This is a genomic window from Streptomyces sp. NPDC028331, assembly GCF_055565775.1.
Window position 1 is genome coordinate 73736 of the sequence record NZ_JBVHTR010000023.1, and the last position, 56956, is coordinate 130691.

The following is a 56956-nucleotide window of genomic DNA, read 5'->3' on the forward strand; positions in this document are numbered from 1 at the left end:
AGAAAGCAAAACCCACCCCTCCCCCCCCCCCCCCCCCCACCCCCCCTCCCCCCTCCCCCCCCCCCCCCCCCCCCCCCCCCCCCCCCCCCCCCCCCCCCCCCCCCCCGCCAGCACATCCGTCCTGCGTCCGTCCTCGATCACGAAACGGCCGTCGATCAGGACGTACGGGATGCCCGTCGGCAGCGTGCGCGGCCGCTCGAAGGTGGAGCCCGCCGCGACCGTCGCCGGGTCGAAGAGCACCAGGTCGGCACGGTAGCCCTCGCGCACCAGGCCGCGGTCCGGCAGGCGGAGCCGGGCCGCCGGACGGCCGGTCAGATGCGCCACGCACTCCTCCAGGGACAGCACCCCCAACTCGCGTACGTAGTGGCCGAGATAGTGCGGGAAGGTCCCGTACGCCCGCGGGTGCGGTTTGTCGCCCTGGAGGATGCCGTCCGATCCGCCGGTGTGCACGCGGTGCCGCATGATCGCCCGCACGTTCTCCTCGTGGCCCACGTGCTGGAGGATCGTCGAGCCGAGCCGGTCCTCGGTCAGCAGGCGGCGGGCGAGGGTCCACGGGCTCTCGCCGCGCAGGTCCGCCGACTCCCGCACGGTCCGGCCCACGTACGACGCGAGCGCCGGGTCGTTCACACCGGAGATCTCGACGGTGTCCCACTCGACGGGCACGCCGTGGCAGCCGTCGGCGCCCACGACCTCCATGTCGTGCCGGATCCGCTCGGCCGTCCCGTCATCGGCGAGCCGCCTGAGGATCTCCGCCGGGCCGCCCTCGCTCGCCCAGCTCGGCAGCAGCGCCGCCAGCGTCGTGGAGCCGGGGGTGTAGGGGTAGGTGTCCAGTGTGATGTCGGCGCCGGCCGCCAGGGCCTCGTCGAGCAGCGAGAGCAGCTCGGGGGCGCGGCCCTCGTTCACGCCGAAGTTCATGGTGGCGTGCGTCAGGTGCAGCGGGCAGCCGGCCTCCCGGGCCAGGGCCACCATCTCCTCGTACGCCTCCAGGGCGCCCGCCCCGTAACTGCGGTGGTGGGGGCAGTAGTAGCCGCCGTAGGCGGCCACCACCCGGCACAGCTCGGTGAGTTCGGCGTCCTTCGCGTACATGCCGGGCGTGTAGGTGAGCCCGGACGACATGCCGACCGCGCCCTGTTCCATGCCCTCGGCGACCAGTCGCCGCATCCGGTCCAGCTCCTCGGGCGTCGCCTCCCGGTCCTCCCAGCCGACGGCCAGCATCCGGACCGTCCCCTGGGGGATCAGATAGGCGGCGTTGACCGCGATGCCCTCGTCCAGGCGGTCCAGGTACTCGCCCACGGTCCGCCAGGTGAAGTCGATGTCGTCGCCGTACCCGTTCCAGCCGGTGATGGCGCGGCGCACCTCCTCGAGCGTGCGGTCGTCGACCGGGGCGTACGACAGCCCGTCCTGCCCGACGACCTCCAGCGTCACGCCCTGCGCGACCTTGGCGCTGTGGTCCGGGTCGCGCAGCAGGGCGAGGTCGCTGTGGGCGTGCATGTCGATGAAGCCGGGGGCCAGGGCCAGGCCCTCGGCGTCCAGTTCCCGGACCGCCCGGGGGCGCTGGCAGCCCGCCTGGGCGGCCTCCTTGACGATCGAGACGATCCTGCCGTCCTTGACCGCCACATCGGCGCGGTAGGAGGGGTCGCCGCTGCCGTCGACGACGTTGGCGTCCCGGATGACGAGATCGGCGAGGTCGTGGAAGTCCACAGGGTCCATACCGTCCACCGGGCCTCCTAGAAGAAGGTGCGGATGTAGTCGACGACCGTGCCGTCCGCCTCCGCCACCGGGATGAGCTGCCACTTGTCGAACGAGGTGCACGGGTGCGACAGGCCGAGGCCGACCCAGTCGCCGACCTCGACGTCCGCCTCGGGCGTGGTGCGCAGCCAGGCGTGCTGGTCGGACAGGGCGGTCACCGAGACGCCGGTGGCCGGCCGCTCCTCGCCGCCCCGGCGCACCACCTGGGCGAAGGGCAGGTCCAGGTCGTAGGCGGCGTCCCGTTTCCCCGCGTTGACGAACGCCTGGTCGGGGGAGGGCCGCGACACCACCTGCGCCCACAGGCGGAACGCCGGCTCCAGCGCGCCCTCCTCCGGGATCCGGGTGAACGGGGTGATCCTGCGGTAGTGGCCGTCGTCGTGCGAGACGTAGGCGCCGGAGCGGAGCAACTTCAGGACGGACGCGGAGAGTTCGGGGATCTCCGCGAAGACGTCCGCCACCGCGTCGAACCAGGCGCTGCCGCCCGCGCTCACCACGATCTCGTCGGTTGCGGCGAAGCGCCCCGCCATGTCGAGGTCGACGGCCAGCGCGACCAGCCGGCGCAGCCACGCGCGCACCCGGTCCGGGTCGGGCTGCGGCACCTCGCCCTCGTACCCGGCGACCCCCACCAGGCGCAGCGTCCTGGTGGCGGCCACCGCGTCCGCGATCGCCGTGCACTCCGCCTCCGTGCGCACACCGGTGCGGGCGCCCTCGCCGGCGGCGAGCTCCACGACCACGTCCAGCGGGCGGGCGGTTCCCGCCAGCGCCGCGTCCATGAGTTCCACGCCGCGGACGGAGTCGACGTAACAGATGAACCGGAAGTCCGCGTCCGCCGCGAGCCGGTCGGCGACCCAGCGCAGGGCCGCGGGGTCGACGAGTTCGTTGGCGAGGAACACCCGCTGCACGCCGAACTCCCGTGCCACCCGCACCTGGTGGGGGACCGCGAGCGTGATGCCCCACGCGCCGTGCTCGAGCTGCCGGTGGAAGAGCTGCGGGGCCATCGTCGTCTTGCCGTGCGGGGCGAAGGCGAGACCGTGGCGGGAGGCGTACGTCCCCATGAGCGTCAGGTTGTGCTCCAGGCGCTCGGCGGACAGCGCCAGCAGCGGCGTGGTGAATCCCCCGGTGAACAGATTGCGGCGCTGGGCGGCCAGCTCGCCCACGGTCAGGCCGTCGGCGTCCGGTGGGAGGCCCTTGAAGCGGTGGTCGACGCGTTCCTCGGCCAGGCGGACGAGCGCCTCCATGCCCATGGACCCTCCTGATCAGGTACGTTGCAATATGTGCAACGTCCATTGCGTATGTCGCTTACGGCTGTCTAACATCTCGGCCGACGCCGGGTCAACGGACGCCGACCGAACCCGCACCCCACCGAGGAGCTACGACCATCGTGACCACCGCCGGATCCCGCAAGGCCCCCGACGTCGTGGACGTCGTCGCCCTCGGCGAGTCCATGGTCACGTTCCTGCCCGCGGTCCCGGGGCGGCTCGCCGACGTTCCGTCCTTCGACCGGGCCATCGGCGGCGCCGAGTCCAATGTGGCCTGCGTGCTCGCGGCCGTCGGGCACTCCGTGCGCTGGGTGAGCCGGGTCGGCGCGGACGGCTTCGGCGACCACCTCGTGGAGACCATCGGGGCCTACGGCGTGGACGTGTCCTCCGTACGGCGGGACGCGACGCGGCCCACCGGCATCTACTTCCGCACGGCCGGGGACCGGGCCACCGACGCCCACGAGGTGGCGTACTACCGGGCCGGTTCGGCGGCCTCCGCGATGGCGGCGGACACCGTCGACCTGGACGCCGTGCGCGCCTGCCGCGTGCTGCACCTGTCCGGGATCACGGCCGCGCTGTCCGGGCCCTGCCTGGACCTGATGCGCGAGCTGACCGCACCCCGCCCCGGCCGCCCGGTGGTCTCCTTCGACGTCAACCACCGTCCCGGGCTGTGGCGCGACGCGGCGGGAGCGCGGGTGCTGCTGGACCTCGCGCGCGGCGCGGACATCGTGTTCGTGGGGGACGACGAGGCCCGCCAGGCGTGGGGGCTGCACGGCGCCCGGGCCGTCCGGGAGGCGCTGCCCGAACCGGAGATCGTCGTCGTCAAACAGGGCCGGGACGGGGCGACGGCGTTCGGCAAGGACACCGACGGCCCGGCCGGGGACGCCCGGGGGACCGCCACCTTCGTGCCCGCGCTGCACGTCGACGTCGTGGCCGCCGTCGGAGCCGGGGACGCCTTCGCCGCCGGTTTCCTCTCCGCGACCCTGCGCGGGCTGCCCGTCCGGGACCGGTTGCGCCACGGCCACCTGATGGCCGCCGCCGCGCTCACCGTCCCCGGAGACCTCGCCGTGCCCCCCGCCCGCGACCACGCCGACCGCCTGGCCGCCCTCGACGACACCGCGTGGGGGACACTTCGACTCGGCCCCGGCTGGACCGAAGCCGCACCGCGGGCCGAGGAGGAGGTACCTACGCCATGAGCCAGACCGTCGACCGGGCGCTGAGCATCCTGCCGCTGCTCGCCGAGGGACCCGCCGACCTCGGGCGGGTCGCCGACCGGCTCGGCGTGCACAAGTCCACCGCGCTGCGCCTGCTGCGCACCCTCGACGAGCACGGACTGGTCTACCGCCAGTCCGACCAGCGCTACCGCCTCGGCGCCCGGCTCTTCGCCCTCGCCCAAGAGGCGATGGAGAACCTCGACATCCGCGAGATCGCCCACCCCCACCTGGTGCGCCTCAACGAGGAGTGCGGCCACACCGTCCACCTCGCCGTGCACGAGGAGAACGAGGTCCTCTACATCGACAAGGTGGACAGCCGCTACCCGGTCCGCATGTACTCCCGGATCGGCAGGCCGGTGGCCATCACCGTCGCCGCCGTCGCCAAGCTCCTCCTCGCCGACCTGCCCGAAGCCGAGCGCCGCGCGGTCGCGGAGAAGCTCGACTATCCCCTGTACACGTCCCGTTCGACCCCGAACGCCGCCGCCTTCCTGCGCGAGCTGGCGACCGTGCGCGAACAGGGCTGGGCCACCGACCTCGGCGGCCACGAGGAGTCCATCAACTGTGTGGCCGCCCCCATCCGCGGCGCCGACGGGCGGGTCGCCGCGGCCATGTCGGTCTCCGCGCCCAACGTCGTCGTCACCGCCGACGAACTCCTCACCCTGCTCCCCCTGGTGCGCCGTACCGCGGACGCCATCAGCCGGGAGTACTCCGGCAAGACACGAGCCAAGGACGCCGAATGACCGACAAGATCGCCCTGACCCCGAAGACGCACACCACCCCGCCCGCGAAGTTCTCGCACGGCGTGAAGAAGGGGAACATCCTCCAGGTGGCCGGCCAGGTCGGCTTCCTGCCCGCCGAGGAGGGCAAGCCGCCCACGCCCGCGGGCCCCACCCTGCGCGAGCAGACCCTCCAGACCCTCGCCAACGTCGAGGCGATCCTCCAGGAGGGCGGCGCCTCCTGGGACGACGTGATGATGATCCGCGTCTATCTGACGGACGTGGACCACTTCGCCGAGATGAACGAGATCTACAACGCCTACTTCGAGGAGCAGGGCCTCACCCAGCCCCCCGCCGCCCGGACCACCGTCTACGTGGGCCTCCCGGCCGGCCTCCTGATCGAGATCGACGCGCTGGCCGTCCTCGGCTGACACCCCGCCGGTTCCGCATCCCCGCACCCCCCGCACCCCCCCGCACCCCCCGCGCCCCCGCTCTCCGTCGCCGTACGCCGTCACGGCGCGGCGCCCACCCCGCCCGGGCGCCGCGCCGCGATCACCCCTGCGCCGAAACTCCATGGAATTACGACAAGCAAGAGGACCCCCTGTCATGCCCATGCCCTACTCCGTACTCGCGGCGTCCCCCACACCACCGCCCCCACCCCACACCGGCGGCCTGCTCGCCCTCGTCCACGGCACCGCCGGCCTGCTCACCGTCGCCGCCCTCGGCATCGCACTGCTGCTCGTCCTGATCATCAAGGTGAGACTCCAGCCCTTCGTGGCGCTGCTCGCGGTCTCCATAGCCGTCGGCCTCGGCGCCGGCCTGTCGGTCACCGAACTCTTCGGCACGGTCCAGCGCTCCGACGCCGTCTCCCTCATCGAGTCCGGCATGGGCGGCACCCTCGGCCATGTCGCCATCATCATCGGCCTCGGCACGATGCTCGGCGCCGTCCTGGAGGTCTCCGGCGGCGCCGAGGTGCTGGCGTCCAGGCTGCTGGGCCTGTTCGGCGAGCGGCGCGCCCCGCTCGCCATGGGCCTGACCGGACTGATCTTCGGCATCCCGGTCTTCTTCGACGTCGGCATCTTCGTCCTCGCGCCGATCGTGTACGCGGCGGCGAAGCGGGGCGGCCGGTCGATCCTGCTCTACTGTCTGCCGCTGCTCGCGGGCCTGTCCATGACCCACGCGTTCCTGCCGCCGCACCCCGGCCCGGTCGCCGCCGCAGGTCTGCTGAAGGTCGACCTCGGCATGGTCATCCTGATGGGCATCGTCTGCGGCATCCCGGCCGTGCTGGCCGCGTGGGCGTGGTCCGCGTGGATCGGCAGGCGGATCTTCGTCCCCGTGCCGCAGGACATGGTCGAGGCGGCCGAGGAGGCCAAGGCGGCGCTCGAGCGGGAGCAGCGGGCGGCCGGCGTGACCCCGCCGGAGAAGCCGGTGCCGCTCCCGATCGTCTTCACGATCATCGGAACGCCCCTGGTCCTGATCCTCCTCGCCACCTTCTCCTCGATCGCCTTCGACCCCTCGACCGGCCGCTCGGTCATCGAGTTCTTCGGCCACCCCTTCGTGGCGTTGACGATCGCGCTGTTGCTGGCGTACTACCTCCTGGGCATCCGCCGCGGCTGGTCCCGCAAGTCCCTGGAGACGGTGTCCACCGCCTCGCTCAAGCCGATCGGCAACATCCTGCTGGTGGTCGGCGCGGGCGGCGTCTTCGGCGCCGTCCTCAAGGGCAGCGGGGTCGCGCAGGCGCTCTCCGACACGTTCCACGACGTGGGCCTGCCGGTGCTCGTGCTGGCGTACCTGATCTCCCTGGTCCTGCGCGTGGCCCAGGGCTCGGCGACGGTCGCGATCGTCACGACGGCGGGCATCGTCGCCCCGCTGCTGACGGAGGGCCACCACTCGCAGGCGTTCACGGCCCTGGTCATCATGGCCATCTCCGCCGGCTCGATCTTCGCCTCGCACGTGAACGACGGCGGCTTCTGGATGGTCGCCAAGTACTTCGGGATCAGCGAACGGGACACGCTGCGGACGTGGACCGTGCTGGAGAGCGTGCTGTCGGTGGCCGGGTTCGCGGTGGCCGCGCTGGTGAGCGTCTTCGTGTAGGCGTCCGGTGCGGATGTGAGACGTGAAGACGTAAGACGCCGGGTGGGATTCGTATAACGATGGTGGGGCTGGCTGTGTCCGGCACAGGATCTTCGACCATACTGCCCGCTGTGGAGCAGCGCATTGGTTCGAGCAGCCAGCCCCTGGACGGCGCCGGGGTCGACCCGGCCTTCATCCCCGGGCTCACCTCATCCGTGTCCGTGGACCGGAAGGACTCCGTCGAACCGGACGACTCCGTGGAGCCGGACGACTCCGTGGAGCCGGACGACTCCGTGGCGCCGGACGACTCCGTGGAGCCGGACGACTCCGTGGCGGCGGAGGAGTCCGTGGCGGCGGAGGACTCCGTAGCGCCGGAGGACGCGGTTCCGGACAAGGCGGCCGCCGCCGGGGAGCCGGAGCAGGAGGTCGCGGCGGAGGCCCCCGCCGAGGAGCGGGAGGCCGCCGACGGCCCCGTCTTCGAGGCCGCCGACCGCCGTGCGCGGATCGTCGCGGACCAAAGCGGTGTACGGCTCCGTCTGGACGACCAGGAGTGCGAGTTCCGCTGGGACGAGATCGGCGCCGTGGAGACGGAGACCGCGCGCTTCGGGAAGCGGTTCACGGTGACCGTGCACACCCCGGAACGCCGCTGGTACCCCATCGAGATCGAGGCCGACTCCCGCGCCCGCTTCAAGGAGTGGGAGGCCCGGCTCGACGAGGTGCTGGACGCCTACTTCGAGGACGGCGAGGAGGAAACGGCCGCCCCCGAGAAGGACGTTCCCGAGACGGACGCCCGCGAGAAGGACGCTGTCGAGACGGACGCCCCCGGCAAGGACGTTCCCGAGGACGGCGACTGACACCCGCGCGGCTTCAGCCGCGCGTGTACCACTTCGCGCTCGTGGCGATGGCCTCCATCTGCTTCATGGTGAGCGCGGGGGCCGTCCGGGTGGCGGCGGTGGTCTGCGAGCCGGAGTTGAAGGCGCTGATCACCACACGGCGGCCGTCGGGACGCATGGTGTCGACCGTCCACATGACGACCCCCTCGCCGCCCTTCTCGCCGGGCTTCTGATGCCAGGCGACCCTGGTGCCGTCGGGCAGGGTCCTGGAGTGGGAGCCGAAGAGCTGGCCCGCGGCGTCCGACATGTCCGCCTGGACGTTGACCTGCACCATGCTCGCGCCGTTGCCGTCGTCCACGACGACGTAACCGAACCCGGGGTCCGCGACGCTCTTCCTGACGACCTTGAGTCCCTCGGGCAGGAGGGCGGCGAGCGTCTTGGACACCGAACCGCCGGGGGCACCCTGCGGCGTGCCGGGCTCGGCCGTCGGCACCCGGGGGTCGACGGGGATGGTGTCCGCGGCGGTGCGCCACTGGCGCGCGGTGACGAGCGCCTTGAGGTCGGCGGGTGAGAGGGGAGGCAGGTCACGGGTGATGGGCGCGTCCTTCTCGGCGGGGGAGTTCCACTCCTGGACGCTGACGTTCTGCCCCTTCGGGGTGACGAGTTGAGCGGTCCACATCTTCGTGTCGACGCGGCGGTCCGGGTACTCGTAGCCCTGGAGGATCATGAGCGTCGAACCGTCGGCGAGCTTGCTCGTGGAGCAGGCGTCGTACGCGACGAACATCTTGTCGGGGCACGCGGTGGTCTCCAGAGCGCGGCTGCCGCCGGGCTGCACGCGGTCCAACGAGACGGAGACGGCGGCCTTCCCCTTGCCGTCGTCGTAGACGACCCGGGCGTAGGGCCCCGGCTTCTCGGTGCCCCGCCCGGCCGCGTCGCTGAACGTGCCCTTCGGAAGCAGCGACTCCAGGGTGCGGACGAGATCGTCCCCGGTCACGGTGGCCGGGCGGGTCATCGGCGGAGCCGAGGGGCTGTCGGCCACGGAGTTCCGGCCCTGCCCGCCGTCCGTGCGGGCACCGGGCAGGACCAGCGCCCCGCCCAGTCCGATCAGCGCGACTCCGGTCACGCTGCCCGCGAGGGCGGCCCGGCGCCGGCGCAGCCTCCGGCCGTGCGTCTCGCCGCGGGCGGCCAGGTCCTGCTGGTGGGTCTCGAAGCCGCCGCCGGCCTGGCGCAGGGCCGCGGCGAACCGGTCCTCGAAGGGGTCGTGCTCTTCAACGGGCATGGCAAAACCGCCGTTTCTGCGGGATGGGTGGTGGTGGGGACCGGCGGGGCCGGTGGGACGGCGAGGCGACCGGCGACGGGTCAGGGACTCGCGTACTCACTGAGGGCGTCGCCCAGCAGAGCGCGCAGCCGGGCGAGGGCGCGGACGCAGCGGGTGCGTACGGCGGCCGAGCTGGTGTTCATCGCGGCGGCCGTCTCCTCGATGCTGCGGTCCTCCCAGTACCGCAGGACGACCACGGCGCGGTCCTTGGCGGACAGCCGGCCGAGCGCCTCGAGGAGGGTGAGCCGCAGCGGGGCGTCGCCCGCCGGGCCCGGATCGGCCACGTCCGGGAGTACGTCGGTGGCGCGCTCCTTGCGGCTGCTGTGGCGCCTGCGGTGGGCGAGGAAGGTGCGGGTGAGGACGGTCTGGGTGTAGGCGGCGGGGTTGTCGGCACGGGAGATCCGGCCCCAGCGGAGGTACACCCGGCCCAGCGTCTCCTGGACGAGGTCCTCGGCGAGGTGGGTGTCACCTCCGGTGAGCAGACAGGCGGACCGGTACAGATGCCCGGCGCGCGCGGCGGCGAACTCCTGGTACCCGTCGCTGCGGCCCTGTCTCATGCGTTCCCCCGATGCCTTGTCGTGCCGTGCCGCCCTCACGTCTCCTTGATGCGGTGGGCCCGGGGAAATGTTTCAACCGGCTTGGGCGGCCCGGGATACTGGTCGCCGTACGAGCGAGAGGCGAGGGGACGACCAGGATGCACCAGCCGGGATACGGGCCGCCCGGGTACGGCCACCAGCCCGCTCCCCAGGGCCCGCCGGGCTTCGGCCCGCCGCCGGCGTACGGGCCGTACGCGCAGAACCCGTCTCATCCGCCGAGCCCGTCGGGCCCGCAGTACCCGCAGTACCCGTCGTCCCAGCCCCCGGCTCCGCCGACGCCCCCCGCGCCCGCGGGGCCGGACTTCCTCGCCGCCGACCGCCTGAACTCCGTGGTCGTGGACGCCACGGGTGTCGCCTTCGAGATGCTCGGCCGTACGTCGGAGTTCCCCTGGCAGGTGATCCGCAGCGTCCACTACCGCCCCGGCCCCAACGGCAAGGTGCTGATGGTGGCGGTGGTCCACATCGACGGCCGGATGTTCGAGTGTGTGGTGGACGCCAGGCGCCGGGAGACGCTGCGGGAGTGGTGCGCCCAACTCGGGGCGGTACTGGGGCACTACCGCCCCATGGTCTGACCCGTGACGTGATCACCGTCGGCAGACCGTGCGGGCTCCGGAGGAGGCCGTCGGGACGGCGGGTTGCATAATCATGCGAGAGTGTGCATACACTTATCCTCGTGTCCAAGGTGCTGACTTCCCTGCCTGTCGGTGAACGCGTCGGGATCGCCTTCTCAGGCGGCCTCGACACCTCTGTCGCGGTCGCGTGGATGCGTGAGAAGGGCGCCGTGCCCTGCGCCTACACCGCCGATCTCGGCCAGTACGACGAGCCCGACATCGCCTCCGTGCCCGGGCGTGCCACGGCGTACGGCGCCGAGGTCGCCCGGCTGGTCGACTGCCGGTCCGCGCTCGTGGAGGAGGGGCTCGCGGCCCTCGCCTGCGGCGCCTTCCACATCCGCTCCGGTGGCCGCGTCTACTTCAACACCACCCCGCTCGGCCGGGCCGTCACGGGCACCCTGCTGGTGCGCGCGATGCTCGAGGACGACGTCCAGATCTGGGGCGACGGCTCCACCTTCAAGGGCAACGACATCGAGCGCTTCTACCGCTACGGCCTGCTCGCCAACCCCTCCCTGCGCATCTACAAGCCGTGGCTCGACGCCGACTTCGTCAGCGAGCTCGGCGGCCGCAAGGAGATGTCCGAGTGGCTGCTGGAGCGGGACCTGCCCTACCGGCACAGCACGGAGAAGGCGTACTCGACCGACGCCAACATCTGGGGCGCGACGCACGAGGCCAAGTCCCTGGAGCACCTCGACACGGGCATCGAGATCGTGCAGCCCATCATGGGCGTGCGGTTCTGGGACCCGGAGGTCGAGGTGACCCCCGAGGACGTCACCATCGGCTTCGAGCGGGGCCGGCCGGTCACCATCAACGGCAAGGAGTTCGCCTCCCCGGTGGACCTGGTCCTGGAGGCCAACGCGATCGGCGGCCGCCACGGCATGGGCATGTGCGACCAGATCGAGAACCGCGTCATCGAGGCGAAGAGCCGCGGCATCTACGAGGCCCCGGGCATGGCGCTGCTGTACGCGGCGTACGAGCGCCTGGTCAACGCGATCCACAACGAGGACACGCTCGCCAGCTACCACACCGAGGGCCGTCGCCTCGGCCGGCTGCTGTACGAGGGCCGCTGGCTGGACCCGCAGGCGCTGATGCTGCGCGAGTCGCTGCAGCGCTGGGTGGGGACGGCGGTCACCGGTGAGGTGACGCTGCGGCTGCGGCGCGGCGAGGACTACTCGATCCTGGACACGACCGGACCCGCGTTCAGCTACCACCCGGACAAGCTCTCCATGGAGCGGACCGAGGACTCCGCCTTCGGCCCGGTCGACCGCATCGGCCAGCTCACGATGCGCAACCTCGACATCGCCGACTCCCGCGCCAAGCTGGAGCAGTACGCCCGGCTCGGCATGGTCGGCGGCAGCCCGGACCCGGCGCTGATCGGCGCCGCGCAGGCGGCCTCGACCGGGCTGATCGGCGCGATGCCCGAGGGCGGCGCGGAGACGATCGCCTCCCGCGGCGAGGGCACCGCCGAAGAGGACCAGCTCCTCGACCACGCCGCGATCGAGTCGGGCACCGACTGATCCCGTCCGCACGCCGACGGCCCGCCGCCCTCACCGGGGCGGCGGGCCGTTCGCCTGTGCGGACCGGGGCCGCCTCAACACGGGGAACGGAACGGGAGATCGGGGAGGATCCGCTGCCACTGCTCCGGCGTGAGGGCGTTGCGGGTGGTGGCACAGATCCGCTGGAGGGGCGCCTCGACGCCGACGTGCGTCAGCTCGACGGTGCGGTCGTCGGCGGAGGTCGCCAGGAGGCGTCCGTCCGGGCTGAAGGCCAGGTCGTTGACGGTTCCGCTGTGCCCGGTGACGGCCGAGCCGACGGCGGTGGCGTGCGCCGGGCGGGACACGTCCCACAGGCGTACCGTCCGGTCGTCGCCACCGCTGGCCAGGACGCGGCCGTCCGGGCTGAAGGCCAGGGAGTCGACGAAGCTGGTGTGGCCGGCGAGCGGCTGCCCCAGGGCGGTGCAGTGGGCCGGGTCGGTGACGTTCCACAGCCGTACGGTGTGGTCGGCGCTCGCGGTGGCCAGGGTGTGACCGTCCGGGCTGAAGGCCGCGGCCCGGATGCCGCCGCTGTCCGTCTGCACCGCCGGCCGGAACAGCCGGGCCCGTGCCGGGTCGGAGGTGTTCCACAGGCGCAGCGTGTCGTCGGAGCCCGCGCTGGCCAGGACGTGCCCGTCGGGGCTGAACGCGAGCGCGTCGACGCTGTCGGTGTGGCCGCGCAGGACGCCCAGACCGCGAGCCTGCCCCGGGTCGGCGACGTCCCACAGTCGCACGGTCCGGTCGGCGCCGGCCGCGGCCAGGACACGCCCGTCCGGGCTGAACGCCACGCGCGTGACCGGTCCGGTGTGCCCCGTCAGCACCCGCAGGCCGGCCGGGTGCCGGGGATCGGCCACGTTCCACAGGTGCACGGTGCCGTCGGTGCCGGCCGTGGCCAGCACATGACCGTTCCTGCCGAAGGCCGCGCTGGGGACGGTTGCCGCGGGGCCCGGCAGCGCCGCCAGCGTCCTGGGACGTCCGGGGTCGGTGACGTCCCAGAGCTTCGTGCTCTGGCCGGTCCCCCCGGTGGCCAGAACATGACCGCTGGGGCTGAAGGCGACGGCGTCGACGGGGCCCGGGGCGGCCAGACGGGTGCGGGGCAGGCTCCACAGGCGGACCGTGTGGTCGCGGGACGCGCTGGCGAGCGTGTGGCCGTCGGGGCTGAAGGCCAGCCAGTACACGTAGTCGGTGTGGCCGGTCAGCGGCTCGCCGAGCGGCGAGGGGTGTTCGGGGTCGGAGACGTTCCACAGGCGAACCGTCTGGTCGGCCCCGGCCGTGGCGAGCGTCTGCCCGTCCGGGCTGAACGCCACGGCGTACACGGAGTCGGTGTGGCCGGTCAGCGGATGGCCCATCGGCATGGCGTGCGCCGGGCGGGACACGTCCCACAGGCGCACGGTGTGGTCGTTGCCGACACTGGCCAGGACGCGTCCGTCGGGGCTGAAGGCCACCGCGTAGACGGTGTCCGTGTGGCCCTTCAGCGGCGGTCCGAGGGGCGCGGGGCGAGCGGGGTCCGCCATGTTCCACAGGTGGACGGTGTGGTCGTGGCCGGCGCTGGCGAGCACGCGTCCCGCCGGGCCGAACGCCGCGGAGGCCACCGCCCCCACGTGGCCGGTCAGGGCCGGACCGATGGGCGTGGCGTGCGCGGGGTCCGACACGTTCCACAGCCGCAGCGTGTGGTCGTAGCTCGCGGTGGCGAGGATCCGGCCGTCGGCGCTGAACGACACGGAGAACACATAGCCGGTGTGGCCCGTCAGGGGCGGCCCCCAGACGGCGGGGTGGGCGGGGTCGGTGACGTTCCACAGGCGCACTTCCCGTTCGCGGCCCGCAGCGGCCAGGGTGCGGCCGTCGGGGCTGAAGGCCAGCCAGTACACCCAGCCGATGCGGTCCTTGAGGGGTTTGCCGAAGGGGACGGGGTGGGTGGGGTCGGTCACGTTCCACAGGCGCACGGTGCCGTCGGCGCCCGCGGTGGCCAAGGTGCGCCCGTCGGGACTGTAGGCCACGGCGAAAACGGTGTCGGTATGGCCGGTCAGCGTGGTCGCGAGGGGCGTGTTCTCAGTGCCGAGCAGCCTGGTGTAGAGCTCGGGTGAGGGCCGCAGCCCGTACGCGGCCAGGCTGAGACGTGCGGCGAGCGACACGTCGTTGCTCTCCAACTGCTCGGACCTGGCGGTGATCTCGCGGGATATGGCGGCATCGCGCTCCGCCCGTGCGGTGCCGCGCTGCTGGAACGCGACGACGGCGGCCGTGGAGGCCAGGACCGCCAGGACGGCCAGGACGGCGACCGCGGCCCGGCGCAACCGGACGGACCGGCGTTCCTGCCGGACCGACGCCCTCAGGAAGTCCCGGACCCGTTCACCGAGCAGGAGGTCGCCGCGATGGCGTCCGGCCCATTCGGTGGCCGTGGCGAGCTGGCTGCCGCGGTACAGGAGGCTCGGGTCGCGGTGCTCACGCTCCCAGGCGGTGGCGGCGGCCGTCAGCCGCTGGTGCGTGAGCAGTCCTGCCCGGTCCTCGTTCAGCCAGCCGGCCAGCCGCGGCCACGCCTGGAGCAGTGCCTCGTGGGTGATCTCGACGGTGTCGGTGTCGAGCGTGACGAGGCGCGCCCGGGCCAGTGCGTCCAGGACGGCGCCGGTGCCGGGGTGGGCCAGGGCGTCCAGGTCCGCGCGCGGGACACGTCGTTTCGTGTCGTCGGTGCCCTCGCCGAGGGCCACCAGGCGCAGGAAGAGCGCGCGGGCCAGGTGCTGCTCCTGGGGAGTCAGGCCCGCGAAGACGGTCTCCGCGGTCTGGGCGAGAGCGTGCCGGATACCGCCGGCGGCCTCGTAGCCGGACAGGGTGAGGGTGGTGCCGCGGCGACGGCGCCAGGTCTCCCGCAGGGCGTGCGAGACCAGGGGCAGGGCGTTGGCCTGGCCCGTGGCGTCGGCGACGACGCGGGCCAGCAGGGAGGTCTCGACCGTGCAGCCGGCCTGCACGGCGGGCCGGCTGACGGCGCGGCGCAGCTCGTCGGTGGTCATCGGGCCGACGAGCAGTTGGGCGTCGCGCAACGCCTCGACGAGGTCCGGATGTTCCGAGCAGCGGGCGTAGAAGTCGGCCCGGACGCCGATCACGACGCGGGTGCGGCTGTTGGCGGCCTGGGCGGCGGTGACCAGTGCGGTGATGAACGCGGCGCGTTCCCGTGCGCTCGCGCAGAGGGTGAAGACCTCCTCGAACTGGTCCACGACCAGGAGGAGTTCGCTGTCCGGGGGCCGGCCGGCGAGGATCTGCAGCGCCGTCAGGTGCAGGGCGCGCGGCTTGTCCCCGAGTTCCTCCGACAGTGCCGTGGCCGATCCTCCGCTCAGTGCGGCCAGTCGGGCGGCGCACTCCTCCAGCGGATGCGGGCCGGGCACGAGCAGCACCGTGCGCCATGCGCCCTTCCCCGGATCGACCGCACCGATCGCGGGCAGCAGGCCGGCCCGCAACAGCGACGACTTGCCCGACCCGGAGGCTCCGAACACCGCGAGGAAGCGGTGGTCGCGGACACGGGAGACCAGGTCGTCGGTGAGGCGTTCGCGTCCGAAGAACCATTCGGCGTCCTCGGGCTGGAACGCCGCGAGGCCCGCGTAGGGACCCCGGCTTCCGGTGTCGGCGGGTTCGGGGAGCGCCCGGTCCTCGGCCGCGAGTTCGGCGGCAGTGGCCCGCCAGCGGGCCTCCCACTCGGCCGCGTCACCGTCACAGGCCCGCACATACGCCAGGGTGACGGCCAGGCTGGGCAGTTTCCGCCCCGCCGCGGCGTCCGCGAGGGTCGTGGACGAGTAGTGGGCCCGGCGCGCCAGTTCCCGGTAGGGCGGACCGCCCGCCTTCGCCCGTAATCGGCGCAGGTCGGCTGCGAAAACGGTCAGCACGCCGTCGTCGTCCGCCAAAGGACGCTCGGCACGTGGCACCCCGTACCTCCTCCGGGATCGGATGACCGGCCCATTGTCCGGACCTTGTCGTCCGGCATCCAACCCCCGATTCCGGACAACGAAACGGCAGTACAACCGATGCACCGGCGGCCGCGGTCCCCGCTCCGCCGGCTCGCCCGGTGGGGGTCGCGTCTGCTCGCCGGGGCTGATTCCCCACGCACGTCCATGCCGTGAACGGCCCGTATCCGACGGGCACGGGAAAAGGAGTCTCATGAATTCCGGCAAGCGTTTACTCGTAGGAGCCGCCACCGTGAGCCTGGCCCTGGGGGGACTGCTCGCCTCCCCGGCCGCCCAGGCGGCCCAAGGGGCCTCGGTGCAGCAGCCCGCCCGCAAGACGGTGTACCTCTACGCCACCGACGTCCATCTGCGGGCGGCACCCAGGACCAGCGCCGCGATCCTCGCCACGGTGTCGCACATCCACCTCTACGACTACTGCCAGACCGACAAGAACACCACCGCGGTACCCGACCCCAACGGGGGAACCAACCCCTGGTGGAGCAAGGTGACGCTCACGACGGGCAGTGACTACGCCTGGGTGAGCAACGTGTACCTGCAGGGGGGCCGGAAGATATCGGGCGTTCCGGACTGCTGACAGGCCGGCGGGCGAGCAGCGCCGTGCACCGCCACCGGGCGGATCCCATGAACGTCACCGACCACCGGGAGGTACCCCTTCCATGCGACGTACCGCCAATCGCCTCGGTGTGACCGCCGCGGCCGCAGTGCTGGCCTTCACGGGCGCCGGTCTGGCCGCCGGCACCGCGGTGGCGGCCCCCGTCACACCGGCCTACGCGTGCGCGTACTACAGCGGCAACGCGCTGACGGTCTACGGCGACAAGGGCCCACGGGTGCAGCAGGCGCAGTGTCTGCTGTCCCACTGGCACTACCTCACCGTGAGCGACATCGACGGGAAGTTCGGCGACCACACCCTGCACGCGGTGAGGAGCTTCCAGTCGGATCACCACCTCACCGTCGACGGCAAGGTCGGCGAGCACACCTGGGCCGCGCTCTACGGCACCTGAGCGCCGGCTCGTGGGACCACCGGGTCCCGACGCCACAGGGGGAGGCGGAGGGCGCCGGGCCCCGGACGTGAGATGTCCGGGGCCCGGCGCCTCGTCACGCGGCCGTCGTCGCCCGCCGGTGCCCCGTGACTCCTACGGCAACGCGTGCACGTGCGGGCCCACCGAGTTCGACCAGGCGTTCTGGGACGCGGCGTCCCAGTTCGTCGACCACGTCATCGCGCCCCGCAGGTCCGGGTACGTCCTGGACGGCTTGAACGTGCCGCAGTTCGTTCCCCTCGCCAGGCAGTCCAGTGCGTTGTTCACCACCGAGGGCGAGACGTAGCCGCTGCCCGCCGCGCTCGTCGAGGCCGGGACGCCGAGGCCCACCTGGGACGGGGACAGGCCGCCCTGGAGCTGGATGCACGCCAGGGCCGTGAGGAAGTCCACCGAGCCCTGCGCGTACACCTTGCCGTCGCACCCCAGCATGGAACCGCTGTTGTAGTACTGGGTGTTGACGACCGTGAGGATGTCCTTGACGTTCAGGGCGGTCTGGAAGTACGCGTTCGACGTCGACTGCATGTCGATCGTCTGCGGGGCCATCGTGATCACCAGGGACGGGCCCGCCTTCGACGAGAGCTGCCGCAGTGCCTGTGACATGTAGGTCGCGTTGAGGCCGTTCTCCAGGTCGATGTCGACGCCGTCGAAGCCGTACGTCTGCATCAGCGCGTACACCGAATTCGCGAAGTTCGCCGCCGACGTCGCGTCGTTCACCGACACCGTGCCGTTCTGGCCGCCGACCGAGACGACCACCTTCTTGCCCGCGGCCTTCTTGGCGGCGACGTCCGCCTTGAACTGGTCCACCGTGTAGCCGCCCAGGCCGGCCGAGTCGAGGGTGAAGCTCACGGCTCCCGGCGTGCTCGTCGCGTCCGCGAACGCCACCGCGATGATGTCGTACTGCGACGGCACGTCCGAGAGCCGCTGCACCGTGGCGCCGTTGTCGAAGTTCTGCCAGTAGCCCGTCACCGCGTGCTTCGGGAGCCCGGTACCGCCCCCGCCGCCGGTCGCCGCCGTCGTGGCCGTCACCGCCGCCGACTTGGCCGACTCGCCGGCCGCGTTCGTCGCCGTCACCTGGAAGGAGTACGACGTCGAGGGGGACAGGCCCGTCACCGTCGCGGACGTGCCGCTCGCCGACGTCACCTTCGTGCCGCCCCGGTACACGTTGTAGCCCGTCGCGCCCGTGACCGCGTTCCAGGACAGGGACACGGAGGAGGACGTCGTGCCGGACACCGCCAGGCCCGTCGGGGGCGACGGGACCGTGGGGGACGGGCCCCCGCCCCCGCCGCCGTCCGGGCCGTACACCGACACGTCGTCCGCGTAGTACGCCGCCTGCCCGTACCAGCCGTGCAGATACACCGTCACCGACGTCGTCGAGGCGCCCGTCGTGAACGTCGTGGACAACTGTTTCCAGCTCGCCGAGTCGGGCGTCCACGTCGAGACGTCCGTCGTGCCGGTCCCCGTGGCGCCCAGGTAGGTGTACCCGCCCTGCACCCATGCGCTCAGCGTGTACGTCGAGTTCGGCTTCACCGTCACCGTCTGGGCGCACTGCGCGTAGTCCTGGCCCGCGGGCGTCGCCTTCAGCGCGGCCGTGCCGCCGTGCACGGGGGAGGACACCGTCGTGCCGCTGCCCGCCGAGCAGGTCCAGTCGGCGAGGCCCGACTCGAAGCCGGCGTTCTTCGCGTTGTTCACATCCGCCGCGGCCGCGTGGCCGGCGCCCAGCAAGGAGAGGGCGAGCGCGGCGACGGCGGCCCCCGCGAGGGTCCGTCTGCGGCGGGGTAGGGCTGGAACGCGGTCCACTTCGGCCTCCGATGTGGGGAGAGAGGGCAGGAGGGCATTGCGGAACGGTGGCCACCGCCTGATGCCCCATGAATTTGGTCCAGACCAATCCCGGTGTCAAGGGTTCCTGCGCTTTCAACCTTCCAGCCGACGAGGCGAGTTGGGGCATATGCCCCTACTCTGTGTCGATCATGTCCGCACCTTCGGTGAGATGATCTTCGAGATTCTGTGTTGAGCGGGGCATGCCGTGGATATGGTGCTGTTGCAGGACGATGCAACAGGACGTCACAGGGGCGATCTGAGGCGGTGGTCGACCACCCCGCCGCAGTGAACGGGGTGGTGAGCAGCCGTGCCGACCGCGATAGCCGTCACCAGTCCCGACCTGGTGCTCCCGCCGCTCGACCGCCAGACGCCGCCCGCCGCCGTCCAGCCCCAGCCCACGCTGGAGGCGTCCCTGACCGCCATGCACGCGCTGATCGAGCAGCACGGATACGTCATCGCCCTGCACCCCGCCGCCGGCGACGACCCGGCCGTGCAGCGGCTGCGCACCGTCCGCTCCGTCCTGGAGAGCGACCGCGTCGCACTGCTCGGCGTCGACCTGCCCCCGCTCGGACTCGCCCTGCTCGCCCAGCAGTTGCGCCAGCTCTCGGTCTGCGACTTCAGTCCCGGTGTCCTGGCGTCGTCCGTGCGCCTGCTCGCCCACTACATCTACGCCGGCGCCCTCCTCGGCTCGGTCACCAGGCTGGACCGCGTCCCCGTCCCGCTCACGTCCCACGCCAAGTCCTGGGTGCCGGGCGCCCAGTTCGCCGTCCTCGCGGGCCCCCGCCCCCAGCTCGTCCGCGTGGGGCAGGAGGAGTTACCGGGCCCCGAGTTCGGCACCCGGATGCTCGTCGCCGCCGGGCAGCCGCCCTCCGACTGGGTCACCGCCTCCCTCGCACCCGCCTGGCGGGTCCAGGGCGTCGGGACCGTGCCCCTTCCCCAGGAGTCCCCCCGCTGGTGGGGGACGAACCGGCTCGTCGAGTTCGCGGCCGGCCTGCACGACGTGTCCGTGCTCTACCAGCTCGTGTCCTCCGTACGGCGCGAGATCTGCCACTGGTGCGGGCTGGAACTCATCGGCGACCGCTGCGGCTTCTGCGCCGCGCCCCTCCCGCCGCCCCCCGAACAGCAACCGGCCGCCACCGTCCGCGCCGCCCTGCCGCGCGGCGGCACGTAGGCGTCATGCGTACGACTCCGCAGCACGCTTCGCACAACGTTCGACCGCTCGACCGTCCGACCGCTTGACCGTCCGACCGCTTGACCGCCCGACCCGCCGTTCCCCCGCTCCCATCGAGGTTGTCCGCGTCATGAACTCACGCCAGCGCCGCGGCGTCATCCTGCTGGTCCTCTCGGCCCTCGCCGCCGTCGGCGCCTTCGCCGGGGTGCTGTCGGTGATCCGCGACGTGAACTCCAAGGTCGGCCCCGAGGTCACGGCGTACCGCCTCAAGAGCGACATCGATCCCTACAAGGAACTCACCCCCGGCCAGTTCCAGAAGATCTCCATGCCGAAGCGGTGGCTGCCCGCCACCGCCGTCACCGACCTGGCGCGGATCCGCGGCAAGATCGCCGTGACCCGGCTGGAGCAGGGCTCCCTCCTCCAGAGCGACATGATCGTGGACCGGCCCGAACTCCAGCCGGGACAGCAGGAGATCGCCATCATGATCGACGCCTCCACCGGTGTCGCGGGCCAGATCGACCCCGGTTCGCGGGTCAACATCTACGCCACCTTCAAGGCCCGGAACGACAAGGCCAAGGACGAGTCCAAGATCATCGTCACCAACGCCCGCGTCCTCAACGTCGGCAAGCTGACCGCCCTCGACCCCGGCCAGTCCAGCGACGAGCGGCAGCGCACCGCCACCGAGGCCGTCCCCATCACCTTCGCCCTCGACACGGCCGACGCCCAGCGCGTCGCCTACGCCGAGTCCTTCGCGACACACGTCCGGCTCGCCCTGGTCGCGGGCGGCTCCCAGACCACGGTCACGCCGGGCGACCGCACATACACCCTCGACCAGGACAAGTAGGAGGCCGCGCATGAGGTCCGTACCGGTCCCCACGCCGTCCGACCGGGCGGGGTGTCGCCGATGACCATCCGTGTCCTTCCCGCGGCCGGTGACCTCGACTCCGCCCGCGCGCTCACGACCCTGCTCGGCCAGCTCCCCGACGCCGAGCCCGCCCCGCCCGTCCACGACTCCACGGCCCTGCTCGACACCCTGGCGCGCCTGGCCCAGGACTCCCTGGACGAACTGCCCGAGGTCGTCCTCGTGCACGAGCGGATCGGGCCGGTGCCCGCGCTCGACCTGATCCGCGACCTGGTGATGCGGTTCCCGGCGGTCGGCGTCGTCCTCGTCACCGCCGACACCAGCACCGGCGTGCTCACCGCCGCGATGGACTCCGGCGCCCGCGGCATCGTCACCCTGCCCCTCGGCTACGACGCCCTCGCCGAACGCGTCCAGGCCGCCGCCGCCTGGTCCGCCGGCATGCGGCGCCACCTGAGCAGCGGCGCACCCGAGTCGTACGGCGGACCCGGCGGGACCGTGGTCGCGGTGACCGGCGCGAAGGGCGGCGTCGGCACCACGGTGTGCGCGGTGCACCTCGCGCTCGCCACACGCGCCTCGGGCCGCACGGTCGCGCTGGTCGACCTCGACCTCCAGTCCGGCGACATCGCCTCCTACCTCGACGTGCAGTTCCGGCGCTCGGTCGCCGACCTCGCCGGGATCACGGACATCAACCCGCGCGTCCTCCAGGACGCCCTCTACACGCACGACAGCGGCATCGGACTGCTCCTCGCCCCCGCCGAGGGCGAGCGCGGCGAGGAGGTCACCGACCGGGTGACCCGCCAGGTCCTCGGCGCGCTGCGCTCCCGCCACGACGTGGTGATCGTCGACTGCGGCTCCCAGATGACCGCCGCCACCGCCGCGGCCGTCGAGATCGCCGACCACGCGCTGCTGCTGGTCACCCCGGACGTGGTCGCGGTCCGCGCGGCCAAGCGGATGGTCCGCCTGTGGGACCGCCTCCAGATCCGCAAGGCCGAGGAGACGCTGACCGTCGTCAACCGGCACGCACGCGGTACGGAGATCCAGCCCGCCCTCGTCGAACGCGTCACCGGCACCAAGGCGGCCCGCGCCGTGATCCCGGCCGCCTTCAAGGAACTCCAGGCGGTCGTGGACGCCGGACGCCTCCAGGACCTCGACGCCCGCTCCACCGTGAAGCAGGCGCTGTGGGCGCTGGCGGGGGAGCTGGAGCTGGTGAAGGTCCAGGAGGGCGGCGGGCGACGGCGGAAGGCGCCGTCGGACCGGGGCGCGCTGAGCCTGTGGCGCAAGGGCGGCGACCGGGGGTCGGTGACGCTGGAGTTCGCCGGGATGTTCCCGCTGCTGCTGGTCGTGATGGCGCTGCTGTGGGAGTGCGTGCTGTACGGCTACACGTACTCGCTGGCGGGCAACGCGGCGGACGAGGCGGCTCGGGCGGGGACGGCGGCGTACGCCGTGAAGGGCGATGTGGACGGAGCGTGCCAGTCGGCGGGGGTCCAGCACCTGCCGGACGCCTGGCAGGGGGCGGACATTCACTGCAGGCCGGACCCGGCAGGGTCGGTGATGAGGGCGACGATCAAAGCGGACGTCCCGCTCTTCTTCCCGGGCCTCAACCCCGGCTGGAAAGTCGTCGGCTCGGCAGGAGCGGCACTGGAAGGGAACAGCCCATGAGGTCTCCTCTCCGCCGCCGGGAGGCGCCCCGGCCGGGACGACGCACCCGCCGCCGCTGGGACGACCGCGGCGTCTCCATGCTCGAATTCGCCGGCTTCCTGCCCATCCTCCTCGTCATCGGCATGGCGGCCATCCAGCTCGGCCTCGTCGGTTACGGGATCAGCCAGGCGGGGACGGGTGCGCGGGCAGCCGCCCGGGCCGCATCGCAGAACAGGGACGGGGCAGCCGCGGGCCTGGCGTCCGTCAGCGAGTGGCTCAGCCCCGACGTGAAGGCGCCCAAGGGGCCTGGCGCCACCACCACCGCCACCGTCACCGTCCAAGTCCCCGCGGTGATTCCCCTCTTCGACAAGATCCCCGTCACCCGCCGCGCCACCATGCCCAACGATCCGGACCCGATCCTCCCGGAGAGGAGCTGACGACCGGCATGAGCCTCCGCTCCCGTATCGCCGCCCCCGACGACGGGGGAGCCGCCCGCGAGGACGGACACCTCGTCGCCGTCTACCGCGCCAAGCTCCTGGAGGAGATCGACCTCGCCGAGATGTCGGGCCTCGCGACCGCCGAACGCCGCGTGCGGCTCGAACGCGTCCTCGGGCACATCATCAGCCGCGAGGGCCCGGTCCTCTCCTCCGCCGAACGCTCCCAGCTCATCCGCCGGGTCGTCGACGAGGCCCTCGGCCTCGGCGTCCTCGAACCGCTCCTCGCCGACGCCTCCATCACCGAGATCATGGTCAACGGCCCCGACTCGATCTTCGTGGAGCGGGCGGGCCGCGTCGAACAGCTCCCGCTCCGCTTCGCCTCCGCCGAGCAGCTGATGCAGACGATCGAACGCATCGTCTCGACCGTCAACCGCCGCGTCGACGAGTCGAACCCCATGGTCGACGCCCGCCTGCCCACCGGCGAACGCGTCAACGTCATCATTCCGCCGCTCGCCCTGACTGGCCCCACCCTCACCATCCGCCGCTTCCCGCGCGCCTACACGCTCCCCGAACTCATCGGCCTCGGCTCACTGGACGAGCAGATGCTGATGCTGCTCGCCGCGTTCGTCCGCGCCCGCTTCAACCTCATCGTCAGCGGCGGTACCGGCTCCGGGAAGACGACCCTGCTCAACGCGCTCTCCGGGCTGATCCCCTCCCAGGAACGCATCATCACCATCGAGGACTCCGCCGAACTCCAGCTCCAGCAGGAGCACGTGATCCGGCTGGAGTCCCGCCCGCCGAACGTCGAGGGCAAGGGCCAGATCACCATCCGCGACCTGGTCCGCAACAGCCTCCGGATGCGGCCCGACCGGATCATCGTCGGCGAGGTCCGCGGCGGCGAGACCCTCGACATGCTCCAGGCGATGTCGACCGGCCACGACGGCTCGCTCGCCACGGTACACGCCAACTCGGCGGAGGACGCGCTGATGCGGTTGCAGACCCTCGGCTCGATGTCGGAGGTCCTGATCCCGTTCGAGGCGCTCAAGGACCAGATCAACTCGGCCGTCGACGTGGTCGTGCAGCTCGCCCGGTACCCCGACGGCTCCCGCAAGGTCGTGGAGATCGCGCTCGTCGTGTCGCACGGACGCGAACAGTTCCGCGTCGCCACCGTGTCCCGTTTCGTGCCCCAGCCCCTCGGCCCCGACCGGATCGTCCGCGGCCGCTTCGAGCACCTGCCGCTGCCCCGGCCGGTCGCCGAGAAGCTGTACGGCGCGGGCGAACCGCTCCCGCCGGCCTTCGGCGTCGCGGATGCCCTCGACGTACTGAACACGAGGCAGGCCATCGGATGATCCCCGCCCACCCCAGGAGCCGGTCATGAACGACCCCGCACTCCTCGCCCTCGGCGCCACCGTCCTCACCGGCGCGCTCGCCGTCGCGGGCGTGCACTCGTACGCCTCCGGCCGCGCCCAGCGCCGGGCCCTCGTCGACCGGCTCTCCGGCGCCGCGTACGGCCCGGTCCGCACGGCGGCGGGCCGCGTACGGCGCTTCACGGCCGTCGACCGCAGGCTGCGCCGCACCCGCCTGGGACGCGCCATCCACATGCGCCTGTCGGCGACGGGACTCGACCTGACGGCGGGGGAGTTCTTCACCTACGTCACCGTCGTCGTCGTGGCGCTCTGGCTGATCGCGGCCTCCACCCTGGCGCCCTTCTTCGGCCCGATCGCCGGCCTGATCGGCGTCTGGGGCGCGGCCGTCTTCCTCAACTGGCAGCGCCAGAAGCGCATCGAGGCCTTCATCAACCAGCTCCCGGACGTGGCCCGCCTGCTGGCCAACGCCACGGCCGCCGGACTCGCCCTGCGCACCGCACTCGCCATGGCGGCGGAGGAACTGGAGGCCCCGGCGGGCGAGGAACTGGCCCGGGTCGCCGACCAGCTCTCGCTCGGCCGCTCGGTCGACGACGCCCTGGACGAACTGGCCGAACGCCTCCCGTCGCGCGAGCTGATCGTCCTCGTCACCACCCTGGTCCTGGCCAACAAGGCGGGCGGCTCGGTGGTCAGCTCACTGCGCAACCTCACCCAGACCCTCGAGGACCGCAAGGAGACCCGGCGCGAGGTCCGCACGATGCTCTCCGAGGTCAACGCGACCGCCTTCACGGTCCCGATGCTCGGCCTGGGTTCCCTGATCCTGGTCAACTCCTCGAACGAGGGCGCCCTGGCCCGCGTCACCGGCTCCCCGCTCGGCCAGGGCCTGGTCCTGCTCTCCCTCGGCCTGTACACGATCGGCTTCTTCGTCATCCGCCGCCTCGGCAAGATCGAAGTGTGAGGGGGAGAACGCGATGCTGCCGCTGCTCCTCGCCCTGCTGATGGCGGTGTCCGTCGCGGGCATCCTCCTCGGCATCCGGATGATCCGCGCCGACGCGAGACTGCCGAGCGACCTCGCGCTCGCCCTGGAGGTCGGCTCCACCCGGGTCTCCAAGGCGGGCTCGGCGGTCGACCGCCTCGGCATCCGCTTCGCCCCGCTCGTCCTGCGCCTGATGGGCCCCCGCCGCGTCGAGGCCAAACGCCGTCGCATCGACATGGCGGGCAACCCCGGCGGGCTGACCCTGAACCGGTACGCCGCACGCCGGGCGGTGTACGGCATCTTCGGGCTGGTCCTCGGCCTGATGTTCCTCACCAACGGCCGGCTGCTCTTCGCCGCCGTGACGTTCGCCTTCGGGCTGTTCGCCGCCGACGCCCTGATCTGGCAGGCCATCCGGGAACGCAAGGACGTCATCGACCGCACCCTGCCGGACTTCCTGGACGTCCTCGCGGTCGTCGTCTCGGCGGGGCTCGGCTTCCGGCAGGCCCTCGACCGGGTCGCGGAGAAGTACGAGGGCCCCTGGGCGGACGAACTGCGCATCACCCTGCGCCAGATGGACATGGGCGTCAGCCGCCGCCAGGCCTTCGACGAACTGCGCAGGCGCAACTCCTCCGAGCAGGTCGCCCAGTTCGTGTCCGCCCTGCAACAGGGCGAGGAACTCGGCTCGCCCATCGCCGAGACCCTGATCCAGCTCGCCACGGACATGCGCCGCACCGACGCCCAGAACGCCCGCCGCCGCGCCGCCAAGACCATCCCCAAGGCCACGCTGGTCACCCTGGTGTTCATGCTCCCGGCGACGATGATCCTGATCGCCACGGGGATGTTCCTGGGGTCGGGCACGGACTTCGGATCGATTCTGGGCCGGTGACGCCGATGACGCCCAAGACGCCCGAGACGCCGAAGAGGCCGAAGGCGGGGACAGCGAGGAGGAGCGGGAGCGGGAGCGGGACCGGTCACCCCACCCCCGGATACCTCGAGGACGACGCCCCTGCCCCCGCCAGCGTCCGACTCCAGCTCAACGCGCTGCAGACCCTGTGCCGCCAGACCGTGGCCGTACGCCTCGCCATGGTCCTGATCGGCACCCCCTTCGCCCTGGCCCACGCCCCGGACGGCACCCCCCGCGACGCCGCCCTCGCGGCAGGCGTCCTCGGCGTCATGGCCTCCTACGCCGTGCTGCGCGACTGGCACCGCGTGGGCCCGCGCCTGCTGGCCCACCCCACCCTGATGGCGCTGGACCTGCTCTTCGTCGCCACACTGCTCCTGACGGCGTCCCCCGCCTCCCCCCTGGCCTACGCCACGGTCTGCACCCCGCTCCTCTCCGGCCTCCTCTACGGCTGGCGCGGCGCGGGCGTCCTCACGGGCCTGCAACTGGCCGTGGTCCTCGCGGTCTACCGGGCGTGGGAACACCGGCCCGGCGCGGGCGCCAGCACCCTGCTCATCGCCGGGTTCTGCGTGGCCGCCGGCATCATCGGCGTCACCCTGCGCAACCTGATGTTCCGCTTCGGCGCGGCCGGCGAGGCGCTGTCGCAGGCCAACGCCCGCCTCGCGGCGACGGAGGCCGTGGAGTCCGAACGCAGGCGCCTCGCCCGCGAGATGCACGACTCGGTGGCCAAGACCCTGCACGGCCTGGCCCTGGCCGCGGAGGCCCTCGCGACCTCGGCCGACCGCGGCGACCCCGAAACACTCAAACGCCAGGCGACGCTGGTCGCGGGAGCGGCGCGCAGGGCGGCGGCGGAGTCCCGCGAGCTGCTGTCGGACCTGCGGCGCCGTACGGACGTCACGGCGGCACACCTGGACGTGGCGGCCGAACTCGCCGTCCGCGTACGGGAGTTCGCGAGCCGCACCGGCATGGAAGTGGAGCTGGCGAAACCGGACGCCCCCCTGCTCCTGCCGTACGCGACCGCACACCACGTCCTGGCGATCGTCGCGGAAGCGCTGGAGAACACCCACCGGCACGCCCACGCGACGCACCTGCGGATCGCCCTCGGCGTCGTCGGGGCCGAGGCGTTCGATCTGCGCGTGCAGGACGACGGTGTCGGCCCGCCCCCGCCCGACGCCCTGGAAGACCTGACGAAATCCGGCCACTTCGGCCTGCTCGGCATGACGGAACGTGCCGCGTCTCTGGGCGGGACCCTCCGTCTGGGCCGTTCACCGCTGGGAGGCGCCGAGGTCCATCTGCGCCTCCCCCCGTCCACGACCGCTGCCCCCGCTCCCCAAGAGGAGGCCGCACATGCCTGACCTGCCTGACCAGGCACAACCCGGCCCGCCCCTGCGTGTCCTCGTGGCCGACGACAACCCGGTCGTACGGGCGGGCCTGACCGCCCTGCTGTCCGTCCACCCCGACATCGAGGTGGTGGCGGAGGCGGCGGACGGCGCCCAGGCCCTCACCTGCGCCGACCGGCACCGCCCCGACGTCATCCTCCTCGACCACCGCATGCCGGGCACGGACGGCCTGACGGCACTGCCGCGACTGGCCGCGCTCGCCCCCGTGATGATGCTGACGTACAGCCGAGAACCCGAGGTGGTGGCGGAGGCACTGGGCCGGGGGGCCTCGGGCTACCTGGTCCACGGGGAGTTCACGGCGGCGGAGCTGATCGCGGCCGTACGGGGGCTGAGGGACGGTCGGCGGACGGTGTCCCCGTGCGCTGTCCGGACTTCGCTCGGCGTTTCCTACGAAGAGAAGGAAGTCGCTTCGCGTCTGCAACCGACCGTGGCACAGTCGTCGGGGGTTCCGCCCGCCCGGGCGGGGGGTCCGCGGCGACGCGCCGCCAGATGGCCGGCCTTCGGGCTGAGTTCGAGGGAGGTGGAGGTCATGGACCTCATCGCGGCCGGGATGAACAACCGGCAGATCGCCGCGGCCTGCTTCATCAGCGAGAAGACGGTCAAGAACCACATCAACCGCATCTTCGCGAAGCTGCATAGTTCTTCGCGGAGCGAAGCGATCGCTCGCTGGCTGGGGACGGCTCGGGAGGGGTGGGCCCGATGAGCACCCGGCCAGGCGGAAGTTGGGCCCCTGGGCCCACGAAGGGTGAGAGTTCTTTCACCTACGGTGTTGTGGTTGGCGGTTGCCGCATCGGGTGGGAGGGCAGGGACCGTGATGAACAGGGTGAGGCGCGGGGTCGGTGCGTGGGGGCGGGCCGTGGGGGCCCGGATGCGGGGGGCTGGGCGGGATGCCGGGGCGGGGTTCGTGGAGTACGCGGGCCTGATGATCATCGTTGCCGCCATCTTCACCATGGTCCACGGTCTGGGTCTGGACAACCTGATCTCACAGGCGATCCTGCGCGCGGTGAACAACGTCACCGGCGGCTGAACGACCGCGGACAGACGCTCCCCCTCTACATATGGCTGACAAGCATCCTGCTGTTCGCAGCCTTCGCGTTTTTCGCCTTCGCCCAAGCAGCGTCCGCCCGCAACGGAGCGCAGTCCGCGGCGGACGCTGCCGCATTGGCGGCGGCGCAGGACGGCCGGGACCGGCTGATGGACCGTCTCGAGACCGCCGTGGGGCAGGAGGACGACTGGCTGACCTGGCTGCGCGGTCGGCTGCCCGCTGACGCCGCAGACCCCACTGCCGCCGCGCAGCAACTGGCTGCTGAGAACGACTCGACCGTCGAGGGCGGAGCCCAGCCGGTGACAAGGGACGGCTATCCCGGATTCCAGGTGGCAGTGCAGACGAACTACACAGTGGGCGATTCCGTCATTCCCGGTACGGAGGGAATGCATGCGAGGGCCCATGCCATCGCCGTCATACAACCGCGCTGCGATTTCGACCCGGACGCGGATCCCGAGAAACCTGTGCAACTGAACTGCGACGGCCAGAGCGTGGACATCGACCCCAAAAAATTCAAACCGGTCGACCTTCCTGACGCGTCCGTGCTGTTCTCAGTGCATCTGGCCGAGTGAAAGGAAGCCCAACCGATGGATCTTCGGCACACCATGAAGGGCCGCAGGGCGCTGGGCGCGGTCGCGATCACGGCCGGGCTGCTCCTCACGGTGGCCGGGTGCGGCGGGGGAGGTGACGGTAAGTCGGACAAGGGAGCGGCGGCTTCCTCCGCCCCTGCTCAGAGCGGCAGCAGTGGGGACGAGAAGAAGTCCCAGGCACCCCAGTCGGACACGACGCTGGCCGAGGTCAAGGGGGAGAACGGGCTGACGTTGACTATCACCTCCGCCAAGCGGGACAGCGGGGGCTTCGTGACCGTCGAGGGAACGGTCACGAACAACACGGGCGGTCCGTGGGTCGGGGGCGACTGGCGCGGCGACGAGCAGGAACTGGCCAGGAACGGTGGATCCATCGCGGGCGCCAGCCTGATCGACCCGAAGGGCAAGAAGAAGTACCTGATCCTGCGTGACACCTCAGGGCGCTGCCTCTGCACCCAGTTCACCGGTGGCGTCAAGGAGGGCGGCACCACGCAGTGGTTCGCACAATTCCCGGCCCCGCCCGAAGGCACGAACCAGGTGAACTTCCAGGTCGGTTCCATGCCCCCCGCCTCCATCGAACTCTCCGAGGGGTGACCGACCATGCGCCGCCCTCTCCGACCGGCCGCTGCCCTGACGCTGCTCACGGCCCTCACCCTCGTAGGCACACCCCCCGCCTCCGCCGACGAAACCCCCAGCGCACCCCCCGGCACCGTGACCACCCCCCCGCCCCCCTCCATCGACCCCACCAGCCCGGGCCTGAAGCTCGCCGACGGTGCCAGTCTCGCGCCCGCCAAGGTGCTGGACATCAAGTCGGTCGTCGAGGACCTCGGCGGTGAAGAGCGCCGCGAGGACACCAACACGAGCGTCACCTTCGCGCTGCAGGCGGAGGTGTTGTTCCCCAAGGACAGCTCCAAGCTGAACCCGGAGGCACGCTCCCGTATCGACGCGATCGCGGACGAGATCAAGAAGCAGAACGCGAGCTCCGTCCGCGTCTTCGGGTTCACGGACAACCTCGGCACGTACGCCCACGGCCTGGTCCTGTCCAAGCAGCGCGCGGAGGCGGTCCACGACGAACTGGCCGCCCGGCTCGGCGGCAACGTCACCTTCGAGGTGCGCGGCTACAGCGAGGACTACCCGATCGCGGACAACTCCACGGAGGAGGGCCGCCGCAAGAACCGCCGGGTGGAGGTGTCGTTCCCGAGGGGAGGCGCGGACGGCGCCGGTACCGCGGGCGACGCCGGCTCGGCGATTTCCGGCGGCTGACCGCGGCCGACTCCCACGGGCCCCTTTTTCCTCAAGGAAATCAAAAGGGATTCCCTCGATTCCGTAGGGATTCGGTAAGAGGGAAAGGTGTTGGTAAGTGTGGTTTTCCTTTGAACGGTCCCGGCCCCTTGCGCGTATTCACAGGCATCCGGAACACCTTGAGTACCGAATGAGAAAGGGGCGGCAGACCATGGCATTCGACAAGCTCATGCTGGTCAAGAAGGCCAAGAAGAAGGAAGTCGGCTGCGCGGCCAAGGAGGCGCACCGCAAGCACCACCACAAGAAGCACCACCGCAAGCACAAGAAGGCCGCCAAGTAACCGGGCCGGAATACCGGGCCACATAAGAAGACCCGCACTGCCGGCTCCGCCGGGATCCGTCCGTCTCGTCCTCGGCGGGCGGATCCCGGCGTGCCGTCGGGTCGGACGGGGCAGCGCCCAGGGAGCAACGGCCACGCCATGAGTACCGCGAGTACCGCCGCACAGATCACCGCCGCGGCCGCCGAACCCGGCGCCCCGGCACGGACACGTCACGCGCGGATATCCCCCTCCACCGCGTTCCGGAAGTTCTGGCCGCTGGTGCGGGTCAACCGTGCCGCCGTCCTCGCGTCCGCGCTGCTGCTGGTGGTCTCCGCCGGGTGCGACACGGCCGCCATCGGCATCGTCGGACGGCTCACCGACGACGTCCTCGCCCCTGGCGACCTGGGCCGCTTCTGGGGGCCCGCCGCCCTGTGGCTGGGGCTCGCCGCGGCCGGCGCGGTGGCGTCCTCCGCGGGCAGCTACCTCGCGGGCTGGACCGGCGAACACTTCCTGCTCGGTCTGCGCGACCGCGTCTTCCGGCACCTGCAGCAACTGCCCCCGGACGCCCTGGACCGGTACGGCACCGGCGACCTGGTCTCCCGCCTCACCGGTGACATCGAGGCCGTGGAGCAGTTGGTGGCCTCCGCGCCCGTCGAACTGATCACCTCCGCCGTCGGCGCCCTCGTCTTCGCCGTCGCCGCGTTCTGGACGAGCTGGCAGCTCGCCCTGATCACCCTGGTCGTCGCGCCGCTGATCTGGGCCGGTGCCCGGGTGTTCGGCACCCTCATGCGCACCGCGAGCCGCGCCGAACGCGACAGCAACGGCCGGCTGGCCTCCCTCCTGGAGGAGACCCTCGCCAACATGCCCCTCGTGCAGGCGTACGGCAGGCAGCAGTCCGAGCGCGCCAAGGTGCACCGCGAGGGCCGGGTCTGGATGCGCGCGGGCCTGCGGCAGATCCGCCTGACCGCCCTGTACGGGCCGGCCGGCGAACTCCTGGAGACCCTGAGCGTGCTGGCCGTGCTCGGCGCCGGCGCCTGGCAGATCTCGGAGCACCACCTCACCGTCGGCGGCCTGCTCTCCTTCGCCGCCTACCTCGGCTATCTCCACCCGCGCCTACAGGAACTCGGCGAACTGCTGGTCAGCGCCTCCTCCGCCACCGCCGCCTCCGAGCGCCTCCTGGAAGTGCTGCGGACCCGCCCCGTCCCCGAACCGGAGCGGAGAGCGGACCTCCCGCCGCTCGCCGAACCCGTCCGCGGTGCCGTCACCTTCCAGGGCGTCGACTTCTCCTACCCCGGCAGCGGCCGGCCCGTACTGCACCACGTCGACCTCGACATCGCACCCGGCCTGCTGGTGGCGGTCACCGGACCCAGCGGCGCCGGCAAATCCACCCTGGGCAAGCTGCTGCTGCGCTTCCACGAGCCCACCCGGGGGCGCATCCTGCTCGACGGCCGGGACATCGCCGACCTCCCGGTGGACGAACTGCGCCGGCACATCACCCTGTTGCCCCAGGACAGCATGCTCTTCGACGGCACGGTCCGCGACAACATCGCCTACGGCCGGCCCGACGCCTCCGATGCGGAGGTGCTCGCCGCCGCCTCGGCCGCCGACACCGGCACGTTCGTCGACGCGCTGCCCGAGGGCTACGACACCCCCGTCGGCAAGCGCGGCAACAACCTCTCCGGCGGCCAGCGCCGCAGGGTCGCCCTGGCCCGGGCCATGCTCCGCACCGCGCCCGTGCTCATCCTCGACGAGCCGACGGCAGGCCTCGACGACGCCTCCACCGCGCGGGTCATGGAGCCCCTGCGACGCCTCACGGCAGGCCGCACCACCTTCCTCGTCACCCACGACCTGCGCCTGGCCGCGCAGGCCGACCTGGTCCTCCACGTGTCCGACGGCACCGTCACCCTCACCACCCCCGGCCCACCCCCGACGGCCGAAGCCGCCTGAGCCGGTCACGGCTTCCGTGAGGGATGCGCCCGCGCTGAGTACCGTGGGCGCCGGTTCCGGTCGGACGGCGGTGAGGTGGGCCATGAGGAAGATCGTCCTGATGATGTCGGTGTCCCTCGACGGCTACATGGAGGGCCCCCACCGCGAGATCGACTGGCATCTCGTCGACGACGAACTCCACCAGCACTTCAACGACGTCCTGAAGGAGATGGGCGCCTTCCTCGACGGGCGGGTCACCTACCAGCTCATGGCCGGCTACTGGCCCACCGCCGACCGGGACCCCGACGCGCCCGCCCCCGTCGTCGAGTTCGCGCGGATCTGGCGGAACATGCCCAAGGTGGTGTTCTCCCGCACCCTCCAGCACGCCGGCTGGCACACCACCATCGTCCGGGACGTGGTCGTCGACGACATCCTCGCGCTCAAGGCGCAGGACGGCGGCGACCTCGCGCTGGGCGGCGCCGAACTGGCCGCCGAGTTCCTGCGGCACGACCTCGTCGACGAGTTCCGTGTGTACGTCCACCCGGTCCTCCTGGGCCATGGCAGACGGCTGTTCCCCGAGGGGGACGCGCTCACCGCCCTGCGACTGATCGACTCGCGCCGGTTCGGCAACGGAGTCGTGCTGCTGCACTACGGGCGCCCGGAGGCGGGCCGCCGGTAAACGTGTTGCCCGGCCGGGGCCCGCCGGGTAGGAAGGCCGCATGACTCGACTCGGTGCTGTGTTCCGGCCCCAACTCCCCCCGGAGCGACTGCGGACGATCGCGCGGCTCGCCGAGGAGGCGGGCCTGGAGGAGCTGTGGCTGTGGGAGGACTGCTTCCTGGAGGGCGGAATCTCCACCGCGTCCGCCGCGCTCGCCTGGACGGACCGGCTGCGCGTGGGCATCGGACTGCTGCCCGTGCCGCTCAGGAACGTCGCCCTCACCGCGATGGAGGCCGCCACGCTCGAGCGCATGTTCCCCGGGCGGGCGGCCCTCTGCGTCGGGCACGGCGTCCAGAGCTGGATGGGACAGGTCGGCGCCCGCGCCGAGTCGCCCGTGACGCTGCTGCGGGAGTACCTGGACGCGCTGCGCGCCCTCCTGCGCGGTGAGCGGGTCACCACGGACGGGCGGTACGTGAAGCTGGACGGCGTCGCCCTGGACTGGCCGCCGGCGAAGGCCGTCCGCGTCCTCGCCGGGGTCACCGGCCCCCGCTCGCTGCGCCTGTCCGGGGAGGCGGCGGACGGCACGCTGCTCACCGCCGCCACGCCACCGGAGGGCGTACGGGCGGCGCGTGGGATCGTCGAGGAGGGACGCGCGGCGGCCGGTCGCACCGATCCCCACCCCGTCGTCGTCTACCTCCGCGCCGCCACCGGCCCGGACGCCGCCACCCGGCTGCGCGCCGAGATCGAACGCGAGGGAGGGGCGGAACACGGCGTGGCCGGGGACGCGGGCACGGTCGCCAAGGCCGTCCGGCAACTGGCGGACGCGGGCGCCGACACGGTGGTCCTGCAGCCGACGGGCGACGAGCCGGACCCGGAGGGTTTCGTGCGGTTCGTGGCCGACGAGGTACGGCCGCTCGTGCCGTAGAGCGGCGCGAGCGTGCGGCAGCCCGCCTTTCGCCGTGGAGCGGCCCCCCATTGTTCGGAGCGCGGCGCGCGGTCGCGCCGTTCGGTCGCGTGCGACGCCCTGGTCGAAGTCTTCGTCCGCTGTCTTCGTTCGCTGCCTTGGTTCGCTGCCTTGGTTCGGCGCTTCGGTTCGGCGCCTTAATTCGGTCGCGTCCGTTTCCGGGGTGCTGGAAAGATCACGGCATGTCCACCCACCGTTCGTACGAAGAGCTCGTCCGCGAGGCCGTCGAGGCTCCCGTCGAGGGCTGGGACTTCTCCTGGTTCGAGGGGCGGGCCACGGAGGAGCGGCCCCCGTGGGGGTACGCACGGTCGATGGCGCGGCGGCTGGCGCGCGCGACCGCCGCGCTCGACGTCCAGACCGGGGGAGGGGAGGTCCTCGCCTCCGCCCCGGCGCTGCCGCCGGTGACCGTCGCCACCGAGGGGTGGCCGCCGAACGTCGCGAAGGCCACCGCTGTGCTCCATCCGCGCGGCGCGGTGGTCGTCGCCTCCGCGGAGGACGCGCCGCTGCCGTTCGCGGACGCCGCGTTCGACCTGGTCACCAGCCGGCACCCGGTGCGGACGTACTGGGGGGAGATCGCGCGCGTACTGCGCCCCGGCGGCACGTACTTCTCGCAGCAGGTCGGTCCGGCGAGCGCGTTCGAGGTCGTCGAGTACTTCCTCGGGCCGCAGCCGCAGGAGGTTCGCAGCGGACGTGATCCGCGGCGGGCGTGCGCCGAGGCCGAAGCGGCCGGACTGGACGTCGTGGATCTGCGGGAGGCGCGGCTGCGCATGGAGTTCCACGACATCGGGGCCGTCGTGCACTTCCTGCGCAAGGTGATCTGGATGGTGCCGGACTTCACCGTGGGGCGGTACGAGGACCGGCTGCGGTCCCTGCACGAGCGGATCACGGCGGAGGGGCCGTTCGTGGCGCACAGCACGCGGTTCCTGATCGAGGCGCGCAAGCCGGGGGCGTAGGTTGCGGGTGGAGTGGACGAGCGGGAAGGGGCGGCCGGTGGGTGAGACGCGCGTCCGGAACGTGGGACACGAGGGCCGGGTTTTCCGCATCGTTATGGAGGCCGACTCCCGTCGGTCCCGGTGGCTCGCGTAAGTTCAGACCAAGGTAATTCGCGTGAGTGAAGCTGCGCGGGCGGAACCGCGCAGTGGAGGGGGCTGCGCGGGGCCGCGCGTCGGCGCCCGAGCGGCGTCACGGGTCCTGTACGGCGACCCGTACGCCGCGTCTGATCCCCCAACGCTCCATCGCCCCGGCCTCCGCCTCCAGCACGTGGCGTGCCCGCGGGCGGGGGAGGCCGACGCGGCCCGGCGGCATCGTCCGTACCGCCACCACCCGCAATGTCCGGTCCAGGTACGCCACGTCGATCGGAAACCGCATCCCCACGGTGTGCACCGCGCTCGCCGGACTCAGCAGGAGCGCGCCGTCGATCCCGTCGCGCCCGAGCAGCCCACGCCGTCGGTCCCGGGCGGACCGTGCGATCTCCAGCGGCACCGGGTCGGGCGTCTCCGGTGTGGTGAGCAGCGGCATGACTGCGAAGTTAGCGCCGGCGTCAAGCGGGCGCTTCCGGGGCGGGTCACTCGGGCGGAGTATCCCGGGACATGACGCCTTGGGGCCCACAAGATGACGCAAACCCCTTGGATCCCTTGGGTTTCGGCTGGATTCGCCGACAATCGGCCGGGTTTCAGCCACGGTCAGGCGCTGAATGAGGGGTTCCGAGACCATCGGGGCGTTGCCGGGTGATTTCGGAGAGTAGTTGTGGCACGCCGATGCACGCAGCATCACTTACGAAGGGTTATGGTGGAAGCCCCCCCTCGGGCCGGTCCGTCTCCCCCCCACGGACCGGCCCGTTTTCCTTTCCCGGCCCCGGCCCGGGGCTGCGCCTCCGACCGCCGGGCCCGCTCCACCCCCCCGCCGTCGGGCCGACGGCGGTCTTCTCCCCCCATCGCCGCAGGAGCTGGACCGGGGTCGGGCCGTTCCCCCTGGACAGGCGGCCGGACCGCCCCAAATCCCCCCACCTCCGCCCCCCTTCGGACCCATGAACCCGAACCCAACCCGCTCACACCCGTTGGCCGCCCCCGCCCGCTCCGGCGGTAGGCTTCGGCTTCGGGGACCGCCATCTGACGGGGATCGCGCACGACCGCGCCTGTCTGATCCGCACGGAGGGGCTGACAATCACGTGAACCTGCGCGACAAGCTGCGCAGCCTGCTCGTCAGGCTGTACGCACGCCGGGTGGAAGGTCACCTGGACCACGCTCAGGTGCCCAAGCACATCGGCGTCATCATGGACGGCAACCGACGCTGGGCGAAGGCCGCGGGATCGACCACCGCGCAGGGGCACCAGGCCGGAGCCGACAAGATCGAGGAGTTCCTCGGCTGGTGCGCCGAGACGGACGTCGAGGTCGTCACCCTCTGGCTGCTGTCCACGGACAACTTCGACCGGCCGAAGGAGGAGCTGGTCCCGCTTCTCGGGATCATCGAGGACGTCGTCCGCTCCCTCGCCGCCGACGGCCGCTGGCGTGTGCACCACGTCGGCGCGCTCGACCTGCTGCCCGGGCAGATGCAGACCGCGCTCAAGGAGGCCGAGGAGGCCACCGCGCACGTCGACGGCATACTCGTCAACGTCGCCATCGGCTACGGCGGCCGTCAGGAGATCGCCGACGCCGTACGCTCCATGCTCCTCGAGGCCCAGGAGAAGGGCACCTCGATGGAGGACCTCGCCGAGTCCGTCGACATCGACATGATCGGCCGGCACCTCTACACGAGTGACCAGCCCGACCCCGATCTGGTGATTCGTACGAGCGGCGAACAGCGTCTGTCCGGATTCATGCTGTGGCAGACGGCCCATTCCGAGTACTACTTCTGTGAGGTCTTCTGGCCGGCCTTCCGCAAGGTCGACTTCCTGCGTGCCCTGCGTGACTACGCGGCACGGCACCGCCGCTACGGCGGCTGACCCCCGCCGCCGGAGTCATCCGGCAACCGCTCACGCCGTACCCCGTGTCACCCGGCCGGGGGACGGGATGTAACGAGGAGTTCACCGGGGCGCCGTCATATGCCGTGGCATGGCAGCGCGTGTTCGAGGGCATAAGCCAGACAGGTCGACACCCGAACCACGGGTGTCGTATCTCAGCGGACGGCACGGGGCCGTCCGCCCGGGAGGCCCTTTGCACCAGCCCGACCGTGCGGTCACAGCACGGACGCAGACGCGGAGGGCCGGTCCTCGGCCCGTGCATCGCGGCCGACGACCGGTCCAGCTCCACCTCGTCGCTCCCCGACCTCATCCGAGGGGGTACGTCCTTCCGTGGTGACCAGCACAAAGCGCCCCAAGCCAGACCGGCGCACCTACGTTCTCGACACCAGCGTCCTGCTGGCCGACCCCAACGCCATGACCCGCTTCGAGGAGCACGAGGTCGTGCTTCCCATCGTCGTGGTCACGGAGCTGGAGGCCAAGCGGCACCATCCCGAACTCGGCTACTTCGCCCGCCAGGCCCTGCGCCTGCTGGACGACTACCGCGTGCGGCACGGCCGGCTCGACGCCCCCATCCCGATCGGGGACCTCGGCGGGACCATCCGGGTGGAGCTCAACCACTCGGACCCCAGCGTCCTGCCCACCGGCTACCGCCTCGGGGACAACGACTCGCGCATCCTCGCGGTCGCCCGCAACCTGCAGGCGGAGGGGTTCGACGTCACCGTCGTGTCGAAGGACCTGCCGCTTCGGATCAAGGCGTCCTCCGTCGGCCTCCTCGCCGAGGAGTACCGCGCGGAACTGGCCATCACGGACTCCTCCGGCTGGACCGGGATGTCCGAACTGACCCTGTCCGCCGAACAGGTGGACATCCTCTTCGAGGACGGCCACCTGCACGTCCCCGAAGCGGCCGACCTGCCCGTCCACACCGGCCTGACCATCCAGTCGGAGCGGGGCAAGGCACTCGGAAGGGTCACGGCGGAGGGTGACGTCCGCCTGGTGCGCGGGGACCGTGAGGCGTTCGGCATCAAGGGACGCAGCGCCGAGCAGCGGATCGCGCTCGACCTGCTGCTCGACCCGGACGTCGGGATCGTGTCGATGGGCGGCCGGGCCGGCACCGGCAAGTCGGCGCTCGCGCTGTGCGCGGGGCTGGAGGCCGTGCTGGAGCGGCGGCAGCACCAGAAGGTGATGGTCTTCCGCCCGCTGTACGCGGTCGGCGGGCAGGAACTCGGGTATCTGCCGGGCACCGAGGCCGAGAAGATGAGCCCCTGGGCGCAGGCGGTCTTCGACACCCTCTCCGCGGTCACCACCCGCGAGGTCATCGAGGAGGTCACCGCGCGCGGGATGCTGGAGGTCCTCCCGCTCACCCACATCCGCGGCCGCTCGCTGCACGACGCATTCGTGATCGTGGACGAGGCCCAGTCGCTCGAACGGAACGTGCTACTGACCGTTCTGTCCAGGATCGGCGCCAATTCCAGGGTCGTTCTGACCCATGATGTGGCGCAAAGGGACAATCTGCGAGTCGGGCGATATGACGGGGTTGTCGCCGTGGTGGAGAAACTGAAGGGGCATCCGCTCTTCGCGCACGTCACGCTCACCCGGTCCGAGAGGTCCCAGATCGCCGCCCTTGTGACCGAAATGCTAGAGGACGGGCAAGTCTGACCCGAGTGTTCAACGTGGGGTAGTTACCGACCAGTTGGCGCCGTCCGGCAAAGTCGTAGAGCTTAGCCGGGCGGCGCCGTCGTGTGCGGGAGATCCCGAGAATTGCGGGGTCCAAACGGGATGTGAGCTTTCACACTCATCCCGGAATTGCACCGCGGCGCCGGATTACGGCAGAGTCTCGTTCCTGTCAGGCCCCGCATACGACACAGCTGTACCCCCAGCGGTACAGAGCCACAGGAACCTCAACTTCATAGAGCCGTCGTATGCCGCCCGAGCACCACGCGGCGCTCCCTTGGCGGGAGTTGCCCACCGGGCCCGTGCCTCCCGTGACCCCGCAGGTGGGAGGCCAGTGTCAGGGGCACGATTGCGTCCGCCAGGGTCACCGAAGCGGGCGATGCTGGAAGGAAACCGTGTGAGCCCGATCTCGGTCCGGGGATTCGCAGTGGCCTCGGCCACGGCGGTCACCGCTGTCGGAAGCGTCGTCGGAGTCGCCTCGGGCAGCACTGCCCAGACGAACGACGCCGAGGCGACCGCAGCCGACTCGACGCTCCTCGCCGACATACCCGCCGGTCAGCAGGCCCAGGTCCAGACCGCGTCGCTGACGCAGCAGGCCAACACCCAGGCGATCGCCGCCGACGCGCTCGCGAAGAAGGACGCCGAGGAGGCGGCCCGCAAGCAGGCGGCCGCGGAGGCGATCGCCAAGCAGCAGGCAGCGCAGAAGGCCGAAGAAGAGGCCAAGCAGCGCGCCGAGGCGAAGGAAGCGGCCAGCCGCAGCAGTGCGAGCTTCCCCGTCCAGACGTCTTACACGGTTGCGCAGGTCCAGGCGATCGCGCGGCAGATCGTGCCGAGCGGCCAGTTCCAGTGCTTCAGCAACATCGTGGACCACGAGTCGAGCTGGAACTACCAGGCGGTCAACGCCGCCTCCGGCGCCTACGGCCTCGTCCAGGCCCTGCCCGCCGGCAAGATGGCGTCCGCCGGCGCCGACTGGCGCACCAATCCGGCCACCCAGATCAAGTGGGGTCTCAACTACATGAACCAGCGCTACGGCAGCCCGTGTGACGCCTGGTCCTACTGGCAGGCCAACGGCAACTACTGAGTCCCGCCTGCCCCGCTCAACCTCGCGCAGCCCCTCCCCGTCCTAGGGGGAGGGGCTTTCGCCCTGTACGGTCGTACGCGAACAACTCCAGGGGGGAGTGGTGGCGAGCACCCGGGGACGCGGGGGAAGAGGACGGATCATGTCGCGAGTGCCAGGGTGGCTCGGCCGGCTCGGTGCCGGGCTGACCGAGATCAGCGAGCGCCTGGACGAGCGCCGCGCGGAGGTCGAGAAGGAGCACGCCGCGCCCGAACGGCCCCGCCGCGCCCCCGCCGCGGCCCCGCAGCCCGTCGCGCCGCCACCGGTGCCCACCGGCCCCCGCCCCGACCCCGCTCAGGCCGTGCCCTGGGGCGTACGGGTGGCGGCCGAGGCCGGCTGGCGACTCCTGGTGCTCGCCGGCACGGTGTGGGTGCTGATGAGGGTCATCAGCGCCGTGCAGCTCGTGGTGTTCGCCTTCGTCGTCGCGCTGCTGATGACGGCACTGCTGCAGCCCACGGTCGCCCGGCTGACACGTCGGGGTGTGCCGCGCGGTCCGGCAACCGCGCTGACCGTGATCCTGGGCTTCGTCCTGCTCGGCCTGCTCGGCTGGTTCGTGACCTGGCAGGTCATGGAGAACATCGACGCGCTCTCCACCCAGATCCAGAACGGCATCGACGACCTGCGCAACTGGCTGCTGAAGAGTCCCTTCCACGTCACCGACAAGCAGATCAACCAGATCGCCAAGAACCTCCGCGAGGCGATCGGCGCCAACACGGACCAGATAACGTCCGCGGGCCTGGAGGGCGTCCAGGTCATCGTCGAGGCCCTGACCGGCATCCTGCTGGTCTTCTTCTCGACGCTCTTCCTGCTCTACGACGGCAGGCGCATCTGGCAGTGGTTCCTGAAGCTGGTGCCCGCCGCAGCCCGCCCGGGCGTGGCCGGCGCCGGCCCGCGCGCCTGGCGGACCCTGACCGCCTACGTCCGGGGCACGGTCCTGGTCGCCCTCATCGACGCCATCTTCATCGGCATCGGCATCTACTTCCTCGATGTGCCGATGGCCGTCCCTCTGGCCGTCTTCATCTTCCTGTTCTCGTTCGTGCCCCTGGTGGGCGCCGTCGCCTCCGGCGCGCTGGCGGTGATCGTGGCGCTGGTGACGCAGGGTGTCTTCACCGCGGTGATGACCCTGGTGGTGGTCCTCGCGGTCCAGCAGATCGAGGGCCACGTCCTGCAGCCGTTCATCCTGGGCCGCGCGGTCCGCGTCCACCCCCTCGCCGTGGTGCTGACGGTGGCGGCCGGCGGCATGGTGGCCGGCATCGGCGGCGCCGTGGTGGCCGTACCGCTGGTGGCGGTGACGAACACGGTGGTGGGGTATCTGCGGCAGTACGCGCACGAACAGGCCGCACAGGAGCAGACCGAGCAGGAACCGGCCCCGTCCGTACAGCCGCTCGACGGCGCGGTCCGGCAACCGCCGGTCCGTCCGGCGGCCGTGGACGAGGCCGCCCAGGCCGCGGGAGGGCCCGGGGACACAGCCGCCGGTGACGGTGCCCACAACGCAGAGGACCCCGCCCACCAGGAGTGAGCGGGGCCCGGCACGGCGGCCTACTCGGCCAGCACGGCCTCCGCGTCCAGCGTCACGGCGACCGCCTGGATCACCGAAGCGATCTTGAACGCCTCCTGGATGACCTCGCGCTCGATGCCCGCCTTCCGCAGCACCTGCTCGTGCGAGTCCAGGCACATCCCGCAGCCGTTGATCGCCGACACCGCGAACGACCACAGCTCGAAGTCGACCTTGTCGACCCCGGGGTTGCCGATGACGTTCATCCGCAGCCCCGCGCGCAGGCTGCCGTACTCGTGGTCCGACAGCAGGTGCCGCGTGCGGTAGAAGACGTTGTTCATCGCCATGACGGCCGCCGCGGACTTCGCCGCGGTGTACGCCTCCGGCGAGAGGTTCGCCTTCGCCTCCGGCTCGAGTTCGCGCAGCACGATCGCCGAACGCGACGCGATCGCCGTCGCCAGCACCGTGCCCCAGAGCTGCTGCGCCGGCAGCTCGGAGTTGCCGATGACCGAGCCCAGGTTGAGCTTCAGGTCCTTGGCGTAGTCCGGTACGGCGGACTTCAGGGAGTCGAGGGACATACGTCACTCACCAGCCAGCAGCTTGACCGGGTCGAGGGTCTCCTCGCCCTTGTTCCAGTTGCACGGGCACAGCTCGTCGGTCTGCAGGGCGTCCAGGACCCGCAGGACCTCCTTGGGGTTACGGCCCACGGAGCCCGCCGTCACCATGGTGAACTGGATCTCGTTGTTCGGGTCGACCACGAAGACGGCGCGCTGCGCGAAGCCGTCCTCGCCCTCGATGCCCAGAGCGCGCATCAGCTCGTGCTTGGAGTCGGCCATCATCGGGAACGGCAGCTCGCGCAGGTCCGGGTGGTCCTTGCGCCAGGCGTGGTGCACGAACTCGGAGTCGCCGGAGAAGCCGAGGATCTGGGCGTCACGGTCGGCGAACTCGTCGTTCAGCTTGCCGAAGGCCGCGATCTCGGTCGGGCACACGAAGGTGAAGTCCTTGGGCCATGCGAAGACGATCTTCCACTTGCCCTCGTAGGTCTTGTGGTTGATCTGCTCGAACTCCTTGCCCTTCTCCAGCGAGACGCAGGCGGTCAGTTCGAACTCGGGGAACTTGTCACCGACAGTGAGCACACGCTCTCCTTGCAGCACAGAAGCACCCGGAACGCAAGGTGCTTCTCATGGGTTGGACTGTTCCGATGCTGGCACAGAGTGCATTGATTACGGAAATAGCTACACTCGGGCATGTTGATCGGTGTCGGCTATCAGTAACCGGGAGTAAGACCATGGCCGTGGGCGGGACCAGGACCAACGGGCGCCGCCAGCCCACGCTCGCCCAACTGCGCGCCTTCGCCGCCGTCGCCGAGCACCTCCACTTCCGGGACGCCGCCGCCGCGATCGGGATGAGCCAGCCCGCCCTGTCGGGCGCCGTCTCCGCCCTGGAGGAGGTCCTCGGCGTCACCCTGCTGGAGCGCACCACCCGCAAGGTGCTGCTGTCACCGGCCGGCGAACGCCTCGCCCTGCGGGCCAAGGCGGTGCTGGAGGAGGTCGGCGCGCTCATGGAGGAGGCCGAGGCCGTCCGCGCCCCCTTCACCGGGGCGCTGCGGCTCGGCGTGATCCCGACGGTGGCACCGTACCTCCTGCCCACCGTCCTCAACCTCGTCCACGACCGCTATCCGCACCTCGACCTCCAGGTCCACGAGGAACAGACCGCGAACCTGCTCGACGGGCTGACCACCGGCCGCCTGGACCTGCTGCTGCTCGCCGTCCCCCTCGGTGTGCCCGGGGTCGTCGAACTCCCGCTGTTCGACGAGGACTTCGTCCTCGTCACCCCGCTGGACCACTGGCTCGGCGGCCGGGACGGGATACCCCGCGACGCGCTGCGCGAGCTGAACCTGCTGCTCCTGGACGAGGGGCACTGCCTGCGCGACCAGGCCCTCGACATCTGCCGGGAGGCCGGCCGCGAGGACATGCCGGTGACCACGACCGCGGCCGGCCTGTCCACCCTCGTCCAGCTCGTCGCGGGCGGCCTCGGCGTCACCCTGCTGCCGCGCACCGCCGTCGAGGTGGAGACCACCCGCAACGGCCGGCTGCTCACCGGCTTTTTCGCGGACCCGGCCCCCACCCGGCGCGTCGCGCTCGCCATGCGCGCGGGTGCCGCGCGGGGTGCCGAGTACGAGGAGCTGGCCGCCGCCCTGCGCGAGGCGCTGCGACCGCTCCCCGTACGGGTGCTGGGGCCCGGGGGCTGACCCCGCCCGCCCACGGCTACTCCGTACGCAGCCCGTCCGGCCGCATCAGCCGCAGCAGCGGCGGCAGACTGAGCGCGGTCACCAGCAGCACGACCCCCGCGCCGATGCCGGTCATCGTCAGCACGCTCGCCCAGTCCACGCTCACCGTGGCGGCGGACATCTTCAGCAGGACGGCGCCCAGCGCCAGACCGACCACCGAGGCCAGCAGCAGGCCGAGGGCGATGGGGATCGCCGTCTGCCACAGCACCGACAGACTCAGCGTGCGGCGCCGGGTGCCGAAGGCGACCAGGGAGGACAGCAGCTTCTTGCGTTCGCGCAACTGCTCGAGCTGGGAGACCAGCAGGCTCGCCCCGATCAGCATCAGGACACAGGTGGCACCGACGAACAGCCCCGTGCGGATGGAGGTGAAGCGCACGGACTCCTCGGTGGCCGCCCAGGTCATGGGCACGGACAACGGGGTGACCCGCGCCGCGGTGTTCCGTACGAGATCGGGTGCGTCCGGTACCGAGCGGTCCAGCGACAGGAAGATCTCACCCCGGAGGCCGGACGACGCCTGCGCGGGCAGGGCTCCCCGGGTGAACAGGAAGCCACCGCGCTTCACCCCGGTCGGGTCCTTGCGGGACTGGGCCTCCTTGATGCCCCGGGGCACCCTCCAGGGGAACTCCGCCCCCTTCGGGTTGCCGCCGTACGTCGGGTCGAGGTAGAGGGTGCGGCCCGGCTTGGACAGGGCGGGGGTGTCGGTGTCGTACTCGGCGCCCCGCAGCACGAACACGTCGCCGTCGCGGCACGAGGAGAGGTTTGCCACCTCGCGCAGGGCCGAGCAGTCGCCGACGGTGATCTCGCTGCTGGAGCGGGGGTCCTTGCGCCGGTCGCCCATCTCCCCGGAGGACAACGCCACGACCCCGCGGACGCCCTTGGTGCCCTGGAACCCCTCGGCGGCCCGCACCACCGAGGTGTCGTGCGGCACGGACACCTGCATCTGCGCCCGCGACACGTCGTTCCGCGACCGCTTCGTGTAGTCGCCCTCGACACCGGAGAACAGCATCTGCAGGGCGATCGCCCCGGCCACCGCCACCGCGATGCCGTTGACCATGCGGGCGGCGGTCCCACTGCTCAACTGGAGCCTGCGGACCGCCAGTTGCCAGGCGACGCCGCCGGAGTTCAGCCGGGCGACGACCGTCTCGACGACCCACGGGAGCAGCGCGGTCACGCCGATGAGCAGGAGCAGGACTCCGCCGACGACCAGGTACTCGTTGAAGTTCCCGTTGTCGTGGCCCTTGCCGACCATCGGGTAGAGCATCGCGAGCCCGCCCAGGGGCAGCAGGATGCGCCACCACAGCCGGCGCCGCGCGGGCCTGGCGGTGCGCACCACGCCGAGCGGCTCGATGACCACGCCCCGCAGGGCGAACAGGGTGACCAGCACCGCCGCGGCCGGGACCGCGACCGCCACGAGCAGGGCCAGCAGCGGAGAGGGGTTCATGTAGCTGGGGAAGACGCTGACCCCGAACACCTCGACGGATGCCGCGAGCTGACGTCCGGCCAGGAAGAAGGCCGTGCCGAACAGCAGCCCGAGCAGTGACCCGGCCAGCGCCTCGCCGGCGGCGATCCGCCGGGTCATCCCGCTGTCCGAGCCGACGAGCCGCAGCGCCGCCAGCCTGCGGTCGCGCCGCTCGCCGCCGAACCGCACGGCCGCGGCGATGAAGACGCCGACGGGCATGAGGAGGACGACGAAGACGACCAGGGTCAGCAGGAGCAGGACGGGGTCCGTCTTCTCGGACGTGTTTCCGTCGTTCCCGAACATGTCGATACGGGCCACGTTCGGGGGGTTGATCTTGTCCGCGAGTCCCTCGGCACCGGCGTAGTAGGCCAGTTCCCGCGAGCCGATGAGCCCGCTCTCCCCGATGGTGCCGGTGATCCGGTAAGGCAGGCGCTGCCGCAGCAGGGCGCCGTCGCCGGAGGCGAGCAGGTGCCGCAGCGCGGGGGAGACGACCATCTCGCCCGGCTTGGGGAAGCCGTTCAGGCCGGGCGGCAGCGGTGCTCTGGGACCCTCGGGCTCCATCAGGCGCCCGCGGATGTCCTTGCCGCGGAAGGTGTCGTCGATGTCCGCGATCACCAACGTGTTGTCGGCCCTGGGTATCTGCTCCAGGCTGTAGGTGTGGTCGGCGCGGGCCTGGTCCCGCGCGTGCCGCACCTTGATCGCGTTGGGGAGAGCGGTGGTGAGGAGCAGCAGGGCGACGCCGAGTCCGACGCCGAAGCCGGTCAGCAGGAGCCTGACCCATCCCTCGCGCCCGCCGGTGAACGCGAACCTGGCACCCATGGCCAGGTCCTTCGACCACTGCCTGGGGTTCATACGAGGCGCTCCATGTCCCGGGACTTCCCGTCGCGTACGACGATCTCGCGGTCGGAGTAGGCCGCCACCCGTGCCTCGTGCGTGACCAGTACGACGGCGGCGTTGGTGGAGCGGGCCGCCTCGGTGAGGAGTTCCATCACGCGCTCGCCGTTGAGGGAGTCGAGCGCGCCGGTGGGTTCGTCGGCGAAGAGCACGCGCGGGCCGGTGACCAGGGCGCGGGCGACGGCGACGCGCTGGCCCTGGCCGCCCGATATCTCACCGGGCCGCTTGCCGGCGAGGTCGTCGACCTCGAGCCGGGCCATCCAGGACAGCGCGGCCTGTTCGGCCTGCTTGCGGGAGGTGCCGTTCAGCCGCAGCGGCAAGGCCACGTTCTCCACACAGGTCAGCTCGGGGACGAGCTGGCCGAACTGGAAGACGAACCCGAACTCGCTGCGGCGCAGCAGGCTGCGCTCGGCATCGCTCATGCCGGCCATCTCGCGCCCGTTGTAGACGATGGAGCCGGCGTCCGGCGGCACGATCCCGGCCAGGCAGTGCAGCAGGGTCGACTTGCCCGACCCGGAGGGGCCCATGACGGCGACGATCTCGCCGGGGTGGATGGAGAACTCCGCGCCGTCCAGGGCGAGGGTGGGGCCGTAGGCCTTGCGCAGGCCTTCGGCGGCGAGCAGGGAACCGGCGGGAGCGCTCATGCGGTCACCGCCTGGGCGAGCTTGGTCAGGCGGGCGGCGGTCAGTTCCAGCCAGCGCAGATCGGCCTCCAGGTGGAACAGGGCGTGGTCGCAGATGAGCTGGTCGGCCAGGTCGCCCTTGCGTTTGCGGTCGGTCAGGATCCGCATCATCCGCAGGTGCTCGGCGCGCTGGGTGTCCAGGATGCCGGCCGCGTCGCGGTGGGTGAGCAGGGCGATGACGACCTTGGTGTAGAGGGTCGACTGCAGGTACGGCTCGGGCTTCTCCGGTGTGGCCAGCCAGCGCTGGACGTCGGTGACGCCGGCCTCGGTGATCGCGTACCGCTTGCGCTCGGGCCCGCCGCCGGGCTCGATCCCCTCGACCTCGACGAGCCCGTTCTTCAGCAGCCGGGACATCGTCGAGTAGACCTGGCCGTAGTGCAGCGGCCGGTCCTGACCGAACTTCTCGTCAAAGGCCCGCTTCAGGTCGTAACCGTGGCGGGGCCCGGACTCCAGGAGTCCCAGGAGAGTGTGACCGATGGACATGCGGAGCACTGTACACACCGCGTATACACCTGGCGTATACATGCCGCGTATACGCGTTCGCGGCGGGTGACTCCGTGCAGGTGGGAGCCGATTGTCACGGTTCTGCCACACGGGCGGAGGCCGACGGGCTCTGCGGGCGACACCCCAAGTGCCCAGGGGCGGTCGGTGCGGCGGGAGTGCGTGCCGGGCGTCGCGACGGGCGAACGCCGCCTGCCCGGGCCCTAGGACTCCGGCGCGTCCGAACGCGGCGGCCGCCCGCGGCGGGGAATCGGCTTCGCCTCGCGCGGCAGGCGCCCCGCCTCCGCGAGGGCGCGCCGCAGCAGGAACTCGATCTGCGCGTTCGCGGAGCGCAGTTCGTCCGACGCCCACCGCGCGAGCGCCTCGTACACCGACGGGTCCAGCCGCAACAGCACCTGCTTGCGCTGCTGCGGCCGACGCTCGGGGCCGGTGCCCCCGGAAGGAGCCGTCACTGGTAGAGGGACCCCGTGTTCAGCACCGGCTGCGGCGCCCGGTCCCCGCACAGCACCACCATCAGGTTCGACACCATCGCCGCCTTCCGCTCCTCGTCCAGCTCCACGATGTCCCGCTCCGCGATCCGGCCGAGCGCCGCCTCGACCATCCCGACCGCGCCGTCGACGATCTGCCGACGCGCCGCGACCACCGCCCCGGCCTGCTGCCGCTGGAGCATCGCGGACGCGATCTCCGGAGCGTACGCGAGGTGCGTGAACCGCGACTCGATGATCCGGACCCCGGCGGCCTCCACGCGCGCGTGCAGTTCGGCGGCGAGCTTCTCGGTGATCTCCTCCGCGTTGCCGCGCAGCGAGAGCCCGCCCTCCTCATGGGCGTCGTACGGGTACTCGATGGCGATGTGGCGCACGGCCGCCTCGGTCTGGGTGCCGACGAACTCCAGGAAGTCGTCCACCTCGAACGTGGCCTGGGCCGTGTCGTCCACCTTCCAGACCACCACCGCGGCCAGCTCGATCGGGTTGCCGTAGGCGTCGTTGACCTTCAGGACGGCGGTCTCGTGGTTGCGGACCCGGGTCGAGATCTTCGTGCGCGAGGTGAAGGGGTTGACCCAGCGCAGTCCGTTCTGCCGGATCGTGCCGCGGTAGCGCCCGAAGAGCTGCACCACCCGCGCCTCGCCCGGCGCCACCGTGTTCAGACCGCACATCGCGACGAACGCCGCCAGGCCGACCAGCACGCCGACGACGATGAGCGCCGCCTTGACCCCGGACGCGGTGACGGTCGCCCCGCCGGCGACCAGGGCGACGCCCAGCACCAGCCCCACCAGCCCGAGCAGCAGTGCGAGTCCGCCGCCGATGCTGTGTGCCGGGAACTCCCGTACGCGGGGGCTCGGCATCTCTGGTATGTCCGTGGTGGCGGAAGCGTTTCGTGTGGACATGGGTGGTCTCCCCCGGTTTCTTCTCTAGCTTGGGTCTATCTAAGTGTTAGCACATTACCCCGGCGGACAACCTTCCACTCCTCCTGCACGTCGGTTCCGATGGAGCGGGTGCTGGATCTCACGTCCGTAAAAGACGTGATCGACAAGCCTTTGTCATACCGCGCGGTGTTAGCTTTCTGAGCTGACCTGAACCACGCACCTGTGTGACCCACGAGAGCGAAGCGGAGCGGATCGACCCATGGGACGAGCGGAAGAGAGACGAGCGCGGCAGCGCGGCGGCCGCCGCGCGGCGCCCAAGCGCTCACCCAGGACGACCGGTTCCGCGTCGGTCGGCACGGTCGGCCCGCCCGGCGCACCGGACGGCGCACCGGCCGGCGGCCGGGCCGCCGCGCGAGCGGCCAGGAGCCGCGCGAAGAGCGGTAAGGGAGGTAAGAGCGGCATACGCCGTTTCTTCACCTGGAAGACGGTCCTCGGCTCGCTCTTCGGCTTCGTCCTGCTGGTCATGGGCGCGTTCGTGGCGCTGTACCTGATGACGCCCATCCCGGCGGCGAACGCCTCCGCGACGTTGCAGAGCAACGTCTACAAGTACAGCGACGGCTCGATCCTGACCCGCACCGGCGACGTCAACCGCGAGAGCGTCGACCTCGCCGAGGTCCCCAAGGCCGTCCAGCACACCTTCGTCGCCGCCGAGAACAAGACCTTCTACCAGGACGCCGGCGTCGACCTGAGGGGCACCGCCCGCGGCATCCTCAACACGCTCTCCGGCAAGGGCGCGCAGGGCGGTTCCACGATCACCCAGCAGTACGTCAAGAACTACTACCTGACGCAGAACCAGACCGTCACGCGCAAGCTGAAGGAACTGGTCATCTCGCTGAAGCTGGACCGCCAGAAGACCAAGGACTACATCCTCGCCGGCTACATCAACACCAGCTACTACGGCCGGGGTGCCTACGGCATCCAGGCCGCGGCGCAGGCGTACTATCACAAGGACGCCAAGAACCTCACGGTCGAGGAGGGCGCGTACCTCGCCGCCCTGCTCCAGGCGCCGAACCAGTACGACTGGGCGATCGCCACCGACACCGGCAAGCAACTGGCGCAGGCGCGCTGGAACTACGTCCTGAACAACATGGTCCAGATGCACTGGCTGGACGCGGGCAAGCGCCAGGCCATGAAGTTCCCGGTGCCCAAGGCACCCAAGGGCGCGCCCGGCATGGGCGGCCAGAACGGCTACCTGGTGGACGCGGCCGACGCGGCGCTGGAGAAGCAGCTCGTCGCCCAGGGGACCGCCTCCTCGCTCGGCGACGCCGAGGCGCTGGTGCGGCAGGGCGGCTGGACCATCACGCTGAACATCGACAAGAAGAAGCAGAACGAGCTGGAGCAGTCCGTCAAGGACCAGCTCACCAGCAAGCTCAACGCGAAGAAGCGTCCCGTCGACGGCGCGGTCCAGGCCGGAGCCGCCTCGGTCGACCCGAAGACGGGCAAGGTCCTCGCCCTGTACGGCGGTGTGGACTACTTCAAGCACTTCACCAACAACGCGACCCGCCGCGACTACCAGGTCGCCTCCACCTTCAAGCCGGTCATCCTGGCCGCCGCCCTGGACGAGGGCGCCAAGACGCAGGACGGCCGGACCATCGACGCCAACACGATCTACGACGGCACCAGCGGCCGCCAGGTGGTCGACAACGGCGCCAAGGTCGGCTTCGGCCCGCCGAACGAGGACGACACGAACTACGGCGACATCACCGTCCAGACGGCGATGAACGACTCCGTCAACTCCGTCTTCGCGCAGATGGGCATCGACGTCGGCATGGACAAGGTGATGAGCGTCGCCGGCAAGCTCGGCATGGACACCAAGGGCATGCGGCCGGTACCGGCGCAGACGCTGGGCTCCATGGGCGCCAGCCCGCTGGAGATGGCCGGCATCTACGCCACCCTCGACAACCACGGCAGGAAGGTCACTCCGACGATCATCAAGTCGGCCGAGCACAACAACACCGCGGTCACCTTCCCGGACCCGGTCGGCGACCAGGTCATCAGCCGGGAGGCCGCGGACACGGTCACCTCGGTGCTCACCGGCGTGGTCGACGACGGTACGGCCAGGAGGTCGGTGGCGGACAACGCGGCGCGCGGCGGCCAGCAGGTCGCCGGCAAGACGGGTACGTCCGACAACAACAAGTCGGCCTGGTTCACCGGCTACACGCCGGACCTGGTCACCTCCGTCGGCCTGTTCGGCGAGGACCCCAAGACGCACGCCCAGGTTCCGCTGACGGGTGCCACGGGCGTCGTCCCGGGCAGCCCGAGCGGCCGTATCAACGGCGGTACCTACCCGGCGCAGATCTGGGCCGCGTACACCTTCGAGGCGATGAGCAGCGTCAGCAAGTTCGACCTGGAGACCACCCAGGGCGCGGCGGTCCAGCCCAGCGTGACGCCGACCCCCTCGCACTCGGCGACCAGCTCGCCGTCGTCCTCGCCCACCACGCACAAGCCGACGAGCCAGCCCCCGACGAGCTCGGCCCCGCCGTCGAATACGCCCCCGCCGAGCAAGTCTCCGGTCAGCTCGCCCCCGGCGTCGCCGAGCAACTCGCCGTCGCCGCCGTCGCCGCCGGTCGATCCGCTCGACCCCAACGGCGGGTAGCGGGCCCTGGCCGACGCGAAGGGCGCCCGGTGGACCGGCCACCGGGCGCCCTTCGCGCTGTGTCGTACCTCAGCCCCGGTTCAGCTCGAACCAGACCACCTTCCCGGTGCTCAGCCGGGTCGCGCCCCAGCGCCGGGCCAGCCGGTTCACCAGGTACAGCCCCCGGCCGCCCTCGTCCGTGGCCCGTGCCTGCCGCAGACGCGGGAGCTGCGGCACGTCGTCGCCGACCTCGCAGCGCAGCACGTCGGTGCGCAGCAGCCGGAGCGTGACCGGACGCGACGCATACCGCACGGCGTTCGTGACCACCTCACTGACCAGCAGCTCCACCGAGTCCGTCAGCTCCTGAAGGCCCCAGCGGTCGAGCGCGCGCCGCGCCAGCCGCCGTGCCCGGCTCGGCGCGGCGTCCTCGGGCTCCAGTACCCAGTACGCGACGTCGCTCGGCGCGATCCCGTCGAAGCGGGCGGCCAGCAGCGCGATGTCGTCGTCGCGGTCGCCGGGCCCGAGCATGTCGAGCACCTCGTCGCACAACGCCTCCAGCGGCGGCGGGTGGTCGGCGCCGGTGATCCGGGCGGTCGCGGCGAGCTTCTCCCGTAGCTGCTCTATGCCGGTCCACACGTCCCGCAGGCGCGACTCGACCAGCCCGTCGGTGTACAGCAGCAGGGTCGCGCCGGCCGGGGCGTCCAGCTCGACCGCCTCGAAGTCCACGCCGCCCACGCCGATGGGCGCGCCCGCGGGCACCCGCAGCACCTCGGCCCGGCCGCCCAGATGCAGCAGGACCGGCGGCGGATGGCCCGCGTTGGCGATGGTGATCCGGTGCGAGACCGGGTCGTACACCGCGTACAGGCAGGTCGCCATGCGGTCGGTGCCCAGCCGCTGCGCCTGCTCGTCGAGGTGGTGCAGCACCTCCTGCGGCGGCAGGTCCAGCCCGGCCAGCGTCTGGGCCGTCGTGCGGAGCTGCCCCATGATCGCCGCGGACGTCATGGAGTGGCCCATCACATCGCCCACGACCAGGGCGACCCGGCTGCCGGGCAGCGGAATCGCGTCGTACCAGTCGCCGCCGACCCGTGCGGTCTCGGCGGCCGGCAGGTAACGGGACGCCAGCCGTACGCCCGTCGGGTTCGGCAGGGTCTCCGGCAGCATCGTGCGCTGCAGCTCGTCCGCGATGTACGCCTCACGGCCGTACAGCACGGCCTTGTCGATGCCGAGCGCGCTGTGCGTGGCGAGCTGCGCCGCGACCAGCAGGTCGTCCGCCTCGAACGCCAGGCGCTCGGGGCGGCGCAGGAACAGCACGGCACCGATCACCCGGCGCCGTCCGCGCAGCGGCGCCAGAATGGCGCGCTGGCCCGGGGGGACCGCCAGGTCGTCGCCGAGCAGCTCGGGCAGCGCGGCCCGGGCGGCGGGCGCGTCCGCGAACACCGGCCGCACACCGCGCAGCACCTCGGCGAGCGCACCGCCGGCCCGCACCTCGCACAGCTCGTTGCTCAGCTCCACGACCCCGGAGTCCTCCGGGACCGGCACCGGCAGGATGCCGTCCTCCAGGTCCCGCTCCTGCGGTATCCGGTCGGTGCGCCGCAGACGCAGCACGAGGGGCCCGGTGGGACGCTCGTCGCCCACCGGCAGCGGATCGCGCAGATAGACGAGGATCGCGTCCGAGAACGTGGGCACGGTGGCCCGGCACAGGCCCATCACGATCTCGTCCAGGTCGATGCCGCGGGCGATCCGCCGGGTGGCGGCGCCCACGAAACGCAGCCGGTCGCCGTCGCGCCGCATCGGCATGGGCCCGCTCGGCCGGCCCTGACCGGTGCGCCGCTCCTTGCCGCCGGGCAGGGCGGCGGGACGGTTCTGCTCCCCGCTCGGCTGGACCGGGATCACCTCCGGGGCCGGGCGCGGCCGGTGCGCGTCGGGCTCGTCCGCGGCCGGCTGGGAGTGCTCCGTGCCGCCCGTCGCGGGCATGGGGGCGGACGCGCCGCCCGGGGAGCCGGACGACCCGTGCTGGGCGCAGGCCGCCGGCGGCGCGGCGGGAGAGGCGGCCGTGTCGCCCGCCCGGGTCTGTGCGGGTAAGGCCGTGGCCGGTGGGGCGGTCAGCGGCTCCGGGGTACGCAGGAGCGCCCCGCGGGGCTCCGCGGGGCCGACGCCCGGCTGGGGGCGCTCATGGGAGGTCGGGTGCTCCGTCACGCGTGTCGAATCCATCCGTCCGGGGCTGCGCGCCGTGCGTGCAGTTCGTCCCGCAGTGATGCCGATACCCGGATTACGTGCCCCAGGAACGGATTTCCCGCCAGGTCACACGCCGTCCATGGTGCACCGGTCGGACGAGCCGTCCCGGTGTGGCCCTCGTACCCCTCGCTCACGTCCTGCCGCCCCTCGGTGACGTTGGTCAAGCCCAGCGCTTACTGCGGGAGTTGCTGTGGTGCGCCCTTGCGGAGGACGATCCTACGGTTGTACCGCGGGGGCGCAACAAGGGTCTCATGAGGTCATGTACGCGGGAATGCGGTCCCAGTCGTCCGGCAGGTGCGGCACCGTCCACGACGGATCGGGCCGCCAGTGCTGCCAGCCGTCCGAGAACGGCGTGCCCCAGGCGTGGATCACCTCCACCGCGGACCGTCCCGCCTCCCGTACCCGCTCGGCGAGCTGAGGGCCGATCAGCCCGTCCTGCTGGGCCTGCGCGAACTCGTCCTCGTCGCGCCAGCCCCAACTGCGGTCCGGGTAGACGCAGATGTCCAGGAAGTGGTCCTCGGAGTCGACCCCGCCCACCCAGCGCACCAGCGGCTCCTCCAGGTTGACGTACCAGTTCTTGAAGCGCCAGCCCGGTTCCCAGAACAACCACACCGACCAGGGCTCGCCGGGCCGGGCCAGCTTGAGCACGCCGGTGCCGAACCAGCGGTCGCGCTGCACGGTACGCGGCTTGGTGTAGCGGGTCTGCAGCGGTTCGGCGTGCAGCGGCGTGCCGTCGGCGAGGACGGGCCTCACGCACGTCGTCCCCGGCGCCATCCACACGGCGAGCAGCTCGGAGTCGTCGTGTACGACGGTGACGGGGCGGGCGATGTGGAAGCGCTCGCCGGCGTTCTCCCGGTACCGCCACAGGATCTGGTCCCCGGGGGCCCAGCGCCCCGTCACCTCACCGACTTCGCCCGCTTCCACGCGTCTCACCGCTCCACCCTCTGCCATGCACAGATATTAGGTGCCCCAGGCATACGACGCTGTGGTGCCCGTCATCGGTTCGCGTCAGGGGCGGGTGATGTGCGGCGATATGACGCGAGGCGTTACGGGTGCGTCATCCGCAGGACATCGAGCGCCTCGTCGAGCTGTTCGAGGGTGAGGTCGCCGCGGTCCACGTAGCCCGATTCCAGGACGACCTGACGGATCGTCTTGCGCTCGGCGAGCGCCTTCTTGGCGACCTTCGCGGCCTCCTCGTAGCCGATGTACCGGTTGAGCGGCGTGACGACGGAGGGTGAGGACTCGGCGTACTCGCGGGCGCGGTCCCGGTGGGCGACGATGCCGTCCACCGTGCGGTCGGCGAGGAGCCGTGAGACGTTGGCGAGCAGCCGGACGGACTCCAGCACGTTCTTGGCGATGACCGGCATCATCACATTGAGCTCGAAGTTGCCGGAGGCGCCGGCGGTGGCCACCGTGGCGTCGTTCCCGATGACCTGGGCGGCGACCATGAGCACGGCCTCGGGGATCACGGGGTTGACCTTGCCGGGCATGATCGAGGAGCCGGGCTGCAGGTCGGGGAGGCTGATCTCGGCGAGGCCGGTGCGCGGCCCGGAGGCCATCCACCGCAGATCATTGGCGATCTTCGTGAATCCCACGGCGATGGTGCGTAGCTGTCCGCTGATCTCGACGATCCCGTCCCGGGCGCCCTGGGCCTCGAAGTGGTTGCGGGCCTCGGTGAGCGGCAGCCCGGTGGTGCGGGCGATCTCCGCGATGACGGCGGCGGAGAAGCCGGGCGGGGTGTTGATGCCGGTGCCGACCGCCGTACCGCCGAGGGGGAGTTCGGCGAGTCGGGGCAGGGAGGCGGTGAGCCGCTCGATGCCGTACCGCACCTGTGCGGCGTACCCGCCGAACTCCTGACCGAGCGTCACCGGGGTGGCGTCCATGAGGTGCGTCCGTCCCGACTTCACCACATCGGCGAACTCCTCGGCCTTGCGTTCGAGGGAGGTGGCGAGGTGGTCGAGGGCGGGGATGAGGTCGCCGCTGACGGCCGCGGTGGCGGCGATGTGGAGGGAGGAGGGGAAGACGTCGTTGGACGACTGGGACGCGTTGACGTGGTCGTTGGGGTGCACGTCCCGGCCGAGGCGCTCGGTCGCGAGGGTGGCGATGACCTCGTTGGCGTTCATGTTGGAGGAGGTGCCGGAGCCCGTCTGGAAGACGTCGACGGGGAAGTGCTCGTCCCACCGCCCCTCGGCCACCTCGGCGGCGGCCTCCTGGATGGCGTCGGCGACGTCCTTGTCGAGCACGCCGAGCTCCGCGTTGACCTTGGCGGCGGCGGCCTTGATGCGGGCGAGCGCCTCGATGTGCGCGCGCTCGATCCGCTGCCCGGAGACGGGGAAGTTCTCCACGGCGCGTTGGGTCTGGGCCCGCCACTTGGCGTGGGCGGGGACGCGGACCTCGCCCATGGAGTCGTGTTCGATCCGGTAGTCGCTCATGCCGCTTATAGCGATCGGAGCGGTGGGGATGTTCCGCGGCTTGGGCCGCCCGGGTGCCCACATCCCCTGTCATCTCTGTGACTCACGTCTCGTCGCGGCCGTGCAGCAGATCCCCGGGCGGTCACGTCGAGCACGGGTGACAGGAAGGGAGGAGCGTGTGGAGACGGATTTCGCCGGCTTCGTCGCCGCCCGGTCGGCCGCGCTGTTCCGGGGCGCCCTGGTCCTGACGGGCAACCGCGACGCGGCCGAGGATCTGGTCCAGGAGACCCTGGAGCGGGCCTGCCGCAAGTGGCGCATGATCTCCGCGACGGACGCCCCGGACGCCTACGTGCGGCGGATCATGGTGAATCTCGCCAACGACCGGTGGCGCCGCTTGCGCCGCACGGTTCCGGAAGCGGACGGCACGGACCGGGCCGCCTCGGGCTACGTCCACGGACAGGTCGACAGCAGAGACCGGTTTGTGCGTGCACGGCAGCAACTGCCCATGCGGATGCGGACGGTCGTGGTGCTGCGGTACTTCCACGACCTCTCCGACACCGAGATCGCGGCCGACCTGGACATCGCGCCGAGCACGGTGCGCTCCCAGCTCGCCCGGGGGATCGAGAGGTCATGAGACGGCGCCCGCCCCTGCGTCCATCAGGGGCGGGCGCCGGCCCGAGGTCACGCCAGCCCCGGCCCCCGCACCGGAATCGACGTGAACGTGGGCGGCTCCGCGGGCACCTGGAAGAAGTCGTTGCCCTTGTCGTCGACGACGATGAACGCCGGGAAGTCCTCCACCTCGATCTTCCAGACGGCCTCCATGCCGAGCTCCTCGTACTCGACGACCTCGACCTTCTTGATGCAGTCCTGGGCGAGCCGCGCGGCCGGGCCGCCGATCGAGCCGAGGTAGAAGCCGCCGTGCGCCGCGCACGCGTCCGTGACCTGCTTGCTCCGGTTGCCCTTCGCCAGCATCACCTTCGAGCCGCCCGCCGCCTGGAACTGCTCGACGTAGGAGTCCATGCGGCCGGCCGTCGTCGGGCCGAAGGAGCCC

General features: G+C 71.7%; 51 protein-coding genes (1 of these 51 only partly in view). 33 read left to right on the forward strand and 18 right to left on the reverse strand.

Annotation, left to right across the window (positions count from 1 at the left end; all coding sequences use genetic code 11):
* Together ACZ4SW_RS28600 and ACZ4SW_RS28605 are read right to left on the reverse strand one after the other, a co-directional pair.
* Positions 1-1710, reverse strand: a 1710-nt coding sequence (locus ACZ4SW_RS28600) for an N-acyl-D-amino-acid deacylase family protein (protein ID WP_468251384.1), incomplete at its 3' end; no start/stop codon positions are given.
* Between the two features lie 17 nt (positions 1711-1727).
* The gene (locus ACZ4SW_RS28605; RefSeq protein ID WP_468251386.1) at positions 1728-2993 is read right to left on the reverse strand and encodes an amino acid deaminase; all 1266 of its coding nucleotides are present in this window, start codon (positions 2991-2993) and stop codon (positions 1728-1730) included.
* A gap of 137 nt (positions 2994-3130) precedes the next feature.
* Here ACZ4SW_RS28605 and ACZ4SW_RS28610 point away from each other — a divergent pair, with 137 nt between their 5' ends.
* The 5 genes from ACZ4SW_RS28610 (at position 3131) to ACZ4SW_RS28630 (ending at position 7865) form a co-directional block, all read left to right on the forward strand.
* Positions 3131-4204, forward strand: coding sequence for a sugar kinase (locus ACZ4SW_RS28610; protein ID WP_468251388.1), 1074 nt, complete (start codon positions 3131-3133; stop codon positions 4202-4204).
* Positions 4201-4962 carry an IclR family transcriptional regulator gene (locus tag ACZ4SW_RS28615; protein WP_468251390.1) on the forward strand — a complete coding sequence of 254 codons (762 nt, stop codon included), beginning with the start codon at positions 4201-4203 and terminating at the stop codon, positions 4960-4962. The genes ACZ4SW_RS28610 and ACZ4SW_RS28615 overlap by 4 nt, the downstream gene beginning before the upstream one ends.
* Positions 4959-5369, forward strand: coding sequence for a RidA family protein (locus ACZ4SW_RS28620; protein ID WP_468251392.1), 411 nt, complete (start codon positions 4959-4961; stop codon positions 5367-5369). The genes ACZ4SW_RS28615 and ACZ4SW_RS28620 overlap by 4 nt, the downstream gene beginning before the upstream one ends.
* A gap of 175 nt (positions 5370-5544) precedes the next feature.
* Complete coding sequence (locus tag ACZ4SW_RS28625) at positions 5545-7032, forward strand: GntP family permease (protein WP_468251394.1); 1488 nt, start codon at positions 5545-5547, stop codon at positions 7030-7032.
* Positions 7033-7142: 110 nt separating this feature from the next.
* The gene (locus ACZ4SW_RS28630; RefSeq protein WP_468251396.1) at positions 7143-7865 is read left to right on the forward strand and encodes a hypothetical protein; all 723 of its coding nucleotides are present in this window, start codon (positions 7143-7145) and stop codon (positions 7863-7865) included.
* A 13-nt stretch (positions 7866-7878) separates the two neighbouring features.
* On the opposite strand, the gene ACZ4SW_RS28635 is transcribed toward ACZ4SW_RS28630, so the two are convergent.
* Together ACZ4SW_RS28635 and ACZ4SW_RS28640 are read right to left on the reverse strand one after the other, a co-directional pair.
* Complete coding sequence (locus ACZ4SW_RS28635; protein WP_468251398.1) at positions 7879-9123, reverse strand: hypothetical protein; 1245 nt, start codon at positions 9121-9123, stop codon at positions 7879-7881.
* A gap of 80 nt (positions 9124-9203) precedes the next feature.
* Positions 9204-9719: a SigE family RNA polymerase sigma factor gene (locus tag ACZ4SW_RS28640; protein WP_468251400.1), complete on the reverse strand. Its 516-nt coding sequence runs from the start codon at positions 9717-9719 to the stop codon at positions 9204-9206.
* Positions 9720-9856: 137 nt separating this feature from the next.
* Here ACZ4SW_RS28640 and ACZ4SW_RS28645 point away from each other — a divergent pair, with 137 nt between their 5' ends.
* Together ACZ4SW_RS28645 and argG are read left to right on the forward strand one after the other, a co-directional pair.
* Positions 9857-10330 carry a hypothetical protein gene (locus ACZ4SW_RS28645; protein WP_468251402.1) on the forward strand — a complete coding sequence of 158 codons (474 nt, stop codon included), beginning with the start codon at positions 9857-9859 and terminating at the stop codon, positions 10328-10330.
* A gap of 101 nt (positions 10331-10431) precedes the next feature.
* On the forward strand, positions 10432-11886 hold the full coding sequence (gene argG, locus ACZ4SW_RS28650) for an argininosuccinate synthase (protein WP_468251404.1): 1455 nt from the start codon (positions 10432-10434) through the stop codon (positions 11884-11886).
* A 74-nt stretch (positions 11887-11960) separates the two neighbouring features.
* Here argG and ACZ4SW_RS28655 read toward each other — a convergent pair whose 3' ends face one another.
* On the reverse strand, positions 11961-15809 hold the full coding sequence (locus tag ACZ4SW_RS28655) for an nSTAND1 domain-containing NTPase (protein WP_468251406.1): 3849 nt from the start codon (positions 15807-15809) through the stop codon (positions 11961-11963).
* A gap of 271 nt (positions 15810-16080) precedes the next feature.
* Between ACZ4SW_RS28655 and ACZ4SW_RS28660 the strand changes: the two genes are divergently transcribed.
* Both ACZ4SW_RS28660 and ACZ4SW_RS28665 read left to right on the forward strand, forming a co-directional pair.
* Positions 16081-16422, forward strand: a complete 342-nt coding sequence (locus tag ACZ4SW_RS28660) for a peptidase M23 (protein WP_468251408.1) — start codon at positions 16081-16083, stop codon at positions 16420-16422.
* A gap of 82 nt (positions 16423-16504) precedes the next feature.
* Complete coding sequence (locus ACZ4SW_RS28665) at positions 16505-16849, forward strand: peptidoglycan-binding domain-containing protein (RefSeq protein WP_468251410.1); 345 nt, start codon at positions 16505-16507, stop codon at positions 16847-16849.
* A 132-nt stretch (positions 16850-16981) separates the two neighbouring features.
* On the opposite strand, the gene ACZ4SW_RS28670 is transcribed toward ACZ4SW_RS28665, so the two are convergent.
* A complete protein-coding gene (locus ACZ4SW_RS28670; protein WP_468251412.1) occupies positions 16982-18682 on the reverse strand; it encodes a chitinase in 1701 nt (566 codons plus the stop codon).
* Positions 18683-19010: 328 nt separating this feature from the next.
* Between ACZ4SW_RS28670 and ACZ4SW_RS28675 the strand changes: the two genes are divergently transcribed.
* The 17 genes from ACZ4SW_RS28675 (at position 19011) to ACZ4SW_RS28755 (ending at position 35146) form a co-directional block, all read left to right on the forward strand.
* Positions 19011-19874, forward strand: a complete 864-nt coding sequence (locus tag ACZ4SW_RS28675) for a hypothetical protein (protein WP_468251414.1) — start codon at positions 19011-19013, stop codon at positions 19872-19874.
* Between the two features lie 130 nt (positions 19875-20004).
* Positions 20005-20718, forward strand: a complete 714-nt coding sequence (gene cpaB, locus ACZ4SW_RS28680; RefSeq protein ID WP_468251416.1) for a Flp pilus assembly protein CpaB — start codon at positions 20005-20007, stop codon at positions 20716-20718.
* A gap of 60 nt (positions 20719-20778) precedes the next feature.
* Positions 20779-22395, forward strand: coding sequence for an AAA family ATPase (locus ACZ4SW_RS28685; protein ID WP_468251418.1), 1617 nt, complete (start codon positions 20779-20781; stop codon positions 22393-22395).
* A complete protein-coding gene (locus tag ACZ4SW_RS28690) occupies positions 22392-22811 on the forward strand; it encodes a TadE family protein (RefSeq protein ID WP_468251420.1) in 420 nt (139 codons plus the stop codon). The genes ACZ4SW_RS28685 and ACZ4SW_RS28690 overlap by 4 nt, the downstream gene beginning before the upstream one ends.
* A gap of 8 nt (positions 22812-22819) precedes the next feature.
* Complete coding sequence (locus ACZ4SW_RS28695; RefSeq protein WP_468251422.1) at positions 22820-24160, forward strand: CpaF family protein; 1341 nt, start codon at positions 22820-22822, stop codon at positions 24158-24160.
* 25 nt (positions 24161-24185) lie between these two features.
* On the forward strand, positions 24186-25133 hold the full coding sequence (locus tag ACZ4SW_RS28700) for a type II secretion system F family protein (protein ID WP_468251424.1): 948 nt from the start codon (positions 24186-24188) through the stop codon (positions 25131-25133).
* Positions 25134-25146: 13 nt separating this feature from the next.
* Positions 25147-26037, forward strand: a complete 891-nt coding sequence (locus tag ACZ4SW_RS28705; protein ID WP_468251426.1) for a DUF5936 domain-containing protein — start codon at positions 25147-25149, stop codon at positions 26035-26037.
* Between the two features lie 5 nt (positions 26038-26042).
* Entirely contained in the window at positions 26043-27407 is a 1365-nt protein-coding gene (locus tag ACZ4SW_RS28710) for a sensor histidine kinase (protein ID WP_468251428.1), read from the forward strand.
* Complete coding sequence (locus tag ACZ4SW_RS28715) at positions 27400-28155, forward strand: response regulator (RefSeq protein ID WP_468251429.1); 756 nt, start codon at positions 27400-27402, stop codon at positions 28153-28155. Before ACZ4SW_RS28710 ends, ACZ4SW_RS28715 begins: the two co-directional genes overlap by 8 nt.
* 371 nt (positions 28156-28526) lie before the next feature.
* Positions 28527-29069, forward strand: a complete 543-nt coding sequence (locus ACZ4SW_RS28720) for a pilus assembly protein TadG-related protein (RefSeq protein ID WP_468251506.1) — start codon at positions 28527-28529, stop codon at positions 29067-29069.
* Between the two features lie 15 nt (positions 29070-29084).
* Positions 29085-29678, forward strand: coding sequence for a hypothetical protein (locus ACZ4SW_RS28725; protein WP_468251432.1), 594 nt, complete (start codon positions 29085-29087; stop codon positions 29676-29678).
* Between the two features lie 6 nt (positions 29679-29684).
* Positions 29685-30347 (forward strand): OmpA family protein, encoded by a 663-nt coding sequence (locus ACZ4SW_RS28730; protein WP_468251434.1) that lies wholly within the window; start codon positions 29685-29687, stop codon positions 30345-30347.
* A gap of 190 nt (positions 30348-30537) precedes the next feature.
* Positions 30538-30666 carry a hypothetical protein gene (locus ACZ4SW_RS28735; RefSeq protein ID WP_468251436.1) on the forward strand — a complete coding sequence of 43 codons (129 nt, stop codon included), beginning with the start codon at positions 30538-30540 and terminating at the stop codon, positions 30664-30666.
* A gap of 138 nt (positions 30667-30804) precedes the next feature.
* Complete coding sequence (locus tag ACZ4SW_RS28740; RefSeq protein WP_468251438.1) at positions 30805-32592, forward strand: ABC transporter ATP-binding protein; 1788 nt, start codon at positions 30805-30807, stop codon at positions 32590-32592.
* 82 nt (positions 32593-32674) lie between these two features.
* A complete protein-coding gene (locus ACZ4SW_RS28745) occupies positions 32675-33250 on the forward strand; it encodes a dihydrofolate reductase family protein (protein WP_468251440.1) in 576 nt (191 codons plus the stop codon).
* Positions 33251-33290: 40 nt separating this feature from the next.
* The gene (locus ACZ4SW_RS28750; protein ID WP_468251443.1) at positions 33291-34154 is read left to right on the forward strand and encodes an LLM class flavin-dependent oxidoreductase; all 864 of its coding nucleotides are present in this window, start codon (positions 33291-33293) and stop codon (positions 34152-34154) included.
* A 221-nt stretch (positions 34155-34375) separates the two neighbouring features.
* Positions 34376-35146, forward strand: coding sequence for a class I SAM-dependent methyltransferase (locus tag ACZ4SW_RS28755; protein ID WP_468251445.1), 771 nt, complete (start codon positions 34376-34378; stop codon positions 35144-35146).
* Between the two features lie 229 nt (positions 35147-35375).
* Here ACZ4SW_RS28755 and ACZ4SW_RS28760 read toward each other — a convergent pair whose 3' ends face one another.
* The gene (locus tag ACZ4SW_RS28760) at positions 35376-35711 is read right to left on the reverse strand and encodes a DUF192 domain-containing protein (protein WP_468251447.1); all 336 of its coding nucleotides are present in this window, start codon (positions 35709-35711) and stop codon (positions 35376-35378) included.
* Positions 35712-36360: 649 nt separating this feature from the next.
* On the opposite strand from ACZ4SW_RS28760, the gene ACZ4SW_RS28765 reads away from it, so the two are divergent.
* The 4 genes from ACZ4SW_RS28765 (at position 36361) to ACZ4SW_RS28780 (ending at position 41459) form a co-directional block, all read left to right on the forward strand.
* Complete coding sequence (locus ACZ4SW_RS28765) at positions 36361-37134, forward strand: isoprenyl transferase (protein WP_468251449.1); 774 nt, start codon at positions 36361-36363, stop codon at positions 37132-37134.
* A 348-nt stretch (positions 37135-37482) separates the two neighbouring features.
* Positions 37483-38808 (forward strand): PhoH family protein, encoded by a 1326-nt coding sequence (locus ACZ4SW_RS28770; protein WP_468251450.1) that lies wholly within the window; start codon positions 37483-37485, stop codon positions 38806-38808.
* 412 nt (positions 38809-39220) lie between these two features.
* Positions 39221-39904 carry an aggregation-promoting factor C-terminal-like domain-containing protein gene (locus tag ACZ4SW_RS28775; protein WP_468251452.1) on the forward strand — a complete coding sequence of 228 codons (684 nt, stop codon included), beginning with the start codon at positions 39221-39223 and terminating at the stop codon, positions 39902-39904.
* 139 nt (positions 39905-40043) lie between these two features.
* The gene (locus tag ACZ4SW_RS28780) at positions 40044-41459 is read left to right on the forward strand and encodes an AI-2E family transporter (RefSeq protein WP_468251454.1); all 1416 of its coding nucleotides are present in this window, start codon (positions 40044-40046) and stop codon (positions 41457-41459) included.
* 20 nt (positions 41460-41479) lie between these two features.
* Here the strand turns inward: ACZ4SW_RS28780 and ACZ4SW_RS28785 are convergent, their stop codons facing one another.
* Complete coding sequence (locus ACZ4SW_RS28785; protein WP_468251456.1) at positions 41480-42013, reverse strand: alkyl hydroperoxide reductase; 534 nt, start codon at positions 42011-42013, stop codon at positions 41480-41482.
* 3 nt (positions 42014-42016) lie between these two features.
* A complete protein-coding gene (locus ACZ4SW_RS28790; protein ID WP_103838369.1) occupies positions 42017-42571 on the reverse strand; it encodes a peroxiredoxin in 555 nt (184 codons plus the stop codon).
* 152 nt (positions 42572-42723) lie between these two features.
* Here ACZ4SW_RS28790 and ACZ4SW_RS28795 point away from each other — a divergent pair, with 152 nt between their 5' ends.
* A complete protein-coding gene (locus ACZ4SW_RS28795; protein ID WP_468251458.1) occupies positions 42724-43686 on the forward strand; it encodes a LysR substrate-binding domain-containing protein in 963 nt (320 codons plus the stop codon).
* A gap of 16 nt (positions 43687-43702) precedes the next feature.
* Here the strand turns inward: ACZ4SW_RS28795 and ACZ4SW_RS28800 are convergent, their stop codons facing one another.
* The 5 genes from ACZ4SW_RS28800 to ACZ4SW_RS28820 form a co-directional block, all read right to left on the reverse strand.
* Positions 43703-46036, reverse strand: coding sequence for an ABC transporter permease (locus tag ACZ4SW_RS28800; protein ID WP_468251460.1), 2334 nt, complete (start codon positions 46034-46036; stop codon positions 43703-43705).
* Complete coding sequence (locus ACZ4SW_RS28805) at positions 46033-46722, reverse strand: ABC transporter ATP-binding protein (RefSeq protein ID WP_468251462.1); 690 nt, start codon at positions 46720-46722, stop codon at positions 46033-46035. Before ACZ4SW_RS28805 ends, ACZ4SW_RS28800 begins: the two co-directional genes overlap by 4 nt.
* Positions 46719-47243 carry a PadR family transcriptional regulator gene (locus tag ACZ4SW_RS28810; RefSeq protein ID WP_468251464.1) on the reverse strand — a complete coding sequence of 175 codons (525 nt, stop codon included), beginning with the start codon at positions 47241-47243 and terminating at the stop codon, positions 46719-46721. Before ACZ4SW_RS28810 ends, ACZ4SW_RS28805 begins: the two co-directional genes overlap by 4 nt.
* Positions 47244-47464: 221 nt before the next feature.
* Positions 47465-47713: a type II toxin-antitoxin system antitoxin gene (locus tag ACZ4SW_RS28815; RefSeq protein ID WP_468251466.1), complete on the reverse strand. Its 249-nt coding sequence runs from the start codon at positions 47711-47713 to the stop codon at positions 47465-47467.
* Complete coding sequence (locus ACZ4SW_RS28820; RefSeq protein WP_468251468.1) at positions 47710-48645, reverse strand: SPFH domain-containing protein; 936 nt, start codon at positions 48643-48645, stop codon at positions 47710-47712. Before ACZ4SW_RS28820 ends, ACZ4SW_RS28815 begins: the two co-directional genes overlap by 4 nt.
* A gap of 238 nt (positions 48646-48883) precedes the next feature.
* On the opposite strand from ACZ4SW_RS28820, the gene ACZ4SW_RS28825 reads away from it, so the two are divergent.
* A complete protein-coding gene (locus ACZ4SW_RS28825; protein WP_468251470.1) occupies positions 48884-51280 on the forward strand; it encodes a transglycosylase domain-containing protein in 2397 nt (798 codons plus the stop codon).
* Positions 51281-51349: 69 nt separating this feature from the next.
* Here ACZ4SW_RS28825 and ACZ4SW_RS28830 read toward each other — a convergent pair whose 3' ends face one another.
* The 3 genes from ACZ4SW_RS28830 to ACZ4SW_RS28840 all read right to left on the reverse strand — a co-directional run bounded on the left by ACZ4SW_RS28830 (position 51350) and on the right by ACZ4SW_RS28840 (position 55926).
* Positions 51350-53470 carry a SpoIIE family protein phosphatase gene (locus ACZ4SW_RS28830; RefSeq protein ID WP_468251472.1) on the reverse strand — a complete coding sequence of 707 codons (2121 nt, stop codon included), beginning with the start codon at positions 53468-53470 and terminating at the stop codon, positions 51350-51352.
* 273 nt (positions 53471-53743) lie between these two features.
* Entirely contained in the window at positions 53744-54445 is a 702-nt protein-coding gene (gene fomD, locus ACZ4SW_RS28835) for a cytidylyl-2-hydroxypropylphosphonate hydrolase (protein WP_468251474.1), read from the reverse strand.
* Between the two features lie 95 nt (positions 54446-54540).
* Entirely contained in the window at positions 54541-55926 is a 1386-nt protein-coding gene (locus ACZ4SW_RS28840; RefSeq protein ID WP_468251475.1) for a class II fumarate hydratase, read from the reverse strand.
* 157 nt (positions 55927-56083) lie between these two features.
* Here ACZ4SW_RS28840 and ACZ4SW_RS28845 point away from each other — a divergent pair, with 157 nt between their 5' ends.
* The gene (locus ACZ4SW_RS28845) at positions 56084-56539 is read left to right on the forward strand and encodes a SigE family RNA polymerase sigma factor (protein WP_468251477.1); all 456 of its coding nucleotides are present in this window, start codon (positions 56084-56086) and stop codon (positions 56537-56539) included.
* A gap of 47 nt (positions 56540-56586) precedes the next feature.
* Here the strand turns inward: ACZ4SW_RS28845 and ACZ4SW_RS28850 are convergent, their stop codons facing one another.
* Positions 56587-56956: the end of a fumarate hydratase gene (locus tag ACZ4SW_RS28850; RefSeq protein WP_468251479.1), read on the reverse strand. It continues 1307 nt past the right edge of the window; only the last 370 of its 1677 coding nucleotides appear in the window; its start codon lies beyond the right edge, outside the window; it ends in the stop codon at positions 56587-56589.

Excerpts from the sequence above, each read along its gene's own strand:
- ACZ4SW_RS28605 (WP_468251386.1), bottom strand. The coding sequence starts at position 2,993 with ATGGGCATGGAGGCGCTCGTCCGCCTGGCCGAGGAACGCGTCGACCAC.
- ACZ4SW_RS28615 (WP_468251390.1), top strand. The coding sequence starts at position 4,201 with ATGAGCCAGACCGTCGACCGGGCGCTGAGCATCCTGCCGCTGCTCGCC.
- ACZ4SW_RS28620 (WP_468251392.1), top strand. The coding sequence starts at position 4,959 with ATGACCGACAAGATCGCCCTGACCCCGAAGACGCACACCACCCCGCCC.
- ACZ4SW_RS28625 (WP_468251394.1), top strand. The coding sequence starts at position 5,545 with ATGCCCATGCCCTACTCCGTACTCGCGGCGTCCCCCACACCACCGCCC.
- ACZ4SW_RS28635 (WP_468251398.1), bottom strand. The coding sequence starts at position 9,123 with ATGCCCGTTGAAGAGCACGACCCCTTCGAGGACCGGTTCGCCGCGGCC.
- ACZ4SW_RS28640 (WP_468251400.1), bottom strand. The coding sequence starts at position 9,719 with ATGAGACAGGGCCGCAGCGACGGGTACCAGGAGTTCGCCGCCGCGCGC.
- ACZ4SW_RS28645 (WP_468251402.1), top strand. The coding sequence starts at position 9,857 with ATGCACCAGCCGGGATACGGGCCGCCCGGGTACGGCCACCAGCCCGCT.
- ACZ4SW_RS28665 (WP_468251410.1), top strand. The coding sequence starts at position 16,505 with ATGCGACGTACCGCCAATCGCCTCGGTGTGACCGCCGCGGCCGCAGTG.
- cpaB (WP_468251416.1), top strand. The coding sequence starts at position 20,005 with ATGAACTCACGCCAGCGCCGCGGCGTCATCCTGCTGGTCCTCTCGGCC.
- ACZ4SW_RS28685 (WP_468251418.1), top strand. The coding sequence starts at position 20,779 with ATGACCATCCGTGTCCTTCCCGCGGCCGGTGACCTCGACTCCGCCCGC.
- ACZ4SW_RS28690 (WP_468251420.1), top strand. The coding sequence starts at position 22,392 with ATGAGGTCTCCTCTCCGCCGCCGGGAGGCGCCCCGGCCGGGACGACGC.
- ACZ4SW_RS28695 (WP_468251422.1), top strand. The coding sequence starts at position 22,820 with ATGAGCCTCCGCTCCCGTATCGCCGCCCCCGACGACGGGGGAGCCGCC.
- ACZ4SW_RS28700 (WP_468251424.1), top strand. The coding sequence starts at position 24,186 with ATGAACGACCCCGCACTCCTCGCCCTCGGCGCCACCGTCCTCACCGGC.
- ACZ4SW_RS28705 (WP_468251426.1), top strand. The coding sequence starts at position 25,147 with ATGCTGCCGCTGCTCCTCGCCCTGCTGATGGCGGTGTCCGTCGCGGGC.
- ACZ4SW_RS28710 (WP_468251428.1), top strand. The coding sequence starts at position 26,043 with ATGACGCCCAAGACGCCCGAGACGCCGAAGAGGCCGAAGGCGGGGACA.
- ACZ4SW_RS28715 (WP_468251429.1), top strand. The coding sequence starts at position 27,400 with ATGCCTGACCTGCCTGACCAGGCACAACCCGGCCCGCCCCTGCGTGTC.
- ACZ4SW_RS28725 (WP_468251432.1), top strand. The coding sequence starts at position 29,085 with ATGGATCTTCGGCACACCATGAAGGGCCGCAGGGCGCTGGGCGCGGTC.
- ACZ4SW_RS28730 (WP_468251434.1), top strand. The coding sequence starts at position 29,685 with ATGCGCCGCCCTCTCCGACCGGCCGCTGCCCTGACGCTGCTCACGGCC.
- ACZ4SW_RS28735 (WP_468251436.1), top strand. The coding sequence starts at position 30,538 with ATGGCATTCGACAAGCTCATGCTGGTCAAGAAGGCCAAGAAGAAGGAA.
- ACZ4SW_RS28740 (WP_468251438.1), top strand. The coding sequence starts at position 30,805 with ATGAGTACCGCGAGTACCGCCGCACAGATCACCGCCGCGGCCGCCGAA.
- ACZ4SW_RS28745 (WP_468251440.1), top strand. The coding sequence starts at position 32,675 with ATGAGGAAGATCGTCCTGATGATGTCGGTGTCCCTCGACGGCTACATG.
- ACZ4SW_RS28750 (WP_468251443.1), top strand. The coding sequence starts at position 33,291 with ATGACTCGACTCGGTGCTGTGTTCCGGCCCCAACTCCCCCCGGAGCGA.
- ACZ4SW_RS28755 (WP_468251445.1), top strand. The coding sequence starts at position 34,376 with ATGTCCACCCACCGTTCGTACGAAGAGCTCGTCCGCGAGGCCGTCGAG.
- ACZ4SW_RS28760 (WP_468251447.1), bottom strand. The coding sequence starts at position 35,711 with ATGCCGCTGCTCACCACACCGGAGACGCCCGACCCGGTGCCGCTGGAG.
- ACZ4SW_RS28780 (WP_468251454.1), top strand. The coding sequence starts at position 40,044 with ATGTCGCGAGTGCCAGGGTGGCTCGGCCGGCTCGGTGCCGGGCTGACC.
- ACZ4SW_RS28785 (WP_468251456.1), bottom strand. The coding sequence starts at position 42,013 with ATGTCCCTCGACTCCCTGAAGTCCGCCGTACCGGACTACGCCAAGGAC.
- ACZ4SW_RS28795 (WP_468251458.1), top strand. The coding sequence starts at position 42,724 with ATGGCCGTGGGCGGGACCAGGACCAACGGGCGCCGCCAGCCCACGCTC.
- ACZ4SW_RS28800 (WP_468251460.1), bottom strand. The coding sequence starts at position 46,036 with ATGAACCCCAGGCAGTGGTCGAAGGACCTGGCCATGGGTGCCAGGTTC.
- ACZ4SW_RS28805 (WP_468251462.1), bottom strand. The coding sequence starts at position 46,722 with ATGAGCGCTCCCGCCGGTTCCCTGCTCGCCGCCGAAGGCCTGCGCAAG.
- ACZ4SW_RS28810 (WP_468251464.1), bottom strand. The coding sequence starts at position 47,243 with ATGTCCATCGGTCACACTCTCCTGGGACTCCTGGAGTCCGGGCCCCGC.
- ACZ4SW_RS28820 (WP_468251468.1), bottom strand. The coding sequence starts at position 48,645 with ATGTCCACACGAAACGCTTCCGCCACCACGGACATACCAGAGATGCCG.
- ACZ4SW_RS28825 (WP_468251470.1), top strand. The coding sequence starts at position 48,884 with ATGGGACGAGCGGAAGAGAGACGAGCGCGGCAGCGCGGCGGCCGCCGC.
- ACZ4SW_RS28830 (WP_468251472.1), bottom strand. The coding sequence starts at position 53,470 with ATGGATTCGACACGCGTGACGGAGCACCCGACCTCCCATGAGCGCCCC.
- fomD (WP_468251474.1), bottom strand. The coding sequence starts at position 54,445 with ATGGCAGAGGGTGGAGCGGTGAGACGCGTGGAAGCGGGCGAAGTCGGT.
- ACZ4SW_RS28840 (WP_468251475.1), bottom strand. The coding sequence starts at position 55,926 with ATGAGCGACTACCGGATCGAACACGACTCCATGGGCGAGGTCCGCGTC.